The sequence below is a fragment of the bacterium genome (genome assembly GCA_012517375.1).
GTDB lineage: Bacteria > Hydrothermota > Tepidihabitantia > B3-TA06 > B3-TA06 > JAAYVC01.
In genome coordinates this window covers 1-53,456 of sequence record JAAYVC010000073.1, presented here as the reverse complement: position 1 = coordinate 53,456, position 53,456 = coordinate 1, and the positions used below count along the sequence as shown (strand labels likewise).

Annotated in this window: 48 protein-coding genes and 1 tRNA gene; 21 read left to right on the top strand and 28 right to left on the bottom strand. The window is 47.3% G+C overall.

The annotated features are described in order from the left end of the window. From GX441_08225 to GX441_08215, 3 genes are all read right to left on the bottom strand, one after another. Nucleotides 1–192, bottom strand: a 192-nt coding sequence (locus GX441_08225) for a hypothetical protein (protein NLI98628.1), incomplete at its 3' end; no start/stop codon positions are given. A gap of 139 nt (nucleotides 193–331) precedes the next feature. Then, a complete protein-coding gene (locus GX441_08220) occupies nucleotides 332–2,398 on the bottom strand; it encodes a DUF3857 domain-containing protein (GenBank protein ID NLI98627.1) in 2,067 nt (688 codons plus the stop codon). Then, on the bottom strand, nucleotides 2,395–4,482 hold the full coding sequence (locus GX441_08215; protein ID NLI98626.1) for a DUF3857 and transglutaminase domain-containing protein: 2,088 nt from the start codon (nucleotides 4,480–4,482) through the stop codon (nucleotides 2,395–2,397). The genes GX441_08220 and GX441_08215 overlap by 4 nt, the downstream gene beginning before the upstream one ends. Before the next feature lie 346 nt (nucleotides 4,483–4,828). Here GX441_08215 and GX441_08210 point away from each other — a divergent pair, with 346 nt between their 5' ends. From GX441_08210 to GX441_08185, 6 genes are all read left to right on the top strand, one after another. Then, the gene (locus GX441_08210) at nucleotides 4,829–6,151 is read left to right on the top strand and encodes an amidohydrolase family protein (GenBank protein NLI98625.1); all 1,323 of its coding nucleotides are present in this window, start codon (nucleotides 4,829–4,831) and stop codon (nucleotides 6,149–6,151) included. Continuing rightward, nucleotides 6,144–7,121 (top strand): NAD(P)-dependent oxidoreductase, encoded by a 978-nt coding sequence (locus GX441_08205; protein NLI98624.1) that lies wholly within the window; start codon nucleotides 6,144–6,146, stop codon nucleotides 7,119–7,121. Before GX441_08210 ends, GX441_08205 begins: the two co-directional genes overlap by 8 nt. Before the next feature lie 49 nt (nucleotides 7,122–7,170). Continuing rightward, the gene (locus GX441_08200) at nucleotides 7,171–8,157 is read left to right on the top strand and encodes an NAD(P)-dependent oxidoreductase (protein NLI98623.1); all 987 of its coding nucleotides are present in this window, start codon (nucleotides 7,171–7,173) and stop codon (nucleotides 8,155–8,157) included. Nucleotides 8,158–8,212: 55 nt separating this feature from the next. Continuing rightward, nucleotides 8,213–9,193: an NAD(P)-dependent oxidoreductase gene (locus GX441_08195; GenBank protein ID NLI98622.1), complete on the top strand. Its 981-nt coding sequence runs from the start codon at nucleotides 8,213–8,215 to the stop codon at nucleotides 9,191–9,193. 77 nt (nucleotides 9,194–9,270) lie between these two features. After that, nucleotides 9,271–10,239 (top strand): NAD(P)-dependent oxidoreductase, encoded by a 969-nt coding sequence (locus GX441_08190; protein ID NLI98621.1) that lies wholly within the window; start codon nucleotides 9,271–9,273, stop codon nucleotides 10,237–10,239. Nucleotides 10,240–10,278: 39 nt separating this feature from the next. Next, nucleotides 10,279–10,554 (top strand): hypothetical protein, encoded by a 276-nt coding sequence (locus GX441_08185; GenBank protein ID NLI98620.1) that lies wholly within the window; start codon nucleotides 10,279–10,281, stop codon nucleotides 10,552–10,554. A gap of 70 nt (nucleotides 10,555–10,624) precedes the next feature. Here GX441_08185 and GX441_08180 read toward each other — a convergent pair whose 3' ends face one another. From GX441_08180 to GX441_08150, 7 genes are all read right to left on the bottom strand, one after another. Beyond that, a complete protein-coding gene (locus GX441_08180) occupies nucleotides 10,625–12,079 on the bottom strand; it encodes a hypothetical protein (protein ID NLI98619.1) in 1,455 nt (484 codons plus the stop codon). A 65-nt stretch (nucleotides 12,080–12,144) separates the two neighbouring features. Next, nucleotides 12,145–13,581, bottom strand: coding sequence for a hypothetical protein (locus GX441_08175; GenBank protein ID NLI98618.1), 1,437 nt, complete (start codon nucleotides 13,579–13,581; stop codon nucleotides 12,145–12,147). Next, nucleotides 13,578–14,825: a 1-acyl-sn-glycerol-3-phosphate acyltransferase gene (locus GX441_08170; GenBank protein NLI98617.1), complete on the bottom strand. Its 1,248-nt coding sequence runs from the start codon at nucleotides 14,823–14,825 to the stop codon at nucleotides 13,578–13,580. The genes GX441_08175 and GX441_08170 overlap by 4 nt, the downstream gene beginning before the upstream one ends. Before the next feature lie 154 nt (nucleotides 14,826–14,979). Continuing rightward, the gene (locus GX441_08165; GenBank protein NLI98616.1) at nucleotides 14,980–15,564 is read right to left on the bottom strand and encodes a hypothetical protein; all 585 of its coding nucleotides are present in this window, start codon (nucleotides 15,562–15,564) and stop codon (nucleotides 14,980–14,982) included. A gap of 46 nt (nucleotides 15,565–15,610) precedes the next feature. Next, nucleotides 15,611–17,290 (bottom strand): hypothetical protein, encoded by a 1,680-nt coding sequence (locus GX441_08160; protein ID NLI98615.1) that lies wholly within the window; start codon nucleotides 17,288–17,290, stop codon nucleotides 15,611–15,613. Between the two features lie 212 nt (nucleotides 17,291–17,502). Next, the gene (locus GX441_08155) at nucleotides 17,503–18,078 is read right to left on the bottom strand and encodes a hypothetical protein (protein NLI98614.1); all 576 of its coding nucleotides are present in this window, start codon (nucleotides 18,076–18,078) and stop codon (nucleotides 17,503–17,505) included. Between the two features lie 181 nt (nucleotides 18,079–18,259). Beyond that, nucleotides 18,260–18,634 carry a cyclic nucleotide-binding domain-containing protein gene (locus GX441_08150; protein ID NLI98613.1) on the bottom strand — a complete coding sequence of 125 codons (375 nt, stop codon included), beginning with the start codon at nucleotides 18,632–18,634 and terminating at the stop codon, nucleotides 18,260–18,262. Nucleotides 18,635–18,860: 226 nt separating this feature from the next. Here GX441_08150 and GX441_08145 point away from each other — a divergent pair, with 226 nt between their 5' ends. From GX441_08145 to recO, 5 genes are all read left to right on the top strand, one after another. Next, the gene (locus GX441_08145) at nucleotides 18,861–19,709 is read left to right on the top strand and encodes a pantoate--beta-alanine ligase (GenBank protein NLI98612.1); all 849 of its coding nucleotides are present in this window, start codon (nucleotides 18,861–18,863) and stop codon (nucleotides 19,707–19,709) included. Between the two features lie 74 nt (nucleotides 19,710–19,783). Continuing rightward, nucleotides 19,784–20,674 carry a DUF58 domain-containing protein gene (locus GX441_08140; GenBank protein ID NLI98611.1) on the top strand — a complete coding sequence of 297 codons (891 nt, stop codon included), beginning with the start codon at nucleotides 19,784–19,786 and terminating at the stop codon, nucleotides 20,672–20,674. Nucleotides 20,675–20,732: 58 nt separating this feature from the next. Next, nucleotides 20,733–22,592 (top strand): VWA domain-containing protein, encoded by a 1,860-nt coding sequence (locus tag GX441_08135; GenBank protein ID NLI98610.1) that lies wholly within the window; start codon nucleotides 20,733–20,735, stop codon nucleotides 22,590–22,592. A gap of 46 nt (nucleotides 22,593–22,638) precedes the next feature. Beyond that, nucleotides 22,639–23,979, top strand: coding sequence for a magnesium transporter (mgtE, locus tag GX441_08130; protein NLI98609.1), 1,341 nt, complete (start codon nucleotides 22,639–22,641; stop codon nucleotides 23,977–23,979). Next, nucleotides 23,979–24,698, top strand: a complete 720-nt coding sequence (gene recO, locus GX441_08125; protein NLI98608.1) for a DNA repair protein RecO — start codon at nucleotides 23,979–23,981, stop codon at nucleotides 24,696–24,698. Before mgtE ends, recO begins: the two co-directional genes overlap by 1 nt. 3 nt (nucleotides 24,699–24,701) lie before the next feature. Here the strand turns inward: recO and GX441_08120 are convergent, their stop codons facing one another. After that, nucleotides 24,702–25,529, bottom strand: coding sequence for a hypothetical protein (locus tag GX441_08120; GenBank protein NLI98607.1), 828 nt, complete (start codon nucleotides 25,527–25,529; stop codon nucleotides 24,702–24,704). Between the two features lie 85 nt (nucleotides 25,530–25,614). On the opposite strand from GX441_08120, the gene GX441_08115 reads away from it, so the two are divergent. From GX441_08115 to GX441_08100, 4 genes are all read left to right on the top strand, one after another. Further along, nucleotides 25,615–26,298: an electron transport complex subunit E gene (locus GX441_08115; GenBank protein NLI98606.1), complete on the top strand. Its 684-nt coding sequence runs from the start codon at nucleotides 25,615–25,617 to the stop codon at nucleotides 26,296–26,298. A gap of 2 nt (nucleotides 26,299–26,300) precedes the next feature. Beyond that, the gene (locus GX441_08110; GenBank protein ID NLI98605.1) at nucleotides 26,301–26,918 is read left to right on the top strand and encodes an electron transport complex subunit RsxA; all 618 of its coding nucleotides are present in this window, start codon (nucleotides 26,301–26,303) and stop codon (nucleotides 26,916–26,918) included. 3 nt (nucleotides 26,919–26,921) lie between these two features. Then, on the top strand, nucleotides 26,922–27,929 hold the full coding sequence (locus tag GX441_08105) for an RnfABCDGE type electron transport complex subunit B (GenBank protein NLI98604.1): 1,008 nt from the start codon (nucleotides 26,922–26,924) through the stop codon (nucleotides 27,927–27,929). 187 nt (nucleotides 27,930–28,116) lie between these two features. After that, nucleotides 28,117–29,658 (top strand): alpha/beta hydrolase, encoded by a 1,542-nt coding sequence (locus GX441_08100; protein NLI98603.1) that lies wholly within the window; start codon nucleotides 28,117–28,119, stop codon nucleotides 29,656–29,658. A 178-nt stretch (nucleotides 29,659–29,836) separates the two neighbouring features. On the opposite strand, the gene GX441_08095 is transcribed toward GX441_08100, so the two are convergent. Further along, nucleotides 29,837–30,370, bottom strand: a complete 534-nt coding sequence (locus tag GX441_08095) for a hypothetical protein (GenBank protein NLI98602.1) — start codon at nucleotides 30,368–30,370, stop codon at nucleotides 29,837–29,839. A gap of 117 nt (nucleotides 30,371–30,487) precedes the next feature. Between GX441_08095 and GX441_08090 the strand changes: the two genes are divergently transcribed. From GX441_08090 to GX441_08080, 3 genes are read left to right on the top strand one after another with little or no spacing between them, the layout of a single operon-like run. Further along, a complete protein-coding gene (locus tag GX441_08090) occupies nucleotides 30,488–31,720 on the top strand; it encodes a hypothetical protein (GenBank protein ID NLI98601.1) in 1,233 nt (410 codons plus the stop codon). Further along, a complete protein-coding gene (locus GX441_08085) occupies nucleotides 31,717–32,205 on the top strand; it encodes a hypothetical protein (protein ID NLI98600.1) in 489 nt (162 codons plus the stop codon). The genes GX441_08090 and GX441_08085 overlap by 4 nt, the downstream gene beginning before the upstream one ends. A 58-nt stretch (nucleotides 32,206–32,263) precedes the next feature. Further along, the gene (locus GX441_08080; protein ID NLI98599.1) at nucleotides 32,264–32,557 is read left to right on the top strand and encodes a hypothetical protein; all 294 of its coding nucleotides are present in this window, start codon (nucleotides 32,264–32,266) and stop codon (nucleotides 32,555–32,557) included. A 63-nt stretch (nucleotides 32,558–32,620) separates the two neighbouring features. Here GX441_08080 and GX441_08075 read toward each other — a convergent pair whose 3' ends face one another. Then, nucleotides 32,621–34,885 (bottom strand): T9SS type A sorting domain-containing protein, encoded by a 2,265-nt coding sequence (locus GX441_08075; protein ID NLI98598.1) that lies wholly within the window; start codon nucleotides 34,883–34,885, stop codon nucleotides 32,621–32,623. Between the two features lie 91 nt (nucleotides 34,886–34,976). Continuing rightward, nucleotides 34,977–37,235, bottom strand: coding sequence for a T9SS type A sorting domain-containing protein (locus GX441_08070; protein ID NLI98597.1), 2,259 nt, complete (start codon nucleotides 37,233–37,235; stop codon nucleotides 34,977–34,979). A gap of 470 nt (nucleotides 37,236–37,705) precedes the next feature. On the opposite strand from GX441_08070, the gene GX441_08065 reads away from it, so the two are divergent. Then, a complete protein-coding gene (locus tag GX441_08065) occupies nucleotides 37,706–39,037 on the top strand; it encodes an acetyl ornithine aminotransferase family protein (GenBank protein ID NLI98596.1) in 1,332 nt (443 codons plus the stop codon). A 102-nt stretch (nucleotides 39,038–39,139) separates the two neighbouring features. Here the strand turns inward: GX441_08065 and GX441_08060 are convergent, their stop codons facing one another. From GX441_08060 to GX441_08040, 5 genes are read right to left on the bottom strand one after another with little or no spacing between them, the layout of a single operon-like run. Further along, nucleotides 39,140–39,427, bottom strand: coding sequence for a hypothetical protein (locus tag GX441_08060; GenBank protein NLI98595.1), 288 nt, complete (start codon nucleotides 39,425–39,427; stop codon nucleotides 39,140–39,142). 13 nt (nucleotides 39,428–39,440) lie between these two features. Then, the gene (locus tag GX441_08055; protein ID NLI98594.1) at nucleotides 39,441–40,082 is read right to left on the bottom strand and encodes a Gx transporter family protein; all 642 of its coding nucleotides are present in this window, start codon (nucleotides 40,080–40,082) and stop codon (nucleotides 39,441–39,443) included. After that, nucleotides 40,066–40,434, bottom strand: a complete 369-nt coding sequence (locus GX441_08050; protein NLI98593.1) for a hypothetical protein — start codon at nucleotides 40,432–40,434, stop codon at nucleotides 40,066–40,068. Before GX441_08050 ends, GX441_08055 begins: the two co-directional genes overlap by 17 nt. Beyond that, complete coding sequence (gene amrS, locus GX441_08045) at nucleotides 40,431–41,414, bottom strand: AmmeMemoRadiSam system radical SAM enzyme (protein ID NLI98592.1); 984 nt, start codon at nucleotides 41,412–41,414, stop codon at nucleotides 40,431–40,433. Before amrS ends, GX441_08050 begins: the two co-directional genes overlap by 4 nt. Beyond that, a complete protein-coding gene (locus GX441_08040; protein ID NLI98591.1) occupies nucleotides 41,411–42,391 on the bottom strand; it encodes an FAD:protein FMN transferase in 981 nt (326 codons plus the stop codon). Before GX441_08040 ends, amrS begins: the two co-directional genes overlap by 4 nt. Before the next feature lie 75 nt (nucleotides 42,392–42,466). Between GX441_08040 and GX441_08035 the strand changes: the two genes are divergently transcribed. Beyond that, complete coding sequence (locus GX441_08035; GenBank protein ID NLI98590.1) at nucleotides 42,467–42,970, top strand: hypothetical protein; 504 nt, start codon at nucleotides 42,467–42,469, stop codon at nucleotides 42,968–42,970. Between the two features lie 25 nt (nucleotides 42,971–42,995). On the opposite strand, the gene GX441_08030 is transcribed toward GX441_08035, so the two are convergent. From GX441_08030 to GX441_08020, 3 genes are all read right to left on the bottom strand, one after another. Further along, the gene (locus tag GX441_08030; protein NLI98589.1) at nucleotides 42,996–43,718 is read right to left on the bottom strand and encodes a tetratricopeptide repeat protein; all 723 of its coding nucleotides are present in this window, start codon (nucleotides 43,716–43,718) and stop codon (nucleotides 42,996–42,998) included. A gap of 17 nt (nucleotides 43,719–43,735) precedes the next feature. Continuing rightward, nucleotides 43,736–43,809 (bottom strand) — tRNA-Arg (locus GX441_08025). Between the two features lie 435 nt (nucleotides 43,810–44,244). After that, a complete protein-coding gene (locus GX441_08020; protein ID NLI98588.1) occupies nucleotides 44,245–45,945 on the bottom strand; it encodes a T9SS type A sorting domain-containing protein in 1,701 nt (566 codons plus the stop codon). Nucleotides 45,946–46,095: 150 nt separating this feature from the next. Here GX441_08020 and acpS point away from each other — a divergent pair, with 150 nt between their 5' ends. Next, nucleotides 46,096–46,464 carry a holo-ACP synthase gene (acpS, locus tag GX441_08015; protein NLI98587.1) on the top strand — a complete coding sequence of 123 codons (369 nt, stop codon included), beginning with the start codon at nucleotides 46,096–46,098 and terminating at the stop codon, nucleotides 46,462–46,464. A 314-nt stretch (nucleotides 46,465–46,778) separates the two neighbouring features. On the opposite strand, the gene speB is transcribed toward acpS, so the two are convergent. The 6 genes from speB to GX441_07985 all read right to left on the bottom strand — a co-directional run bounded on the left by speB (nucleotide 46,779) and on the right by GX441_07985 (nucleotide 53,012). Continuing rightward, nucleotides 46,779–47,579, bottom strand: coding sequence for an agmatinase (gene speB, locus GX441_08010; protein ID NLI98586.1), 801 nt, complete (start codon nucleotides 47,577–47,579; stop codon nucleotides 46,779–46,781). A 48-nt stretch (nucleotides 47,580–47,627) separates the two neighbouring features. Further along, nucleotides 47,628–48,728 carry a DegT/DnrJ/EryC1/StrS family aminotransferase gene (locus GX441_08005; protein ID NLI98585.1) on the bottom strand — a complete coding sequence of 367 codons (1,101 nt, stop codon included), beginning with the start codon at nucleotides 48,726–48,728 and terminating at the stop codon, nucleotides 47,628–47,630. After that, nucleotides 48,725–49,309: an N-acetyltransferase gene (locus GX441_08000; GenBank protein ID NLI98584.1), complete on the bottom strand. Its 585-nt coding sequence runs from the start codon at nucleotides 49,307–49,309 to the stop codon at nucleotides 48,725–48,727. The genes GX441_08005 and GX441_08000 overlap by 4 nt, the downstream gene beginning before the upstream one ends. Next, nucleotides 49,306–50,298 (bottom strand): Gfo/Idh/MocA family oxidoreductase, encoded by a 993-nt coding sequence (locus tag GX441_07995; GenBank protein NLI98583.1) that lies wholly within the window; start codon nucleotides 50,296–50,298, stop codon nucleotides 49,306–49,308. The genes GX441_08000 and GX441_07995 overlap by 4 nt, the downstream gene beginning before the upstream one ends. Nucleotides 50,299–50,322: 24 nt before the next feature. After that, nucleotides 50,323–51,822, bottom strand: a complete 1,500-nt coding sequence (locus GX441_07990) for a HAMP domain-containing protein (protein NLI98582.1) — start codon at nucleotides 51,820–51,822, stop codon at nucleotides 50,323–50,325. 92 nt (nucleotides 51,823–51,914) lie between these two features. Beyond that, entirely contained in the window at nucleotides 51,915–53,012 is a 1,098-nt protein-coding gene (locus GX441_07985) for a hypothetical protein (protein NLI98581.1), read from the bottom strand. Nucleotides 53,013–53,456 lie beyond the last annotated feature (444 nt).

The window sequence follows — 53,456 nt, the reverse complement described above, 5'->3', positions numbered from 1 at the left end:
ACCCCAGTAGCCCTCGAACTTGTTTGGCGTTGAGCTGGTTACAAGGGTTCCCTGCCAGATGTAGAAGGGATGCAGACCTCCCCAATCGCCCGTTCCGTAGCCTGACCAGTCGGTGTCGGCGAAAGCCGCGAAGCCTGCAGCAATGACCAGCAGTGCGAGTAAAGCCCTTCCTCCAATACTTAAGGGTTTCATGATTTTCTCCGAGGTTAGAACGAGAAGCTTTATTGCTTCTCATCTGTATCTTAATTGTAAAAAAAAACGCAAATGTCAAGGTTTGGGCAAAAAAAGAGACGGGGTTGCCCCGCCTCTTTAATGCAAATTTCTAATTCTATTACTTGAGCTTAAGCACCAGCGGCTTCTGGTTCACGCGCGCCATGCCTTCGATAAGCGCCTTGTATTCAGGGTAAGCCTCAGGCGCAATCCAGGGGTCAAGAACCTGCACGCTTTCCGTGAACTTCATTGCGCCCGGTCTTGGCGTTAGGTTGGTCGCCGAATATGAGTCCTGCTTCGTCTTCAGCGATACATCCTTCGGCAGTTCGAGAAGGACTGCGCCCGCAGGAAGCTCTAACGTCAAATCGAGCATATCGGATGTGCGCGTCCGGCGGTCAATGGGGTAGAGCCTTTGCGCTGAACCGACCGAATACGCTGAATGCGTGACTCCCGGCAGATAGAAAAGCAAGTAGTCGCCCGCGCTCACGGCGTAGTCGGGAATGCTGACCCTGAGCGTGTACGAAACGTTGTCGTTAAGATTTTCAACGCCCTTGAACTCGAATGAGCGCAGCGCCGCGTTCGGATGAATCTCGGATGCAAGCCTTTCGGCTTCCTGCTTTCGCTCGTCCGCGGACATGGGCTTAAGATAGCTTTTCCATGAGTACGAAGTCCTGCCAGTGAAATCGACCCGCGTAGTCAAATCGAGGGAGCCGTCTGAGTTCAGCCTTGCTTCGGAATGCGTGACGGATGCGTCCTCCGCAGGACTCAAGAACGGCGTTTTCTTCAGCTTTCCCGAAGATATAGATAAACCCATAGCGTCCTGCTCGTTGAGCGTGCCGTATGCAAGATCGGGTACTGGGTCGAGCCAGATGCGGTCTTCAAAAAGCACGAGCGCGTAGTTAAGCTGACCGAGCGAGGGGAAGGAGGGGATAAGCCTGCCGGACCAACGGCTGCGTATGAGAACGAGGTCCGCATCGAGACCGGCTTCGAGCATCATTGCGTAAAGAAGAGTGGCGCGGTCGAGGTTGTTAGCGAATCTGCGCGAAAGCACATCCTCGCACTGGGTGGGCGCGTATGAGAAGCGGTCAGGAGCGGGGCCTGTATAGCGCACGTTCGTCGCGACGAACGAATAAAGCGCCCGGGCCTTCTCCTCACTCGTCGAAAGACCTTTCGTGAGCGAATCGACCAGCGAGGCAAGCGTACTGCCAGGCGTTACCGCATAGTCGAACGACGGCTTAAGTCTCGCCGCGATGGTCTGCCAGTCGCCCTTTTCGCTTACGATAAAGCGCGGCAGGTAGTCCGCTGAGGGAGGAAGATTATACTCGAACCTTTTAGGAAGCTGTGTCGGAATCTCCCATGTAAGAATCTCCCTGCCCTGTCTTGTCTCCTTGCGCGGAGCATCGCCGGTCGAGACCCAGACCGCTAGCGGACCGTTTTGAGGCTGTTCGACCTTTACAATCTCCTTGAGGGTCGGTTCGTTTGATTCGAGAATGAGCTGTTCAGAGAATGGATGCAGGCTGTCAATGACGTCCACTATCTTTGAAAACTGGAAATCTAAAATCGAGCCAAGTTTCGATTCCGGAACCGCTATCTGAATCTGCATCAAATTGCTGTATTCGGCAGGCGCGGGGTAAAGGCTCGTGCGGTTAATTGCAGCTTCGTTGATGGATGTTACTATTCCTTCGAGTGTTATGCCGCGGGCGAAATCGAGCTTTGCGCGGGAGCGGTCAGAAAGATAAAGCCACGTATTGTTGGCGGCCTGACCCTTTCCCGCTTCAGCAGTGATGAAACGAATCACGCGCTCGCGAACCTCTGCTTTTCCGTCATCACGCAAGGAGTAGGTGTGTTCAACGTAAAGGTTGATGAAGTTCACGTCGGAAAGACCAATGTCTTCAGGAGGGGTGAAGCTCGAAAGGACTTCCTTCAATACCGGATCGTCTATGTCCTTGACGGTCTTCCACTGGTCTCCTTCGCGCGGCTGCGGGATATCGATGCTTGCGACCTCTGATTTGGCGGCTTCAAGCTTTCCTTCCGGTGTTGAAAACCATACGCTGTCTGAGGTAATCTTTTCAAGGGTGCCTGTTTTTTCCTCTCCGTTGACCAGGTATATTACGTCATGGCTCGAACGTACTGAGGGTCTGCATCCTGAAAGAAGAACAATAATCGCGATATAAAGAAGGCGCTTCATTGGCCACCTCCTTCGACCTTGACAAGGATAGGTTTCTTGTGGTAGTTCGTTATCGAGTTCAGAAGCTTTTTGAAGGATTTGTATCTTTCAGGCGGAATAAGCCGTGACGAGCGTGCAAAGTCGTCTTCGAAGTGTATGAGTCCGTCCTCATCTTCGGTATAAGAAGCGCGGTAAGAAACGTCCGGTGTTTTGAGGTCTATCTCGGGAGGTATAAAGTCCGGTTTCCAGTTTTCGGGAAGTCTCAGAGTGACTGTATGACGTATTCCCTCGCTTGTGCTGTAGGCAAGGGGAAGCTTTCTCGATTCAAGGTCGAGTTCGTCAAAAGTGTACCTGCGTGCAATCTCAGGCAGGTTGACGAGCCCTACAGACCCTGCAAATGCCACGTAATTCCTTACCTTGTATGTTATCTTGAGGCTCAGCTGCTTGCTGAGATCCCCGATGTTCACAACATCGTAGTCGATTAACTCGGCATCGGGCGATTCGGCTTTGACCATCTGCTCGAAACGCATTCTCTTGTCCTCTTCCCTGGAAAAGTAGTTCCAGTAATACCGCAGGCCGGTTTCGAATTCGCCGTCGTAGAAACTCTGGTAACGAACAATAAGCGAACCGTCTTCATCTATCTCAAGATCCATGTGGTATTCGCGCAGTTCCTGCGTTGGTTCCGGCACCGGGATTATCTCAACCTCTCGTTTTAGCGCGTTTACCGAATAAACGCCGTGATCCATGGATGAAAAGGATGGATAACGAGAGAACCCGCCGTCAGACGAACCTGTTGCATCAAGATAGAAGCTTGTATCGGGCAGATAAACCTTGGTTATGCAGTGATTGCCGTAGTAGCTCGGAATATCCGGGTCGAGCATGGGGTCCTCGTCGTTCGTTCCGAGATACACTGGATAGGCCTCTATTCCTTGTGATTTCAGCATGGTGGAAAAGAGTATAGCCTTGTCCGTACAATCTCCGAAGCCTCTGTCAAGAGTGAACTGGGCAGGATGACCTGATACCCCGGAGGACGCGCTTCCTTTAATGGATATGTAGCGGATGTTGAGCTGAGTCCAGTAATAGAGCGCCGCTATTGTATCGTCCTTAGTCAGGGCAGAGGCAACAAGGCTGTCGGTGAGCTTTTGAATCTGGGGCGTAACCTTCATTCTCTCGGTCTGGAAGGCTGCGTACCAGTCGAAAAGCTTATCCCAGGATTCCTGGTTCGTGACGTCAACCCTTGCAAGAAAATCGCCTGCAGGAGGAGAGTTAGACTCGGGTATATACGGCTTCATGTTTTTAGTTGTCCAGACATAGGTTTTTCTGCCGTCTTTCGTCGAGATTACGGGTTCGGATGCTCCCGCAGGCATCCGGTACGACCTCCATTTTATGAATTCGGTCTCGGGCACGTCCACGGTAAGCCGGGAAAAGACGTAGGGGTCTTCGCCCTCGAAATAAAAACCGGCATCGAATATATCCTTGTTCCACGGGTTCAAATCTATGCTTTCGTACGAATACTCAACAATATCGCCTATCTCAACGCCTGGAAGTGTAAACGTCATCCACTGCCCTTTTCCGAAAAAGACTATATCCTCCCTGGGCGGGGTTTCTATCCTTATCGTCGACTTGTCGAGTTCGATGACCTTACCGTCGGGCTTTATTACCCTTGCAAAGTGGACCTTTACGTCGTTCTCACCCTCCCTGTAGTATGCCCTGAAAGTGGCAATATCCTTCCGCGCTTCTGAGAGCACGAGATAAGCCATGTGATATGAATAAATCTGTGTGCGGTCATCCATCAGGATATCGCTTCCGTCATCAAGAAGCAGTATTCCCTTTGCATCAGGGAATTTCTCCTTCGCTGTTTGAGCATTGCTTAAAAGTTCAGCAATATCGCCGCTTACTCTTGCTGTTCCCGAACCCTGACCGGTCGTGTTTTCAAAGATGACTTCCTTAACCTCGCCTGCCGGTATTGTGTCCGTATCAGTGATGAACTGTTTTCCGTTGAAAAATATATCGCTAGTCTTGAGTGTTCGGCCGTCGTGCAGTTCGAGCTTAACGCCGAAACCTGTTAAAAATGAAAGACATACAAGTACTATACTACGTCTCATTTATCCTCCTGGGATATGAAAAACTTTCGAACAATCCGACGCCTACAATTCAATAATTCTAAGCCAAAGAACGGCTGAGTCAAGACAATTATCCATCACAGGCACGATAACTCGACACGGGCAATTGTCAACTATGATAGAAATGGGTCAAAATTACAGTCGTTTGCTGAGTATTGAGCAAGATTGTATTGGAAGCTACTTGTTATTATCATGATTGGCCCGTAGCCGCGGTGCATATATCATGGAGATAGATACCTGTTAAATAATGTCGTTGTATCCGCGACTCACAGCATCGCTGCGTGCTTTTTGCTTGACTTGAATAGTTAAAATCGATATCATCGTGATAATGAACGCAAGCAATCACTTCCTGCTTAAAGCGAAGCACGTAGTTTCAATGGACGAGAAAGCTTCTCTTTTTTCTCCAGGCTATGTGGAGATAGAGGGAGGCACGATTAAGTCGACGGGGAGCACAGAGGATAAAGTTTTTTCAGTCGAAACCATTGATTACGGTGATGCTGCCATAATACCGGGGTTAATCAACTCCCACAACCATGCTGCAATGTGTCTCTTCAGGGGTATTGCGGACGATCTTCCCCTGGATGAATGGCTTTCCGGACACATCTGGCCGCTTGAGGCAAAACATCTTTCTCCGGAGTTTATCAGGGCAGGTGTAAGGCTCGCTGCGGTCGAGATGCTTAAGTCCGGAACAACCTTTTTCTCCGACATGTACTTTTTCGAGCACGAGGCTGCCCGAGCCGCAAAAGATGCCGGCATAAGAATCCAGCTAGGAGAAGGGCTTCTTGCTTTCCCTACGCCTTCGGCCAAGAACCCCGAAGATACCTTCAAGAACATCAAGGAGCAATACGAGAAGTATCGGGACGATTCGCTTGTGCACCTATCCATAGCCTGTCATTCCACTTATGCGACAACCGAAGACCAGCTGCACCGTGCGGCAGAACTTGCCTCGCTGTGGAATCTGCCAGTACAGATACACTGCGCCGAGACGGAAAAAGAAGCGCAGGAATCCATTGCCAAACGCGGTAAGAGCCAGGTTGCATACTTGAGCGAAATAGGTCTGCTTGATACCCGGATTGGTCTTGTCCACATGGTTTGGCCTCAGGAAGGGGACCTGGACCTCCTAAAGAAGGATAATATTGGTGTTGTGCTATGTCCTCAATCGAACCTTAAGCTTGCATCGGGAATACCGCCCTTCGGACTCTATTTGAAAAAAGGTATCCGCATGTCGCTCGGAACGGACAGCGCGGCGTCGAACAACAATCTGGATATCTGGGAGGAGATGCGGCTTGCCGCGCTCCTTGCAAAAGGGAGTTCTCTTGACCCTACATCGCTTTCTGCCAAGGAGGCTCTGCGAACCGTCACCATCGATGCCGCCCGTACATGGGGCATTGAGGCCGAACTCGGATCAATCGAGGTTGGAAAGAAGGCTGATGTTGTGGTTGTTGATCTGTCGCGGCCGCATAACACGCCTTCTTATGACGTTTATTCGACTCTTGTTTATGCGGCAGGAGGGTCTGATGTAAGGGATGTGTATGTTGAAGGCAGAAGGGTTCTTAAGGATGGAAAAGTCACCGGTCTCGATGAAGCGGAGGTCTTGAAAGAGGCAAGATGCTGGTCTAAAAAGATCAGAGATTCCAGAGCTAATGTCTGAAAGAGTACTCGTTACCGGTGCATCCGGCTTCCTGGGCTCTCACATATGTGAAGCTGCAAGAAGCCGTGGCTATGATGTTTACGCGCTCATAAGGCCGGAAAGCTCCGCCGGGTGGCTCGGCGAGGGCTTAAACGTCATCAGGGCGGAACTCTCTGACAAGGATAAAATCTCCTCGTATCTTGAGGGAATCGACTATGTCATCCATAACGCAGGAGTGCTAGCCACTACTTCGAGAAATGAAAGGGATTCGCGCCGAACAAACCTCGAACTGACAAAGAAACTTGTCGTGGAGTGCATCAACAAAGGAGTCAAACGATTCGTTTTCGTATCGAGCCTTGCCGCAGGAGGTCCGGGGAGCGGACCCGAGGCAAGAACAGAGACCGATCCCGATAGACCTGTATCCCACTACGGCCGGAGCAAGCTTGAAGCCGAAAGAACCCTGTCATCACTATCCAAAAGCCTATTCACAATCAGCCTGCGCTATTCGATGATATACGGGCCTCGGGACCGCAATATTCTCGGCTTTTTCAAGGCCGCCAGCGGCAGGACAATTCCTCTGATGGGGTATAAACCTATCTACACTTCGATGGTCTATGTCAAGGACGCCGCTAACGCAGCCCTGTCAGCCCTTTCCGCCGAAGTCGAGCCCGGAGGGGTATATCAGATTACTGACGGAGAGTGCTACACTCTGGATTTGCTTTACGATTGCATAGAGGATGTTCTAGGAAAGGAAAAAAAAGGACGCAGGCGTAAGATTCCGTTCTGGCTTGTGTCGCTTGCAGCATGGTGGAACCACGATATTGCAAACGCCCGCGGAATTTCTCCTGACCAGGTTCGCCAATTCAGAGCCCTTTACTGGTACGCGTCTGCTGAAAAGGCAAGAAGGGAGCTTGGCTGGAAACCGGGGTTCAGACTTAAGGAAGGTCTTCGTGCAACCGTTGACTGGTACAAGGAACATGGATGGCTGTGATTGATTTTGTATCGTTGACTCCGGCTAATCCCATTAGATGGATTATTTCATGAAGCGCTCGGCAAAAAAAATACTCGTTACTGGAGCATCGGGATTCCTTGGTTCACACATCTGCGAGGCTGCGCATGAAGCCGGTTACGAAGTGCACGCCCTTATTCGAGAAACGAGCTCGCGTCAGTGGCTTAAGTACTACTGGCTTAACCTGCATACGGTTGATCTCAACGAATGCTCTGATATAGCCTCACTGCTTAAGCAAATGGACGCAGTAATTCACAACGCAGGCGCAACCAATGAGATAGATACCGAGATTTATCACAAGGTTAACGTAGAAGGCACGAAGAACCTCGTCGAGGAATGCATCAAAGCCGGAGTGCGTAGATTCGTATTCATATCGAGCCATGCAGCAGGAGGCCCTACCGAAGACAAGATTACGAAGACAGAAGAAGACCCTGATTGCCCCATATCCCGGTATGGTAAGAGCAAGAAAGAAGCCGAGGAAGTGCTTTATTCTTTTCGCGATAGGATAGAAGTCGTGAGCTTGAGGTTTCCGACTATTTACGGGCCGCGAGGAACCGAACTCCTGGGCGTCTTCAAGATGCTTAGCAGTTTCATAAAGCCTCATCCGGGGTTCAGACCCACCTATGTCTCGATGCTCTATGTAACCGATGCAGCCAAGGCGGCTGTTGCAGCCGTAACCGCGAATGTTAAGTCCGGATCATTCTACTACATCAATGACGGCATGGATTATCTTGTGACAATGGAGTATCTCTATAACCTGATTTCCGATTCCCTTGGCAGCAAAGGAATCCTTATCAAGCTTCCCTTTTTCCTTCTCGACGTTGCCGTATTCATATTAGTCAAGCTGCTTAAGAAACGGACGCCGTTGACTCCTGATAAGGTTAAAGAGATGAAGGCCCAGTTCTGGGTTGCCTCCTCTGACAAGGCGCAAAAGGAACTCGGATGGCGGCCCGAGGTGCTTCTTCGCGAAGGCATTAAGCGCACGACCGAATGGTACAGGACTTATCAGTGGATATAGAAGGACTATTCTGTCAATGTACGGGCATGGGATTACCAATAGTCGAGATATTACGATGATAAAGACAAGAAAGATTCTGGTTACAGGCGCATCCGGCTTCCTGGGCTCTCATATATGCGACGCGCTTCATGAAGAGGGATTCGAAGTACACGCCCTTGTTCGCGCGTCAAGCTCAAGAAAGTGGCTTGGTCAATCGTGGCTCAAACTGCATACGTTCGAACTCACCGACCGTAACAGTCTGCGCTCCCTGCTTAAAGGTTTTGATGCGGTTATTCATTCCGCTGCGGAACTTATTGGTGCAAGTGTTGACGATTTGCAGAAAGTCAATGTTGAAGCTACATGCATACTGGCCGAGGAGGCAGTAAGGATGCGCGTCGGAAGATTCGTGTTCATTTCGAGCAGGGATGCGGGCGGATTCTCACGAAACATAATCCCTAAGAAGGAATCGGATCCTGACAATCCTCATACCCCTTACGGCAAAAGCAAGAAGCACGCGGAAGAGGCGCTTGCTACCCTTAAGAATGAGATATCAATAGTCAATCTGAGACCCGTCCTCATTTACGGGCCGCGCGATAAGCATCTTTTTCGATTGTTCAAACTAATCAAAACGATGCCGGCGGTTCCTATCGTTGGTGCAAGACCCGTATATATGTCTCTTGTTTTTGTCAGGGACGTGGCTCTGGCCGTGCTTGCATCCCTTTGTGCGTCCGTTCCTTCGGGTTCAACGTACTACGTCTCCGACGGTATGCCGCACACGCTTGAGGATTTTTACAGGTCAATCGCCTCTTCGCTTGGGAAAAAACCAAGAATCATAAGGGTCCCTGCAAGGCCGGCGGCAGCGTTTGTTGGACTGATGTACGGGTCGAGAACGAGGGAACTGGCGCTTACGCCCGAGACTATCAGGGATTTCCGATATCGTTATCGTCTCGTATCCATCGAGCGGGCAGCAAGAGAACTGAACTGGCAACCGGAAACAATGCTAGATGAGGGTGTTGCGCTTACATCAGAGTGGTACAGGAGCGAGGGGTGGCTATAGCCTTACTAAAAAAAGGAAATGTTGACATAGACAAGGGTTGTTGCCTCTGATTATAATCGGATTATCATTGGTATAAGATGCAGAAGAATATCAGAAGCGTTCTCGTGACCGGTGCGTCCGGGTTCCTCGGTTCGCACATATGCGAGGCGCTCCACGAAGCAGGATACCGGGTGCATGCGCTTGTCCGTTCCACGAGCTCGAGGCGCTGGATAAGTCATTCCTGGCTTAGGATTCATGTAGCCGAGTTGAGCGACAGGGTCGCGCTCTCACGAATTCTTTGCGGGGTCGATGCCGTAGTACATGCCGCAGGCGCTCTATGGGGAGATTACCATTCGATTAATACGGATATAACGCAAACCATCGCGGAGGAGAGCGTCAGAGCTGGCATTAAGAAATTCATTTACGTATCGAGCATAGCAGCCGGAGGCCCGAGCAACGGACCAGTTCAGAGGGACGGCAACGAACCCGATGCTCCCTGCACGCTCTACGGCATAAGCAAAAAAGATGCTGAGAGGTTCCTCACTGGTCTGAGCAAGGATATTGACATAGTAATACTTCGTTACCCCATGATCTATGGTCCTCGCGATACGCAGGGCTTAAGGTTATTCAAGACGTTCAACATATTCATCAATCCCAGCGTGGGTGTCAGGCACCGCTTCATATCCGTTGTCTATGTTAAGGATGCTGCCCGGACTGTAGTTGCGGCAATAGAGTCCGAAGTTAAAAGCGGAAGCATCTACAACATTTCAGACGGCTCGAATAATACTTTCAACGAGCTGTACCGGATAATAGGCCAGGTATGGCATAGATGGGCGCTTCGCATCCCCGTCCCCTTCGCCTTGATCATGTTCGGAGCATGGTTTATCTCCAAGGTTCTCAAGGCAAAGACAGCCTTCAATCCCGAACAGCTGGAGATGTTTTCCAAGCGATACTGGCTCATCTCGCCCAGGCGTGCGAACCTTGAACTGGGATGGAGACCTCGAACAGAAATCTACAAGGGTGTTCGCGAGACGTTGGACTGGTACAAGGAGATGAAGTGGCTTTGATTATTTCGGGATTCGGCTGTATCCATAAAAGGAGGAACATTGACCGCAAAGAAGCTTCTTGCAGAGCTTGAGATAGTCGCTGAGCATCTGGGCATCAAGACGATATACGATACGTTCGACGGCAGGGGAGGAGGATGCAGGGTTGTGGAAAACCGCTACGTCGTTATCAATAAGCGTCTTTCGGACGAAATTAAAGCGGAGCTTTTCCTTAAGGCGTTATCCGACATGCCCATAGACGAGATATTCATCAAGCCCGAGATAAGACAACTGCTGGAACAAGCACGCTCTTCCTCCCCAGAGATAAATAAAGACTAGCGAGTTGTAGGAACAACCCAAAGAATACCAAGAGCCCCTTGCGGAGCTCTCAATATCAATCTCGGATTTGTCAGGTCTTTCTCTTGCGGTTTGAGAGCTTGAAGAATATGAACCATGCCAGAAGGATCAATAAAGTGTAGCCGGCGGTGGCGGCAAGCGTTATCCAGTAGAGGTTGTGCTTCTGCATCTGGTATCCTTCTGTCAGAAAAGCGGGCATGAAGAGAAGCGGAAGTCCAAGAATCACCGCTATGCCTGAACCATAAACCAGATCGGAAGCCGCCGATGTTCTGAACTCGGGATCAACACCGCGCAAGAGCCCCATGCCGGTTGCCACTGTGCCGGTCTGGGTACCGAAGAACGCGAGAAAATGCTCGACGAAGGTCTTGGGCCAGACCTTTGACACGAAGAACCATGTGTAGAAGATGGTTGCAACGCCTCCTACAGTGGTTACTATTAGCAATGGAACGACGTAGTCGGCAAATACCCTCAGGTCAATCGCGGCAATCGAAGCGGCAATCATGAAGTCGACGCTTATGCCGCCGATATGGTTCAGGATGTAATTACTGCGGGTTTTATCCTTTAGTAAGATTCCTTTGTCCTCCAGCACGTCTATAAGCTTGGTTAAGAGGTTGCCCACAAGCGCTCCGAAAGCGAACACGAGAACCCACAGAAGGGAATTTAAATTCTTTGCCAGATTCCCTGGGAAAGCCTTGGTCAGGAGCGTAGTCAGACCTAAAATCATGAAGTAGACGCCGAGATACACAACTCCAACGAGCATGATCTGAGTGGAAGCCTTGTCTACGGAACGCGACATTCCCTCAAAATCACGTTCTTTTTCCACAAGCATTGCCGCCGGTTTGCCTTCAAGACCAGGCGAGGGTTCGCCTCTCCTGGCGCGTCTGCGCATGAGAAAGTTCATGAGAGGAACCCCGACAAAGCAGGCCCAGAGGAATCCAAGAGTTGAGAAGCTGAATCCGATGGATGTTCCATTGGGGAATGTCGAGGAACCGGCAGGCATGGTTTTATCGGCAAATACAAGCGTCTGAGGAAGGGGGAGGGTCTGCCACGTGTGACCCATTCCGCCTGCCAGTCCCGGTCCCTGGGCGAACCCCAAAGGCAGAAGAAATCCGAAGTTCGGAAAGAGACTTGGGTATAGCGTTAGAATGAGGATTAAGGTGATTGCTAGCCCCAAAAATCCCTGTATGCCATACGAGGCTATTGTAAAGAAACCTCCAGAAAACGCCGTTTTAGCTTTATCCTTTACCTCCGACTTCTTCAGCGAAAGGGCAATGAATCCTATAGCCATCAGGTGATAGACAATTGCCGCGAGTCTGTCAGTATTCCAAGGTATTATCTTGAGGACGCTAGGTCCTGCCACAATTCCTAAAAGGCCGGCAAGAATCGCGTCGGGAATGCGGAATTTAGAAAAGAAGGGCACATATCTTCGGATAGTTATGGAAATGAGAAGCAGAACGGCGATGTAGCAAAAATCGAGTATCAAATCATACGAGAAGGGCGCACCCATTAAAGCCTCCTTGTTTTCTTTTCGGATTAAACATTATGAATTCCTTCATCCAGGATGTTTGGTTTCTATTTTTTCTCAACTTTATCCACCCTGGAATGTTTGGTCAGATATTTAAACGACCAGGGGTTGAGCCAAAGCCCAAGCACCAGAGCCAGATACCCCAGAAGTATCAATAGAGTCCACCAGTAGTATTGCGGCTGACCGGTCTTTAAACCATATATTGGTATTGCCGCGACAAAGATCAAAGGAGCCGCTATGGGCAAAGCCATTGCTGAGCCGTAAACCAGATCAGAAGTTGCGGACGTCTTGAACTCAGGGTCTACACCGCGCAGAAGCGCCATGCCTGAAGCAAGCGTACCGGTCTGGTCTCCGAAGAACGCGACAAAATGCTCCACAAAAGTCTTAGGCCACACGAGCTTTACGAGAAACCATGTATAACCAATTGTCGCGAGTCCGCCCAGTGTCGTTATAAGAAGGATAGGTACGATGTAAGCCTGGAAGACCCTTATATCTATTGCGGCTATAGATGCAGCAATCATGAAGTCAATTGCAAGACCTCCGAGGTGCTGCAGGAGGTGATCGTCGGAGATGCGTTCCTTGAGTATTTTTCTGTCCTCAAGGGTGTGGATTATCTTTCCAACCGCCGTACCTATAAGCGCTCCGAACACGAACTGAATTGACCAGAAAATGGGAACTATCGTCGAGGCTAAGTCCTTCGGGGTATACGTACTTAGCACCCATGTGAGACCCTTGAGGCAAAAGAAAAGGATAACGTAAATTACAAGTATAATAGCAACCTGGATGGTCATCTTATCAACCGAAAAATCGCTTGTGGTTCCTTTTTCCTCGACCTTCACGCTCTCCGGGGTCGCCTTCAGCACTTCTCTAGGTTTCTTGCCTTCTTTTTTGAGGCGTCTTCGTATCAGCCAGTTCATCAGGGGGACGCCCACGAAGCATGCCCAGAAGAGCCCGATCGTCGAGAAGCTGAATCCGACGGACGTGCCGAATTCGAGCGCTTTCTTTCCTGACGGGAGGACTATGTTGCCCCACTCCGTGCCCATTGAGCCAGCCATCTGCGGTCCCTGCGCGAATGAAAAGGGCAGGAACAGCCCAAAAGCCGGAAAGAGATTAGGGTAGATAGTCTTTATAAGAATCAAGGTTATGAGAAGCCCAAGGCCACCCTGGATGGCGTAAGAGACGCCGTTGTAGAATCCTGTCGAAATGGCAGTGCGCGTTCGGCCCTTCTGTTCCTCCCTTCGCAGAGCAAGAGCCGTAAAGGCAATAGTCGAAAAGTGATAAACTATTGCGGCCATGCGATCGGTTTGAAAAGGCAGTATCTTCAAAATGCTTGGGCCAAGAATCACGCCAATGATGCCTGCTATGATTGCATCGGGTACGCGAAAGGTTTTGAGAAACGGAAGCGCTTTTCGGATGAGCCAGGCCACTATCAGAAGTACGGCTATGTAACCAAGATCCATCACAAGGTCCCATGGATAACTCATGAAACTCCTCCTTCGCTTTTTTCTAACATTGCTTTCTGCGTGATGAAGTCCCAGAAGTAGGCGGATTGACCGAAGAATGTCATTCGGTAAGCCATTCCAGGAAGAAAGAATTCGAACTTTTGATTCCAAGCGACATTTGCGCCTCTCAGATCTGAAAGGAAAGAATCGAGTAAAACCTTGCCGTCCTCACGAATGAAGACCAGACGGTAATCACGTGTCAACTGAGCCTTGCCAGTACCCTGGAAACGGAAGTGCCTGGTTCTTATGTCATCAGTCTCTGCCGACCAAAACTTCGCAGATTGTTCCACAAGAGTATTAAGGTTTTTTTGGCGTTCTCCTAATATCTCCATGGTTTTCTTGTTCGTCCATTTAGCCCAGTCGATATATAGGCTGAAATTCAGGGAATCCTTTCCGTATTTATCCCCCATTTTTTTTAGCGCAAAAGTCCCGTTGCCTGCGAATTGCCATCTGGCTTTGCAGTGCCTGCATTCTACAAACCGTTCGCTTGATTCGAGTGTAAAGAAACTCAGGCAATGCGGGCAAAGCCACAAGCGAAGCTCAAGGTGCTCGGCAACCCTTGGGCTATCGAACAGCTGATTCGTAACAAAGGGGTCTTCGAGTTCGTTGTAATTCAGTTTTTCTTCGATTTTTCGCTTTATCTCAGCGACATCTTCCGGTATGGAGGAGGGGTCCTCGAAAAGATAGTGGAATTCAAAGATAATCCGGCCTCTTCTTATTCTGTTCGACCATCTCGGCCACGACATGTAAGAGCCCCGCTGCTTAACGCATATAACAGGTATTTTCAACTTCTGCACGAGTCTCGGGATAGTATCCTCGAGCGGAATGGTTTCGCCGTCCCAGTTGCGCTGACCTTCGGGGAAAACGCCGATAATCTCTCCGCGTTTAACGGCTTTCAGCAATTCCCGCATGGTTACCGAGTCGGGGATGTTCTTTGTCTTGGGTATTCCCTTGAGCCACCCAAGCATTACTTTCAAGGGCTTGTAGCGGAAGTATTCATCCGAAACGACATATCGAATAGGCCTCAGCACGAAATCAGCTAGCATAAAGGGGTCTACCGTATTGGTATGATTGGCAAGCAGAAATGCAGCCTGTCCTCTTCGCGGAAAGAATTTCTTTCCACAAGCCCTTGTTTGCCAGAAGAGACGGAATGGTGGTCCGATAAAAATCTTAATCCACCACCAGAAGATGTCCCTCCACAGAAATGACAGCCATTCTCGCAGCATCAGGTTAATGAAACTCAGATTTCGGCAAAAGTCAAGGAAAAGAGAATTACATTGATTTAGTTAGTGAAATATTCACTTGGTTATCTATTAATGAAATGCTATGTTGTTTCATTATCAGTTTGTCGTTTCTTTATTACGAAGGAAAAAAATTCATTCAGGGCGTGTAAGTAAGATCGAATCTGCAGAAAGAATCTCCCTTATGGATGCAGATATCATGGTTAACACAGGGGGCTTTCTTTTTTAATGTTCGGAGAGCCATAGTCATCCAAGATGTTATTACCGGGCAGAAATGCTGGTCCGACGGAAAGGAATGTAAATCGATTCTGGCCAGTCCTTTAGTAAAGGAATGAACCGTTATTTCCCCGGTATTGTAATACTTATTCCACAGCGCGGCGGTTTTATTTAATATTGTTTCGAGCGGAATGAATGAGAAGAGAGGTTTTAGGAAGCCCGAAAAATCCCAGGAAGCGGTTTCCAGTCCCATATTGAATATTGCTTCAAGAGGATTTCCGGGGTCGGTTTTGGATATTATCAATTCTCGTAGCAATCTTTGTGTTTCAAAAGGATACCAGCTGCTTTTTTTAACATCTAAAACGGTATCGCGGGCGCCTTCAGGAAGCGTTGCAAATGATTTTAGCGCTTCCTTTTCTCCAATGGAATTTATAAAATATTTTTTGAATTGATAAAGAGTAAGTCCGCGAGTCAGAATGCTACTCCAGGGCTTCGGATATTCCTCCATGCAAGAATAAGAGTACTCGAAGATAACCCTATGTCAACCTCAAGGCTTATTGGATTTTAACGACTTTTGCAGTGCAAGAATAACCAGTAGCATTTAGTTCTATGAAATACACTCCTTTTGCCATTATGTCGCCTTTGGAATCCCTGAAGTTCCATGAAATCGTTCCCTTTGAAGCCAGCATCTTGTGAGTCAGATCATTAAGCATTCTTCCGTCCGCAGAAAAGATCCTCAACTGGGGGTTTGATGAAGTGTTTGCAATTACGTAATGAATCAAAACTTGATTCGAGGCATCCTGCTCCACGAAAAGATTAGTTGCGGCCGAAGGCGCAGCTTCCTCTAAACCTGTAGAAGCAATTGTGAAGTAACTGTCGCTAGAATCCCTGACTTCCAGATAGTCAGTCGGGTCGGAGACGAAGGCTTTTGTAAGATAGCCCGGTTTATTCGGAACAGTCCATGAATAAGCGCCTGTGTTAGGGACAACTCCAATGGTGTCCAGATCACCGGTTGATTCATTCCTGAATTCAAGAAGGACACTGTCTATATCGCTTATCCAATTCCATTTAATATCGTACTTTGAACCAATAACCAGCTGTTCTGAGCCGTTTGGCAACGATAGCTGAACTTCTTTTTCTTCAAGCTTCATTACCCTGAAGTCCGAATTGATGCCGTTATCGTATATACCTGTTAAATAGATGTAATTGGAATTAGTGGTTATGTCGTAAGCTATATCGTCATCGCCGCTGTCGTACCTGCTTGTCCAAACTGAATCGCCGCCGGGATTGTACCTTATTGTAAGGAAGTCGCAATCATTCTGATTCTTTGAATAACCTGTTACATAGATGCGGCTCTTGTAGAACGAGACGCCTTGAGCGCCTTCATCGTTAGGGGTGCTGTAAAACTTCGACCAAATTAAATCTCCGTCGTCATCGATCTTTACGGTATAGAAATCTCCAATATTTGATAGGCTTGCCTTGCCTGTTACATAGATACAGCCGACATTGTCAATGGCTATTCCCTGAGCTTCGTCGTCCTTGCCGCTATCATAAGTTCTGTTCCACTGAAGACTGCCTTGTTTGCTGTACTTGATAACCCTGAAATCATCCGTTGTATTATTCTGAGTGTAGCCTGCAACGTAAACATTATCCTCGTCTATTGTAATCGCATTCGAAACATCGTATCCTAAAACGTTATATGTCCTCGTCCATACTGTATCTCCATCCAACGTATATTTCATGGTCAGGAAGTTTGCATTTGTACCTGTAAGGTCGGATGTGAAGCCTGTAACGTAAAGATTCATCCCGTCAACTGCCGCACCGGTTGCCTGTTCGTTTATGCCTGTGTCGTATCGTCTTGACCACACAGTATCACCATTTGAGCCGTATTTTACTACGAGAAGATCGTTGTTTTCGCCGTTGAACCGATATCCGACTACATAGGCGAAATCCTGCAGGGCGGCTACATCGCACGCTTCGGTAGGACTCGCAGTGAAAGGTTTAATCCATTGATAAATTCCGTTGTCGCTGTATTTTAATGTCTGAGAACTCGAGCTTCCCGAGTCTGCTTTTCCGGCAACATAAATACATCTTTCCTTTGAACTATCTACGGCAATTCCGAAAGGGCAATCATTATTTGCTACGTCTCTTGTTTCGTTCCAGATAATGTTGAGTTTCGCGCCAAACAGAGTGCTAACCCCTAACAGCATTGTAAGAGTTATTACCACTCTCATGATTTTTTCTCCTCTGCTTTTTGTTTTTAAAATTTCCTTTGCCCTTGCAGAAAGACTCCTGCTTTTGGAGTAATTAAGATTGATTCCTAATTAAGTTTAAGTATAAACAAATGGACAAGCTTGTCAAGAGGGGTAAAATCCGTTGAAGTGTAAGTTGCATTTGATTTTGTTCTTAGAAAACAGATAAAAATGTCATTTTCGATAAATTCAGGCTATGTATCCCATGAAAGCAAAAACCTGAGTATTGGCGGCGTGGCGGAAGAGTCAGAACTATAGGAAACTTTAGGATTTTCTACGCCGATGGTTTCAAGCGCTACAATCATCCACGATGTTGTCAATTGATGAAAATATTCATCGCAAGGGAACTCGCGAAGTTCAAGTAATGCAGAACCTTTTTCGAAGTTTGCAACCGTCATTTTGCCTTTGTCGTAGTATTTGCCCCATAGGGCCGCGGATTGCTTCAGAATCGTCTTGATAGGGATGAAGGTGAATAGAGCTTTAAGGAATGTTGAAAGTTCCCATTGAGCGGTAAAATAACCTAATTGATAAGTTACGTCAAGAGGTTCGAGAGCATTCACGTTGGAAATAATCGCTTCCCTCAAGAGGCGTTGGGTTTCAAAAGGATACCACTCGCTCTTCTTCGCACCGACAATCTCTTTTGATTCCCTGGGCGGCAAAGCCGATATCACCTTAAGGGCTTCTTCTTCTCCAAACTTTTCGATAAGATATTTAGTCATAGCAACCAGGGTTATTCCTCTTGTCCGGAGCTCATCCCAGGGTCTACTCATTAGTCATAAGAATATTGATATTATTTAAAGTGTCAAGGAGAATACATTGAACTGCGTGAGTTAAAAAGGCAGGGAATAAGGGGGATGGTTTCTATCGAATGTTTGATTTTCATCCGGAAGCTGTATTGATTCAGAACAGATTGCAGAGAGTTAAAACAGAGATTTTAAACGGTCTCTTTACCTATATACTTATACTTTCACTATCGTAGACAAGAGAGGAAACTTCTTTCAAACGCTGGATTAACATCTCAATAATGTACTTCAGCACGGGATTCGAAGTAAGTATGGTCTGAAAAGACTCCTCGTTTATGACCAAGAGTTCTGTTTCTTCAATGGCCACAGCTGAATGCGGGCGCGGCATATTGTCTATAAGCGCGTTTTCTCCAAAGAAACCTCCTTCGTCGACCGTAGAAAGAAGCGTTTCTCTACCCCAGTTCGTAGCAAAGATTTTAATCCTTCCTTTTCTTACGAAATACATCTCCCTTCCTTTTTCACCCTGTTTGTACACTGCTTCCCCTGGAGCGAGATTCCTCTCGTATGATGATAGTCTGTCCATTTACAACCTCATCTTTTGAGTTATCCCACCCCATACTTATATCTTAACTCCTTAGCAATTTCGTTGCCAGATTGTTGTGTATATATGTTATCATTTTCTTTCACTTAGAAATGGACTAAGCAGATACGCAGGATTTGGACTGTTTGGATTTAATACAATTCCTTGTGATTTTTCGAAAACGTTCTGTACGTTGACATCATGTTTCTTCCGATTAATATGGATAGATATGGACGTTATCACTTCTATCAATGATATGCGTGAATTCTCAGAGAACGCAAGGGCGAAAGGAAAGACCATAGGGTTTGTTCCTACGATGGGTTTCTTGCACGAGGGTCATCTTTCCCTTGTTCGCACAGCCGTAAAGGAGAATGACATCACCGTAGCGAGTATCTTCATTAACCCGGTGCAGTTCGGCCCGTGCGAGGATTTATCGACATATCCCAGGGATTTTGCAAGCGACCGGTATCTTCTGGAAAAGGAAAAAACGGATGTTTTGTTTTATCCGTCCGTGCAGGAGATGTACCCTGAACCCAGTCTGACGCATTTATTCATAAACCGCCTGACTGATGGATTGTGCGGCGCTCAGCGCAAGGGTCATTTTGAGGGTGTTGCTTTAGTGGTGGCCAAGCTTTTTAACATCACGAAACCCAACCGAGCGTACTTCGGAGCCAAGGACTGGCAGCAGCAGGCGGTAATACGCCGGATGGTTAAAGACTTAAACTTCGACATCCATATCGAAGTTTGTCCCATAGTTCGAGAAGAGGACGGGCTTGCCATGAGTTCACGCAACATTTATCTTTCTCAAGATGAACGCACGCGAGCGCTTGTTCTCAACCGGTCTCTTGATGAGGCTGAGAGGATGGTTAAGCAAGGCCAAAGGGATTGTGAAGTCATATTAAAAAAGATATCCGAATTAATCGCCTCCTCTAAACCGGATAGAATCGATTACGTTTCGGCCGTCGACCCCGAGAGTCTCCAAAACGTAAAAAAAATTGACGGACCGGTGCTTTTTGCTCTGGCAGTTAAGTTCGGTAAGGCAAGATTGATTGACAACCGCCTTTGCTCTATTGCTTGAATATGATTCCGACTTATAACATTAAAAGCAGTTGTACGAAATGATTACTTTAACGTGGATTTAGTCAAATAAAAATGAAAAGGGAAGAACTTCTTAGTCCGGAGACACTTGCACGTCTGAGAGGGCTTGATATAAAGGCAAGGCTGGTGGTGGAAGGGTTTCTTGAAGGTCTGCATCATTCTCCTTATAAAGGTTTTTCGGTGGAATTCTCAGAATACAGGTCTTATATACCTGGCGATGAACCTCGCCGCATAGATTGGAAGGTCTATGCAAAACGCGACAGGTATTATGTAAGAGAATACCAGGAGGAGACAAATCTCAGGGCTATGTTCTTGATTGATGCTTCCGCATCGATGGGATATTGCTCCGGAGCCCTTTCCAAGCTTGATTATGCTACGACTCTTGCGGCTGCCCTTTCGTACCTTCTCACCAGACAGAAAGACGCGGTAGGCCTCGCGACTTTCGATACAAAGATAAGAGAGCTTATACCTCCTCGTTCAACCGCCAATCATCTCAAAATGATTCTATCGAGACTTGAGAATCTCAAACCCGGGGGAGAGACGAATATTTCCGAGAGTCTTCATTATCTTGCCGAGCATACCCGTAAGCGAGGCCTCATAATAATACTTTCAGATTTATTTGATGAGCCGGAAAGGATACTTCTTGCGCTACGTCACTTCAGGCATCGCAAGCACGAGGTCATAATCTTCCACATCCTTGACCCGAGGGAAGATAAATTTGATTTTTCAACGCCATTCAGATTCGTGGACATGGAAACAAGGAAAGAGATTGGGCTTGACCCGCGTCTTGTAAGAAAGGAATACGAAAAAGCCCTGAATGCTTACCGCTCGCTCATAAAATCCGCCTGCAACGAGCAGTCAATTGACTATAATCCAATCTTGACCGATCAAAGCCTTGATCATGCCTTGTTTCGATATCTCGAAAAGAGGAGAAGACTCAAATGATCATGTCGAATCCGGGCATGCTTAAAGGTTTTGCTTCCGCGTTATCGGAGGCGTCGTTTTGATTGGTTTCGCTCAACCATGGTTTCTTCTGTTTCTTCCTATTGCTGCGGGTCCTTTGATACTTCACCTGCTCAGCAGAGCGAGACTCAAACAGAAGGAATTCAGCTCTTTATTCTTTCTAAGGCGTATGCATGAGAGTCGTTTCAGGTGGCTCAATCTCCGCGACTGGCTTCTTCTCCTGCTCAGATCGTTGTTTCTTCTTTTTCTGGTGCTGGCCCTTGCAGGTCCTTCCTGGAAAGGCAGCCTGCCGTTTACGGGAAAAAAAGCCGATCTGGTCGTGATTCTGGACGATTCATACTCTACTGCATCCAGATTTAATGACTTAAAACAGACGGCGCTGCGGCTTCTTTCCGAGTTGTCTCCCCAAAGCAGAGCGGCTCTGATTACCTCTTCGGGTTCCTTCTCTGATACAAGCTGGGACGAACCCCGATTCATCAGGGAAAAGATAGAGAAAACGACTGCTTCTTACAGTGGTAGGGATATTAGCTCAGCCTGGTCGAATGCGCAAGAACTAATCAAAGAAAACCCAACCAAGAAAGGAATCATAGCCGTGGTATCTGACGGGCAGGAGCGAGCGCTTGAATTCGTCCGCAAAGTCAAGAATCCCTTGGATTGCGAAGTCATGTTCTTTCTTGATAACCGTCCTTCCCCGGAAAATGCATCGATTACAGGCATGAAACTTGTTCCTGAATATCCTTTGCCTGGAGAGCGGCAGATTATCCAGGTGGAGCTTTCAAGAAACGGCGGAAGAATAGACAATCAAGTTGTTCTTAAGGATGGCGTTGAGACAATAGACCAACTCTTGGTGAATATGGGTAACGGGTCAAAAAAAATTCAATTTGACCTGAAATCTGTGACTGAAAACCTGAAAATTAATCTTGATGCGGACTCAATACCCCAGGATGACGAGTATTATATTCTGCCTAGAAACAACGAGCGGGTCAGAGTAGCTCTGGTTGGTGATGAAAAATCCGACTTTCTCAAGCTAGCCCTAGAGGCAAGCGGTGGGTTCGACGTTGAAAGGATACCGCAAGCTCAGCTTCCAGGGTTGTCTCAAGAAATTTACTCTTTGTTGATATGCGACGGAACCAACGATATATCTGAGGCAATAAAGGAAGCAGCATCATCAGGATTGCCTGTTATCGCCCTTCTTGGCGAGGGGATTAAAGACGTTCCCGGGATATTTGACGTATCCGGGGAAACGGATTTTACGGAGGCGGGTAATGCCTTCGAAGTACTTTCAAACTCCGATCTTTTCTCCCAGATTGATGATAACGATCTCCGAGAGATAAGGATTTGGAATTATAGCAGGGTTAAACCTTCAAAAGGCAGAGTACTGGTATCCTTCAGTTCAGGAGAGCCTTTCATATTCAGGAACAACCCTACAGGAATAATAATCGTTACTACCAGATTCACACCCGAGAATACCAATATTATCTATCGCTCGGTTTTCCCGGCAATGGTATATCGAATTTCCGAGTATGCTTTGAATGATGCCTCTAGCTCCAATCACAACGTAGGTGATACTGTCAAGGTTGTTACTTCGAATGATAATCCTGTTATTGTCGAAACACCATCCGTTCAATACGAATTGAAACCTTTATTCAACGGTAAGAGGTTCGAAGTCGTTTTCCCTTATACCTATGAACCTGGATTCTACCGCATAGCAAATCAACGTTTTACAATCAATCACGACCCTCGCGAATCTTCAACTTCCAGAATCAACCAATACGAAATTGAAAAGAATGGGTACAAGGTGTTTCCGCTATACGCTTCGCTGCCGAGGAATCTTTCTTACCTTCTTTTGATTCTAGCTCTTGCTTCTCTTGTCGTAGAGTTCATCCTTATACTCGTGTAGAAGAATATATTCTTGACAATTCATATCCGCCAACTATGATTGACGAATGGATGGCGATTTCCTCGCACGCATACAAGAACTAATCAAAGAAGGCAAAAATGCCGGGATACGAAATCTTATTGAGCGGCCGCCTCCACATCATTTGGCAAGACTTCCGGAACGTCTGGATAGAAATTCCCTGATTGCCTTTTTTCATCTGATTGATACGGATCAAGCAGCAGATGTGCTTCTTGAGATAGACGACGCGACAAGAAACATCATACTGGGTGAGCTGGAAAACGACAGGATATCGCAGCTTGTCAAAGAGCTTGATTCCGATGATGCAGCCGATATTCTTGCCGATATGGAGCCGGAGGACAGGCAAGCGGTAATATCGAGGCTTCCTGCTGAAGACAGGCGTGACGTTGGAGAGCTGCTTCAATACCCTGAGGTCACCGCAGGCTGGATTATGTCCGTAGACTTTATACAGGCGTATACTTCCCATACAGTCAAACAAGTCATATCAAGGCTCAGGCGTCAAAAAAGAGAGGCCGCTTACGCAAGCATACTTTTTGTGACCGACAGGAAAGGCGGATTCGAAGGCTCCCTCCGAATGGAAAAGCTCTTGTTTAACACTCCTAAAGCTAAGATTAAAGATTTGATGGAACCTTTTCCCGCCAAGGTCTTTGTTCCGGAGGACCAGGAGAGTGTAGCGGCAAAGGCTCAGAAATCTGACATGCCGGCGCTTCCTGTTGTGGACGAACAGGATAAGCTCCGTGGAATAATAACGATAGACAATATCATAGACGTTATCCAGGAAGAGGCTGCCGAGGATATTTATAGATCAGGAGGCGTTGGTAGAGAAACCTCGCTTTTTGAATCGCCAGGCATGTCAGCCATACGCAGGTTTCCATGGCTTTTTGTCAATCTTGTCACGGCTTCTATCGCGGCAGCCGTTGTAGGTTTATTCCAATCGACAATCAAGTCTCTTATTACGGTTTTTCCTCCAATTGTTGCAGGAATAGGCGGGAATGCCGGCACGCAGACCGTAGTGATGGTCGCAAGAAGTCTTGCGCTCGGCGAAATAACAACGGCGGATGCCTGGCGTCTGCTGCGACGGCAGATACTTACTTGTTTGCTTCTTGGTCTCGGGGCAGGCATTCTTGTGGGTGCAGGAGCGTTTCTTTTCAAATTTCCAGTAATCCTCTCACCTCTTGTTTTCCTGGCTCTGACAATGAACATACTTCTTCGAGGATTCATAGGCACTCTCGTTCCAATGCTGCTTCGCCAGTTAAAATTAGATCCTTCTATAGCTTCCGGGATTCTCTTAACGGCTACAACTGATACATTGGGGTTTTTAACGCTTCTTGGACTTGCCGCCCTTGCTTTAAGGTTCTTTCCAGCGTAATGTCTAAAATCACTCGTACCGAAGGTCTGGTTTTGTCTTCAAGACCTTTCAGGGAGTCCTCGAAAATTGCCGTGATATTCACGCGCAAGTCAGGAAGGATTGATGTCCTAGCGCATGGGGCTCGAAGACCGGGGTCCAAGTTCGGAGCAAGCCTTGAACCTGGAACCGAGCTCTCGCTTATTTATTATGAACGCGAAAACAAGAATCTGTTGACGCTGTCTTCTGCAGATATTATTGTATCTCATCAAAAGCTAAGGGAATCCAGGGATAGTCTTAAGCTGCTTTATCGGGTTCTTGGATTCCTTTCCCACATCTCCCATCCGGGAGAGTCTAACTCCGGACTCTACAATCTAACCGTGTCACTTCTTAATGCAATGGATAAAGGAAACAGCATTGGTTATCTATTCGAGTATTACCTTTTACATACCGCATCCACTGTAGGTTATCATCCAGGAATAGACGAAAGGTGCGTTATTTGCGGAAAGAAAACGGAGGGTAAGTTCTCCATTGTGAGCGGTGGTTTTTTGTGCAGCGAGCACTCGAAAGAGGATTCAACACTGTACCTTACGAAACAAGAAAGAATAATGCTTTACGAATTATCGGAATTTTCGGTTGAAAACTTGTCTAAAAAATACAATAGCATCACGCCATTAATTTCAAAGCTGCTACGTCAGTATGCAGTATATCATCTTCACGCAGATCCGAAGCTCGTACTTTAAATTCTACTCGGAATAAGGAACGACCCAGAAATCGAAATCTGCAGGGTAAGTTTCATCCAGGAGCGCATTTTTACTAAAAATCGCTATCACAAGGCTTCCCGGGCCCATTGTCGTTTCTGCTGTCCAGTGTTTGCTTTCGCCGGGTTTAGGGCGAAACCGCACGACGTTATCCGACAAGACAAGACAGACTAATTCGCTGGTATCAGCCGCAGTCCTCAACACTAATGAAAGAGGCGTCCCTTTTAAGATGACTGGCAGGTCTGCAAGTGGAGAGATTGATGCCGTTGAATATAGTGTAGTGTCAAGGGTACTGGTTTTTATGCTGAGGGAGAATATCTGAGTTGTATTGGTGTCCGAACGTTCTTCAGCAAAGGAATAACCTGAGAGGTTCCATCCGTCGTTGTCGGTAAAGAGGGCATACTGACTGCGCTGGCTCGAAAAACTCTTCTCAATCGTCCTCGAACTGTCATTATCAATCGATCGTATCTTTGACTCCATTATCCCGGAATAAGACCGCAGAATGGTCACAATCGAGGAATCACCTATAGTTATTAAGCTGTCGTTTCTTGATGTTTGTTTGAAAACGAAGTTTAGAGAATCCGAAGCAAGAGTGGTCGAAAAATTCATTTCCTCGAGTCTGCAGAGCGAGTCCAGCATTATAGTATCCTGAAATGACGCAACTATCTCAATACCTGCTCTGGGGAGTCGAGTGTTTTCTGAATAGATAATATCTTTAATGGATTCCACTGCCTCGTCCCGGTTAAAGGTTGTGCAACCGGAGAATCCCACTAAAAGGATCGTCATTAAAACCAATAAGATGTTTTTTTGCATGTCCTATGTTACACGAAATTCATAATTGGTCAATCCTTGCGTTATTCTTGACAATATAATTAGCTAGTGTATACTTGTTCCCAATATGAATACCCAAGCTGAATCCCAAGAGCCGCTCGCCCTCCAAGAGGGTGCTGAGCAAGTTCAAGTGCTCGAAAAACAGAAGGGTGAGTCTGGGTTTGTCAAATTCTTCAAGGACATAATACTTGATAACCCCGTGCTCATCTTAATGATCGGTCTTTGTCCTACGCTGGCCACGTCTGGAACCGCTTTCGATGCGGCAGGCATGTCCGCCGCAGTGATGTTTGTTCTCGTACTATCCAACGTGGTTATTTCAATGCTCCGCAAGATTATTCCAAACGAGGTTCGAATTCCAGTATTCATCGTCATCATCTCCACGTTTGTTACGATAATAGACTATGTGATGCAGGCATACCAGCCTGCGTTGTACAGGGTTTTGGGTATTTTCGTACCCTTGATTGTTGTCAACTGCATCATCCTTGGTCGCGCCGAGGCATATGCCTACACGAACGGCGTCTGGGGCTCTTTTCTCGACGGCATAAACAAATCACTCGGTTTTGCCGTGGCTATAGTTCTTATGGGTACGATACGCGAGCTTTTAGGAAAAGGTTCTTGGTTCAAGATGCCGGTCATGCCTCAGGGGTTTCGTGAGAACCCCATCCTATTCTTCGGTCTTGCTCCGGGCGCCTTCTTTGTAATTGGCTTGCTCAAGGCCGGCATAAACAAGATATTTAAAAGGGTAGGCTAGATATGGTACCCAACTCTTTAATTGCAATTCTCATAGGTTCGATATTCGTCAACAACATCGTCCTAATCCGGTTCCTGGGGTTTTGCCCGTTCTTCGGAGTATCCACGAGACTCTCGACAGCCATAGGTATGAGCGGGGGAGTGCTTTTCGTAATGGTGATGTCAACCTGGATCACCTGGGGAATCTACTATTTGGCTCTTGCTCCTCATTCGGTTCTCCTAGGGAGCATTCTTCCGGGCGGCGTGGTGTTTCTGCGAACACTTTCTTTCATTCTCGTCATAGCGGCGCTTGTGCAGCTCCTCGAGATGTTTTTAAAGAAGTACGTGCCGGTTCTCTATTCGGCTCTGGGCATTTATCTTCCCCTTATCACCACGAATTGCACCATTCTCGGTGTGGCATTCATCGTGATTGATAGCAGCTTCAGCTTCATACAGGGTACAGTCTTTGCCCTTGGTACTGGAACAGGCTTCGGTCTTGTAATGATTCTTTTCGCGGCTTTAAGGGAACGACTTGAACTGGCTCCGATATCCAAGTCATTCAAAGGATATCCTATAGCGTTCATCGCGGCTTCGCTGGTTTCACTTGCTTTCTTCGGCTTTGCCAACCTTTTCGGGATTTAAATCATGGTTACTATTCTCTGGATAGCTGCAGCGCTAATGGGTGGTTTAGGTGTGCTTCTTGTGCTTATGCTGATTCTTGCTAACAGGGTTTTTCTCGTTCAGCCCAATCCTCTTGAGGCGAAGGTCCGCTCGGTTCTTCCTGGCGCGAACTGCGGAGGTTGCTCGTATCCTGGTTGTGATGCTTATGCAGCTGCAGTGGCAAAAGGCGACGCGCCTGCGGATGCATGCCCGGTGGGCGGCTCAGGCGTAGCCAAAAAGATAGGTGAGATAATGGGTATCGAAGTTTCCGGAGGCGAACCAAAAGTCGCGTTTCTGCTGTGTCAGGGCGGTTCCGACATCGTTGCGCAGTCTGCAGACTACAAAGGCGTCAGGACCTGCAGAGCCTCCAACCTCATCGGCGGCGGAACAAAGGCATGCTCATACGGCTGTCTCGGATTCGGGGACTGCACGCTTGTCTGTCCCTTTGATGCGATTCATATGGGACCTGAGGGTCTTCCGTTGGTTGACCGCAAAAAATGCACCGGCTGCGGAATCTGCGTAAAGACTTGCCCCAAGAATATCCTCAAGCTCATACCGATATCCAAGGAAGTATACCTGGCTTGCAATTCTCTCGATAAAGGTAAAGCCGTGAGGGATGCTTGCTCTAAAGGATGTCATGCTTGTTCAATATGCGTAAAGATGTGTCCTTATGGTGCGCTTGATATGGTCAACAACCTGCCGGTAATGAATCTCGAAAAGTGCGTCGATTGCGGTATATGCTATCAGAAATGCCCGGTTAAGAGCTCGTACGTCGATTACGCGGCTCCAAGACCCAAGGCGGAGATTGAGCCTTCCAAGTGCGAAGGAAAACATGCCTGTACTCAAGTATGTAAATTCAAGGCTATTGAAGGCGAGGAAGGCCAGATTCACATCGTCTCATCTGAAAAATGCGTTGGATGCGGTGAATGCGTCAAGGCTTGTCCAACAGGCGCCTGTACACAACCGAGTAAGACTCGGGTTCCGGTCGTTTAGTTACGGCTGATATTTTCACTAACAACCTGAATATATTAGAATTGAAAGTCTTACGACCCAAGGATTATCAATCATGAGAGAAGCAGAAGTCTTTCATATACGTAAAAGGTTGATATATTCGTTGTTATGAATAAACTATCTTGTTCTGTTGTATAGAAATCATAAAAATTGGACAAAGGAGTAGTCAATGAGAAATTTAAAAGCTGGTGTTTTAGCGATTATAATGTTTCTTCCTTTGGTCGCTTGTGCGGGTTCTGCAAAGTACAAGGTGACCGGAGACGTAAAACCTCTTCTCGGAGAGTGGGAGGGACCTATACAAATTAAAGGTGCCGAGATAGGCATGCTGGTGAAGTTCTTTACGGAAAATGATACCCTTAAGGCGAGTATTGATATACCCATGCAGGGCGCCTATGGTTTGAAGCTTGAAGGTATTCAATATGACGGTCAGAAGATACATTTTGAACTGCCTACTCAAATAAGCAGAGCTGTTTATGATGGAACCTTAAAAGAAAAGCGAATTGAGGGTGTCTTCAAACAGGGTGCAGCCAATGGAACTTTCTTCCTCGAACCTTCAAAAAAAGAGGCGACACCTCCTCCTCCTTATAAGGAAGAAGAAGTATCCGTAAAGGTCAACGAGCAAGTAACACTTGCAGGAACCCTGTCAATTCCAGATGGGGCTGGTCCGTTCCCTGCCGTACTGATGATAACCGGGAGCGGTTCCCAGGACAGAAACGAAGATGTGTTGGGTTTTAAGGTTTTCAAGGTTATTTCCGACCATCTATCACGTAAGGGCATAGCAGTACTTCGGTGCGACGATCGCGGCGCTGGAAAATCCATCGGAGACCGGACAAAGGCAACAAGCAGGGATTTTTATGACGATGCAGTTGCTCAGTTTGAGTATCTCAAAACGCGCCCTGAGATCGACCCGGAAAATATCGGCATAATCGGTCATTCCGAAGGCGGCATCATTGCTCCCATGGTTGCTTCCGAGCACAGGGATGTTGCGTTCATCGTGATGATGGCCGGACCGGCAGTAAAAGGCGAGGAGCTGCTCAAGGAACAGGCCGCAATGGTTGCAAAGGCGGAGGGCAGAAGCGAAGAGGACATTAAGGAAAACCTTGTGCTTCAGCAGAAAGTGCTTGATGCCATAAAGTCTGGAACCGGTTTCGATGAGCTTAGGGAAGAGATACGCAAGGCCGCGATTAAAGAAGCCAAGGCAATGCCTAAGGAAGAGCGCAGCGCTCTGGGCAACATAAACAAGTATGCCAAGAATGTTGCCGATGCGCAGATGGAGTTCATCAAGAGTCCATGGATGAAGTATTTTGTTGAATACGACCCGCGTCCTACACTCGCCAAGGTTGACTGCCGCGTGCTTGCATTCTTCGGCAAGCTGGATGTGCAGGTTCCTGCTGAATCGCAGTCGAAGGAACTTGAGAAGGTTTTTAAGGATGCAGGCAAGGAGAACTATCTCATAAAGATATGCTGCCAGGCTAACCATCTATTCCAGCCTGCAAAGACAGGTGCTGTTTCCGAATACGCGAAGCTTCCAAAAGAGTTCACGCCTTGCTTCCTACCCACCGTTACCGCCTGGATACTCGAACAGCCCATTCCGGATGAATGCGACCACGCGGAAAAAGAAACGCCCTCTGCGCCCTCCGATTGTCCTTCAAATGAAAAGCCCTCATCCGGCTGCGGCGGCTGTCCGTACGAGAAGCTGCATAACAAGTAATTGCTCCTTTTCGCATAGGCGAAAAGATCGTATTTGAAATTGAGCCGGCGAAAGACGGCCTCAATAGAGCCTCTCTTATTAATTTGGAAAGGAGAGGTATAAAGGCGTTAGAACTTAAGTATATCTCTCGGAATTCCATTCGATTGTGGTGGTTAAAAAAAGCAAAGAAATACGTGTGCTACTCTATCTCGAACCCGTGCAGGTATCTCAATAAAAGCGTCTTGCCGTCCTCAGCGTAGATCTGCGTTCTCACTATCACTAGCTTTGCGTGGCTTGGAATTTCAATCTTGAGCTTTACTTCCTGACCGGGTTTGAGTGTATAGAGCCAGCCGCCAGCCCATGCGCCTTTTTCTATCAACGGGTTCGTGAAGCTCTTGTCTTCGATCAGCGTGTCCAGTAAGAGGTAGGATACATCGAACTTCGCCTTAGGCAGTTTTACTTTTGTCTCGGCAGACGAGAAAAGACTTATAAAACCTATATCCGCCCGTTCATCGGCTTTAGGGTAACGCAACGTAAGCTTGAGTGAGCCCTTGAATACCGTGTCGTCAGCTGCAATACGCACGGAAGGGGAGACGTTAATATCGGTCGAGATTGAATCGGCATTTATACTTATAGCGTAGTTGTCAAGAGTGAACCATGTGTTAACGATTTTACGTTCCTTTCCGCAACCCACCACAAAGACTATCAAAAAAAATGAAATATACTTTATCACTAAGCCTCCTTTGTTAAAGCAAAACTTGGAGAACCCTTTTGTCAATACTTGTGTTAAAAAACTTGCAAAAAAGCAAATAGTCAATATGATTATTCATAAATCCATGGAGGAGTAAAGTTGATTAAGTCAATCATCGTTTTTGCGTTTGCAACCCTATCTTTGCTTTCAGCTGATATTCGCAAGGATGCTGAAAGGTTTATTCCGAAGGGCTGGATAATAGACGAGGAAAGCGTCGCCTCAGGAGACTTTAATGTCGACGGCAAGAGTGATATTGCTCTATGTTATTACAAGGTCGCAACGAGTCTAGGTGAGATAGAAAACAGAACCAACCGTATTCTTGTTCTCATCTCTAAGGGCAAGTCGTCTGAAAGGGTAGTCGATCAACCTCTAGCAGGCGAATTCGATTACGGAACGCCAGTCCAAATCGACCTGGATTGCGGTATGCTTGATATATTCCAACACCGGGGTGTAATGAATCAATTCAGCGAGTGGATCCTTTCCTGGGATTCTGTGCAGAACAAGTTCTGGACTCGTTCATTTTCGTCGGGTGGTGTGGCAGGACTTGGTTCCGCAACTAGCTTTGATGAGGAGACAGGCATAGGATACATCGAAAAGATTTGGGATGACGTTGAAAAAACCGCTAGTTATGCGACAATCTACGCGGAAAGACTGGGCGGTGTCCTCAATATTGATGGTAATGATGATGAAGCAGCGTGGAAGGGCGTCAGAACACTTGACACCTGCTGGATAACCTACGGTAGAAACTCCTGGGAGGGAAAGGAGGACTGCTGGATGTCTACTCGCGCATTGTACGACGATGAAAATGTCTACATCTTCGTGAAGGTCGCTGATGACTCATACGTCAAACCCGCGAAGATAGAAGATTTGATGTCTTGCGATCACCTAGAACTTTGGATTGATAAACTTACTTCTCTGGTCAGTGAAGCCGGGGATTATTATCCAGAGTTATGGGACAGGGTCAAGGATCCCTACGTATCGCAGATTGCATTGGCCGAGGGTTCGGCCTCAAAACCGATTCTCGAGCGCTGGCTGCCCGAAGACTCAGATACCCGAGTTTTCGTAAAAGCCGGGTTTTCAAAAAGCGAGAAGGGCGTCAATTATGAGCTTGCAATACCGTGGTCCGAATTCGACTACGAATGTTCGCCAAGCTGCGCATCCTTCAGTCTTGTTTATTCAGATTCAGACAACAAATCCAAACCAAAACAGGAAACCCTGATTGCTACTTCTGAGCTTAAATGGGCAGATCCTTTCACATTTGGAGTTTTGAGCACTACCATACCCAGACGTACATACTGGGGTATAGAACCAATTACTAAGGAGGAAAGATGATTGAATCAGATTCATCAGAGCCTACGAAATCGACTAGCAAAGGCGGATTTTCCAAGGTTCTTATCGGAATAATAGCGTTTGTGCTTGGAATAGGAATAGGCGCTGTTGGTTTCTATTTCCTGGGACCGGTATCCCACACGAATTTCGAGAAGGAGCTATCAGAAAAAACTAAACAAATCAAGATTCTTGGAACTAAGATAGATTCGCTAAGTGCTGAATTGAAGCAAGCGAAGGAGATATCTCCTTCGTATACAGCCATTCTGAAGAAAATTCTCGATCCGGATACTCTTAATGAGATAATATCCCTAGGAACTGCTGTAGGCGGGCAGTGGAGCGTTAAGTCCTCTGATGATGTAGTATTCCTTGAAGAAAACCTGCTTTACCTGAGAATGGACGATGGCCATCTTGCCGGAATGGCTCTTGTTAAGGCTCCCGACACAGGAGATACGAAAAGCTGGAGAACTCTCTGGTCAGAATACGAGTAACGATCCGGATTGCTAGTATTGTACTTCAGATTGAAACAAGTGGAGAAGCCTTATTAAAATGATTGACGAGAAAGGCAAGTTCGTCGGCGAGAAGATAAAGGTTGAGACGATGGAGGATGAGCCTGTTCCCGTGAGTTTCATATGGGCGAAGAAGAGCTTCTGCGTCACGGAAATCATTAAGAGCTGGCAGGATCACAGTTTCTCCGAAGCTTCTCCGAAAAGGCGCACTTGGCTCATGCGCCGTCACCGCAATGTTTTTCTTGTAAAGACAAGTTCAGATGAAGTGTTCGAGATTTATTTAGACAGGGGAGCCGGACGCAGGGATTGGTATCTATATAAGAAATTAAAATGACAGGCGCCTAAAAGGCGCCTGTCTCCTGTTGCACTTTTACTTTTTACCTTGTTAAAATAGTTTTTATTTAGTCAGAACCGCCTTCTTGACGACTATTCCAGAAGGTCTTTCAAGCCTTACGAAATACAAACCGGATGGAGTTGAGGGATTGGACCATTCAAGAGTTCCGGAACCCGTAACATCGCGTTCGTATAAAAGTCTTCCCGAAGCGTCAAAAACATGAATAGTTCCTTTTTCGTCAGGGGATAAAGCGTAGCTCAATAATCCTTTGCTTGAAAACGATTCTACGGTCAAAGCTTCTGGTCTGACTAATCGGCTATCGATAACGCCTGGCGCAACAACTTTGCTTATGAGCATTACTGAATCCCTCATCTCGCGCGAACAGTACCTGGTTTTAACGCGAATCAGCGTAATGTTAGAATCGCCGACCTGAGCGTCTGCAGGCGCATATATCCTTGCGTAGAAAGCCGTATCGTCTCCATTTGGGATGATGGGCTTCATCTTGATGTATCTAGGAATAGTGTCCGTATAAGCTGTATCCCAGTATTCGACCCGCCAGCCAGGCTTCATGATGTCCTCTCGAACGCTCAAATGGAATGAGTCGTGTTCGTCGCCTCTGTAGTAAAGCTGCAGGTAGTAATCTGTATAGTTGCTTGCGGATATGGTTTTGATGCTGTCCGGCCAAAGCTTGAGTTTGAAATCCAGGGGTCTGAATGCGAATTTTACATATTCCAGCCAGGGAAGGTATGCTGGTTTAGGATAGCAGAATTCAGCACGGTACTGAACGTATCGCCACCTCAAAGCCTGGGGGTCGCATTGTCCGTTTTCAACCTTAGACCAGTCCGTCCAGCCTGAAGAGATAACCGAATCCGGCCCAGAGCGCATGTAGAATTCCATCGAAGATGTTCCTGGTTTTTTTGCGACATATGTGACTTCTACGTTTTTTGCTCCGTCATAGTATTCGCCGCAGTCGAATATATCGGAGTCATACCAAGCCGTGTAGTTCCGATTATAGATATTGCCCGGTTCGCGGAACACTCCATGGTGATCGGCATTAACCGGGACTGAATCGGCGTCCTGCATACGGTAATCAGGACCATAAAGAATGTAAGAGGCTTTATGATTTACGTAAGCGTTAAGATAGATATCCCACCAGCCGTCGTAGTTGAAGTCGGCTACAAAGCCGCCAGAACAAACTATATTAGAGTTGCCTAGATTTTTGGTGGTCGAGTCGGAATCCCAGAAGTAAGGTTCTTCACCTTGATTATAGTAAACCACAGGCGGGCGTCTGTTGTTCGGATCTGCCCTGAAAAATATTATATCAAGGTTTCCATCAGGAAAGGGATTACCCTTCGTATCTCCCCAGTCCCAAACCGCTGAACCTCCGTAGCATGATCCGGGTGTCAGAAGTATGGTTTTTGTTGACGGATAGGATTCGGACTCGGGGTCGTAGAAGTATACCCTGGCTTTCTGTCCCCCGCCTGCGTATGAGAGAGTGAAAACAATATCAAGCCATCCGTCATTGTTAAGGTCCGCCATCGACGTACCATGATTCGAACCTCCAGCGCCAAGAATGTCCCATCTTGCAGACGGTGTCCTGTAGGGACCCCAAAAGTATATGTGATTGTACTGGGACGTATTGTCGCCGCCCGCTATGATGTCGCCCCATCCGTCTTTGTTTATGTCGCCGACTTCTATATTGTGTTCTCCGCCGCCTTGATTGAAGGACGATACTATGGCGCTCGAATAGCCGACAGGCCGCGATGGATTCCCGGTAGGGAATCCCCAAAATACAATCAATTGATGCGAGCTAGCGTCAGCCGCGAGGACATCGAGATAAGTATCCTTATCGAGGTCGTAGATGTAGACTGTTTCAGGGTCGCCGTTGTTCGGAGGCGTAAGAACGGTAGTATCATTCGGATTTGGACCGTTGATTCCGTCGTTCCAGTATATAGTTATACGTCTCGCTGAATATCCTGAATGAATCAATTCGGCAAAACCGTCAAGAGAGAGATCTGCAAGATCGCAGCCACCGCCGCCCGAAGATATGCGATAATAAATTGAGTCAGATGGATTGAAGCCGCTGGCGGAACCTTTATAAAGCCTCAAATATCTGGTTGTGCCTCCTTCATCGGAGGCCAATACGTCATAGTAGCCGTCGTTGTTAACGTCGAATCTGGCAAAGAACTCAACGCAGCCCGGAACGGTTTCAAGATTAGCCCTTTGCGAGATGTAAAGCATAGGGTCATGACCGAGATTGGAAATGAAATCTTCAGCCGTTGTTTCTGTCCATTCAAGAGCTCCTGTAAATAAAAATAACACGAGCATGCCTATTCTTCTCCTTTCATAAGGATATCCTCCCTTGTTTCACGGGAGGATATCCTTAATCAATTTGTACTTAAGTCATTATACGATTGTTTTACTTGGTCAGAACAACCTTCTTGACGATTGTTTCAGAAGATCCTTCAAGTCTTACGAAATAAAGCCCTGAAGCCGTGGAAGGCGTTGACCATTCAATTTGACCCGAACCTTGAATCTGGGTTACATAGATTCGTCTGCCAGAAGCGTCATAAACAACAAGTTTAGCTTTTTCGCCTGTAGGAATAAAGAAATTAATGACGCCGGTATTGGATAATGTTGATGCCTCAAGATGAGCGGGTTGTACTATTCTTGTTTCCAGAACGCCAGGGGCGGCCACTCTGGTTATCAGCATGACTGAATCCTTCATGTCCTTTGAGCAGTACCTGGTCTTGGTCCATACGATAGTGATATTCGAGTCGCCTACGATTGCGTTCTGAGGGGCGAAAATCCTGGCGATGAAAGCGGTATCCTTGCCAATCTGCATATTACCGTCTAATTTGATAAAGTGGGGGATAGTGTCAAGGTAAAGCGTATCCCAGAATTCGATTCTCCAGTCAGGCTTAAGAACATCTTCCCGGATATTGAGATGGAAGGAATCTCGGTTATCACCCATATACCATAGCTTGCACTTGTAGTCGGCGTAATTCGTCGGAGACGCCGATGTAACGCTGTCCGGCCAGAGCTTCAAGCCGAAGTTAAGAACCCGGAATGAGATGCCTATCTCTTCAAGCCACGGCAGCCATGAAGGCCGCTGATAGCTGAATTCCGCCCTGTACTGAACGTAGCGCCTGGTCAACGAGCGCGGATCAGCGTAGCCGTTCTCAACAGGATACCATTTAGACCAATAGATATCGGGAATTGAATCGGGTCCTGAACGCATGCTGAACGCTATCCTTGACCCCGTAGGCTCATATCCTATGTAGTCGAGCAAGCCTTCCTTGGGCCGGTCATAGTCTTCGCCGCAGTCAAACACCGACGAGTAATACCAGGCCGAGAAACTGCGGTCGTAAACGTTGCCTGGTTCGCGGAAGACTCCGTGATGATCGTAACCCTGGTGAGGCAGGAAGGTGACGTTTGTGTAGTGAGGCCCCCACAGTATCGGAGACTGTCCTGTGAATGGATTGCCTGATTGGTGGGCGTTCAGGAATATGTCCAGATTTCCATCGTAGTTGAAGTCTGCCGTGAATCCACCTGTTCCGTTAACAGGAACGTTACCGAGGTTACGGCATGTATCCGGGTGATTTGAATCCTTGAAGTAGGGAGATTCCCCGAGGTTTAAATAAAGTCTTGGATAAGTCGTGGAACTGCCGTTTCTGTGGAATATGATATCCAGATCTCCATCCGAGTCTATATCCATCGATGAACTGCCTCCATAGCATTGGCCAGCGTTTAGGACAAGCGTATTCGCTGTTGAATATCCGTCTTCGTTCCCCCAGAAGATGACGGCCTTGCTGATGTTCGAGTAGCCGGTAAAGACAATATCAAGCAATTCATCTTTATTGAAATCGGCGATGGTCAAACCGTGAAGGCTCGTTCCGCCAAGAAGGGAAAGACTCAGGGTTTCAACGGAGTAATTTCTACCTTCGCTCCAATGGACAATGGATGCGTTGGTTGTTCCGTAATTCGGAATAATCATATCCACCCAGCCGTCATGATCTAGGTCGGCCATCTCAAGATTATGCTGGCATCCGATTCCAGAGGGAAGTTCTGTGTAGACTGAGTATAGAAATGTCTCGTCGCCCCAGAAAATTCGCGTGTAGTTCTGGCTTGGAGTTCCTGTTCCGCCGCAGACGGTGATATCCAGATATCCATCCTTGTCGATATCGTAAACGAACGCAGTTTCGTGACAGTTGCCGTAGTTAGTTCGCATAGGCAGGAGGGTGGGATTCGAAGGTGAAGGGCCTGTAGGTGTTCCCCAATAGAGGTAGGCCGCAGGCGAGTACCAGCCACCTGAATGGATAGCTTCCGGATAACCATCCATATTGAGGTCAGCCAGGTCAATACCGCCGGATGCATCCCCGGAATACGGCTGGCAATCTAGGTACGTTATGGTATGCCCGACATCGTATGATGCTCCTGACTGGCCCATGAACAGCTTCTGGCCATAGGAGCTTCGGCCTGCCACGAACAGGTCATAAAAACCGTTGTTGTCAGCGTCCCATCGGGCATAGAACTCGACGCAGCCAGGTTCTACCTCGTATTGTGCTCTGTGAGAGGTGTACATCATTGGATCGGTCGATCCGTCCCTGAAATCCTCGAACGTTGTCTCCCTCCATTCGAGTGCTCCAAGGACTAATAAAAACATTAAAGCATTCATCTAATGCTCCTTTTTGCGAGTCCGTTTAAGACTCTCTGGTTAATTATTTTATTCCGCAAGCAGTTTTCTTCTCAATAGTTACCGTTGCTCGCTTCTCCAATACTTTACACTCATGGAAATATTTGCTAGATGATAGCAATCTGGCCTCCTGAATGTCCGCGCAGTTTTTTCGAAATCAAAACAATTTAGCCCTTTAACCCGCGCGTATATAATATAATAGTCAAATCTATATTATTGTCAAGGTCTTTTTATGACAAATCTAGGCAGTTGCTTATATGGTATTCTTCGAATTTAATAATTTCTTTAGATGTTCTTCTGCAGTCGATACTGTCTGAGGATGCTGATGGGTGCACGAACATCAAGCTATTGACTTTCAGCAATATCATGCGTACAATTATACTTAATCAAGCAACTTAGAGCATTTTATCTCCCCTGGAGATAATTCAATATGACACAACGCTGGAGGATATATGCCAAAAGTCGAAATAAAGAACCTTCCAGGACCGAAATTCAAGGCCCTAGTACAAAAGGAAGAAAAGTATATTTCTCCATCCTACACGAGGGATGGTTTTTACTCTATTGCAGCCGAACGTGGCGAAGGTGTCAAATTATGGGACGTTGACGGGAACTGTTTCCTTGATTTCGCAGCGGGTATAGCAGTGTGTTCAACAGGCCATTGTCATCCGAAAGTCGTTGATGCAATTAAGGAGCAGGCTTCGAAGCTCCTTCATATGTCAGGGACAGACTTTTACTACCCTTCACAGGTCGATTTAGCCGCCAAACTTGCCGAGATAACACCCGGTTCCGGGAACAAGAAGGTTTTCTTCTCCAACTCAGGCGCCGAAGCTATTGAGGCAGCCATGAAATTATCACGATACAAGACGCGCAGACCATACTGGATAGCCTATTACGGCGCATTTCACGGCCGGACTTTCGGCGCTTTATCCTTGACCGGTTCAAAAGCGGTACAAAGGGCCCATTTTGCTCCATTGGTTCCGCATGTTGTTCATGTACCTTATCCAGATTGTTATCGCTGCGTTTTTCACGAGACTTTTCCCAAATGTAATCTGAATTGTCTTCACTACATCCAGGATGTGGTCTTTAAGCGTGAAGTTCATCCGGAAGAGATTGCCGGGTTCTTTATTGAACCCATTCAGGGTGAAGGCGGTTATAACATACCGCCTTCAGGATACATGAAGGAATTAAAGAAACTGCTTGAAAGCAAAGGCATTTTCTTTATTGACGATGAGATTCAGGCCGGAATGGGCAGAACAGGCAGGATGTTTGCCATTGAGCATGAGGACGTTCTTCCCGATATCGTCGTAATTGCGAAAGGAATCGCTTCCGGCATGCCTCTGGGCGCGACTGTCGCTTCTTCAAAGATAATGGATTGGGAGCCAGGTTCACATGCATCCACGTTTGGTGGAAACCCTGTTTCTTGCAGTGCGGCTATAGCCACCATCGATCTCTTAGAGAAAGGTCTTGTCGAGAACGCATCAAAGGTTGGAGCCTATCTCCTTTCAAAGCTCGAAGAACTAGTTTCGCGCTGGGACATTCTAGATCACGCTCGCGGCCGAGGCCTTATGATTGGCGTTGAAATCGTGAAATCAAAAGACACTCGTGAAGGGTGGCCCGAAAAGCGTAACGCAATCGTCAGGCAGGCTTTCATGCGAGGACTTATCATCCTCGGTTGCGGAGCCTCAGGAATCCGCTTGATACCGCCTCTTGTTGTCACTAAAGAAGACTCCGATGAGGCTTTATCTATTTTCGAGGATACGCTGAAAGAGGTTTTTAAGAGATAGGTTTCTCTAGAGTTATCTGTTCTTAAAATGAGAGCTTAACGGTCATACCTAATTTGTTGTAAATTCTATTGCGAGACTGCGGTTGAGGAATAATTTGAAAGCCTAGGAATCTTCCCTGAAAGAGACCAAAAGCATAACCCCTCCTATTATAATCATAAAGAGACCGGAGAGAAGCGTGAAGCGCAACGAGAAACCGAAATGAAGAGAAAAGAACCCAAGAGAGGTCGAGATCTCAGGAAATCCGATTGCAACTCCTTCAACAAGAAGATTTTTGAGCCATTGAGGTTTCACAAGATGCGCGATAGCCGAAGATGTAGCCGTTCCCAGAAGGATTCCGAGTATTGCTCCCCATATCGTCCAGGTAATTTTCTTCTTCTTAGTGGTCTGCATCACTAATCTTATCTTATGCTTTAGAATTGTCAACGTTTATGTGCATATGACGCAGTGTGGATTTCGTTATTGAACCCACGAGTAAACCTGAAAGAGTTCCTATCAATACAAGCACGGGTATGAGGTATAATAACTTTAGGCTGTTCATCAAAAGGAAATACGCAACGGCAAGCTGTAATAAATTGTGAGCAACCGCTCCAATCACACTGATGCCTACGGGTCCGAAAACCCTGCCCAGAAGTTTTTTCATACCAGCCATAATCCAGTACGAGGGTACTCCCGCACCGAGAGCAAATAAAAAGAAAGGGCTCAAAAATCTACCGGAAAGCAAAGACCCTATGATTATTTTTATCAAGAGTACGAAAAAACCGTCCAGAGGAGTAAGAACATACAGAGCCAGAAGAACCCCAACGTTGCCTATGCCTATCCTTAGCCAGGGAATCGGCAGCGGTATAAGGTTTTCGACCGTATACAGCGCTGCCGAGAGTCCTGCCAGTAAAGCCAGATTTCGTTGTCTGGGTGAAAGCTCTATCGTGCCGTTAATACTCTGTGTAATTGTTTTTTCGCCATCCCTTTTGTTCAGATGATTTTCGTTGCCCCCGACTTTTTTACCGCCTTTGTTCTTTTGCGGGCGAGTTTCAGTATGTAGTGGCATCCGTTTTACGGTTTCCTTCAATCGTTATAATGATCTTGTTAGGGATACATATTATCGATTCTCCATTCCTAGAAATCTTTCCCTGTTTCATGCATAGCTTGTTCGGGCAGGGCGCTTTTGTCACGTAAACGTGTCCTTTGTTGATCCTGACGTCCGTAACCCCCAATGGACCTTGAACCTGGAATAAGGTATCGCGCAAGGGTAACTCAAAGAATTTTCCTTCGGAACTGATTTTTATCATTTGGGGTTCTCTATCCGATTTTATGCTTAGTATAAAAACAATACCTACCAGACTAATAAACAGAAAACAGATGATAAGAATAGCATCACCGCGCTTCAAAGAGAGTTTCATACTACTACGTCAGCTTTTCTCTTGCATGATGAACAGCGCCCTTCTTCTACGCCAATGATATTTACGCTATATCCTGCTCTTTCTATAAGTAATGCGCCGCAAGAAGGACAATAAGTGTTGTTGTCATGCTCAAATGCAATATTACCGAGATATGCATATAAAAGACGCCCCTTAGTCTGCCCGTAAGCACGAAGCATTGTTTCCTCAGGAGTTGGAGGAGCAGGATACTGGTTATGAGGAAAGTATCTCGATATATGAAAAGGGATCCGCAGGTCCAACGATTCGATGAACGAAATTACTTCATTGATCTGTTCGACGGAATCGTTTCCGCCAGGAACCAACAAAAGAGTAACTTCTGTGTGAACCCCAGCCCTGTAAAGCGTCCGGATAGTTCTTAATGTTGAATTCATGTCGCCTTTCAGTACTTTTCGGTAAAACTCGTTATCCCCTTTAATATCAATATTGGCGGCATCTATATAGGGGAGAAGCTCTGTCAAAGGTTTTTCATTTATTGTTCCGTTGGAGACAATCACATTGTAAAGACCTTGTTCGTGCGCAATCCTTGATGAATCGAGCAGGTATTCGAACCATATTAAAGGTTCTGTGTATGTGTAAGCGATTCCCTTTGAGCGTCTCTCCGAGGCGATCTCAATCAGTTTTTCTGGCGGAACATATCTGGATGAGGTTTTTCCCCTTGATATATCAGCATTCTGACAGAAAGGGCAGTCAAGATTACAGCCGTTTGCTGCAACGGACAATATCTCTTCGCCGGGATGAAAGTGATACAAAGGCTTTTTTTCAATAGGATCGAGATTGGCTGCTACAAGTTCTCCATAGGTCGAGGCGATGAGTTTTCCTGCGATGTTGCGCCTTGCGATGCATAAGCCTTCTTTATTTTCGTCAATCTTGCATTCGTGAAAACACAGCCGACATTTGACCTTCTTATTCTCCAAACACTCGTAAAAAAGAGCTTCTTTCACGGCTTCTTTATCTCAGGAAACCCTTTCGTTTTCAACACTTTTCCATTTTCCAGCACTATCATTCCCTGGACGCTTTGCATCGAATCCAGCAGGCCTAGCCCTTTTTCACCAAGAACGAAAAGGGTGGTGGACCATATATCGGCTTCTATTGCCGTTTTTGCAATTACGGTTGATGATACTACATTTCTTACAGGATAACCCGTAGCGGGGTCCATTATATGATGATAACGTACACCTTCCGCCTCAAAATAATTTTCGTAGTCTCCAGAAGTCGCAATAGCTCCGGAATCCAGTTCAACTATACCTAAGAGCCCATCGCCTCTTGGGTTCCGTATTCCGATGCTCCAGCCTCCCTTTTTTGGACCAAAACAGTAAATGTCTCCGCTCATGTCGATAAGGGCCTTCTTTATCCCCATAGACTTTAGAATATCAACTATTCGATCAACCGCATACCCCTGGGCGACTCCGGAAAGATCGAGCATTAATTGTGAGTTATCACTGCTGTTCTTACCAAGGCTTATAGTGTCACCGCGGATAATTACTTTTCTGTAATCAACTGCAGAAATTGTTCTTAAGACAAGGCTGGAATCAGGAACTGTACGTGTCTTACTGGAAGAATCCATGAAACCCCATAATTCCATGAGCGGCAATATCGTCGGGTCGAAAGCTCCATTGGTAAGTTTGGAAACATCAAGACCTTTCGTAAGGATTTCCCGCAATTCAGATGAGACAAGCGTTCCTTCGTTATTCAGTCTCCAGACCAAACTTGTCGTATTGAACACATCCAGGATGCTGTCGATTCTATCCGCTTCTTCAAAAGACTCTTTTGCAGCTTTGTCGAGAAGTGTTTCTTCATTCCCCCAGATCTTAAGCGTAAGATATGAATGCATTGGAAATCTTGTTTCTTGGTGCATCTTTTCCTGCGAACAGGAGATGAACAGGAATGAAAAAAACGCGAATAAGCTTCTTCGTATCATCGAAGATGATACGTTTACGACGGATGGTGTCAATGTAAAGATTGACTTGTGCTAAGCAAGCACATATACTTTCGAATGAAAAGAAACATTTTTCTGTTAGCAATTGTTCCGGTTGTTTTATTTATCATCAATTGCGACAGCAAGGATAGGCAACTGCGCGAAGCTCTTGCACAACATGCGTACGAAATTGGCTTTGTAGACGGCATGATCTTCACAATGGAAGCTGCAGCCGGGTTTCTTGCGGGAACGCTCTCTTCATCGGAGATAGATGTCGAGTTCGAGGCGTTGGATTCCTGGCGTAATAACGGCGTTAGAACATTAGCCTTGTTTTGCGATTCTGCAGGTCTTGTACTTGATTCATCTCTTTCTAATGCTCTGCAGGGCGTTTACCGTCTGGCGTTTTCGGACGGCATAAGAGAAGGGGATAGGTACGTCAGAGAAGAAATACTTGGTGATGATACAACTAAACCTAAATTAAACGAGCAAGAACTTGCCAAAGCCTCATTCAAGGCCGCACGCATGGATTATATTTCGTTACTTGAAGAAGTAGACTTAAAACGAAAACCTAGGAACCCATAAACTGAAAGTCAAGCTTGCAGCTTTTTCAGAAAAGATTCTTCAAGGCGTCAATTTTCCCTAAGCCGCTTTCAGCTTTAGAGTAAATTATAGGAAAGTCCTTACGGGGATAATCTTTCAATAGCTGTTCGTAGATTTCAGCCGCCCGGTCGTATTGTTTAGCAAGCGTATAACACCTTGCTGCACCAAGTCTTGCGTCTGGAACGAGACCGGATTCTTTATACTTTTCAGGGAGTTGCAGATACGTTTTTGCCGCTTCGTCTAAGTTGCCTTCCTCTTCATAGCAGTTGGCCTGTCCGTAAAGCGATGATGCCATCAGGAAGGATTTTTTGTTCGAGTATACTTTTTCAAATTCTGCAAACTCCGCCCTGGCCTCACCGTATCTACCTTGATAATAAAGCACTTGTCCCAGATAGTAATGCGATTTCTGTCCAGGCATCGTTCTAGGGTACTTTTTAATAACACTTCTTAAAGTATCTTCGGCAGCCTTGAGATTTTGCTGCTGCAATAAAACTTGCGCAGTCCTGAGGTTTAACGATGCCTCTTTCGGCGGTGCAGGCGGTCCTCCTCCGAGAATCCTAACAAGAAAAATACTTCCGAATACGACAATGCCGATAGCGGCAACTGTCGTTAATATTGCTTGGAAAGGCGACTTAGTGTAATACTGTGCGACTTTTTCAATCACCTTTGTGAAAGCGTCTTCCCTGTGTAAGTGTTTTCCTTTATGGTATGATACCGATCTCTTAGGCATAAAACTCCTTTCTTAAATACCCCCGGAGGGAGTCGAACCCACGACCTATGGTTTAGGAAACCATCGCTCTATCCTTCTGAGCTACGGGGGCTTAGAATATTCAAAATCTTTTAATCGATACTAAACAAATATTCTACTCCGCGCCCGGTTTTTGTCAATCTTACAACCCCAAAAAGTTACTCCATAACTTTTTGGGGACCCTGAAATCAGTGCAGGGTTAATTCTTTGTGGTCAGGAATCATTCACCCCAACAGGTTGCTGCGCACCCCGTTGGGGACCCCGAACCGACTCAGGATTAAAGAAACGTAGCCCAGAATCATGATCAGAAGGTGGACAAAAGCATGACAAAAGATGGACAGAAGAGTACCCAAAAGATAGACAAAACGTAGACAAAAGCTAGACAAAAAGGGACACCTCTTGAGGTCAGAATTGATGGTATGCGTTCAGATTTAACAGAACTCGCAATATGTCTTTGCGAGTCTTCGTCGAGAAGACGAAGCAATCTATTCCCGAAGGGAATGCTCATTTAGTTGAGCACCACTGCCTTCCTGGCAATCGACACCTTTCCCGTTTCAAGCTTCACGAAGTAGACGCCCGACGAGAGACTCGATTTCATCGCCACTTGCCCCTCACCCTGAACTCGGTAGCTCTCGATCCTTCTGCCCGAGGGGTCGTAAAGGGTAATCGTTCCACGCTCGCCTGAGGGCAGGGAATATCGGATTGAGGACGGATCAGCGACGTCGAGCAGGAGGGAGGGGGTGGTGGGTGTTACGGGTTCCTCTATGCCGGTTCCTATGATGAAATTATCGTCGCTTTCATCTGCAGCTAGAACTTCGTTTGACTCATCCAGCAGTTCTATCCTTATGCGGAAGCTGCTGCCTTGATTCAATGAAACCGTCCATGTGTATGATGAGTCAGCGGGATTGATTCCCGAGACTATGGTATCCGGAAAGCTCGTTCCCGCGTCTTCAGAACAAAGCAGCCTGAATGTATGAGGCGGTTTTGAAGAATTCTCCACATGCCAGCGAATCGGATAGGGCGCTCCAGATGCAAGCTCTTCGCTGCCGTTCGGCGAGACGAGTGAGAGTGCAGGTCTGGTCTTGACTATATAGAAATCGGGTGCGGCTCCTTGCATCGCGAAGCCCGCAGCTATGTACCCGCCGTCCGATGCGGGGAAAAGCGAAAGCGAACTCTGCATCGCAGGCATACCGCAAATCCACCCCCACATGGTATCGGCATCTTTGTCGGTCTTGAGAATCCACATATCGCCTGCATTCAAAGCGCGTTCGCCGCCTGTCACGTAGCCTCCGTCCGTAGTCTGGCAGATGTCGAAACCGAAATCCTCGCCTGCCGAACCGTAGCGTTTGGTGGAGAATGTATTTCCATCCTTGTCAGTCTCGATTATCCATAAATCGCCGGCAGTCCAGGCACCCGTGCCGTCAATGTAGCCGGTCATTACGAAACCTTCCGTGTTGGTTACGTTGAGTCCGTAAGCCACGTCCTCGAGCGACTGACCGTAAGTGCGCGTCCACAGGGTGTCGCCATACTCGTCTATCCTTACGAGCCATGCGTCCTTTCCGCCTGCGCCGAACGAGGCGGTTGAACCTGAGAGGATGAATCCGTCATCGAGCTTCTGGATTGCTGTGCCCGATTCTTCTCCCGGACCGCCGTATGTTTTCGTCCACAGAGTGTCGCCTGATTCGTCTATCTTTATAATCCACAAGTCGCCCTTGGTCCAGCCGGAGGGACCGTTGCGGTAGCCGCATACAACGTAGCCGCCCGTTGTCGGAGCGATGCCGTATAAAGCTTCCTGCAGAGCCGTGCCGTAAGTTTTTGTCCACTTCGTTGCTCCGTTCCTGTCCGTTTTTACGATGTATGCATCCTTGCCGCCAGAACCTGAGCTTTCTGTGTAGCCGACAACAATGTAGCCTCCATCGTGCGCTTCCGCGACCTTGTGCGCGCCGTCCTCTGCGGTTCCGCCGAACGTCTTTGTCCAGAGCGTATCACCAGATTTATCAAGCTTCATGAGCCAGCAGTCCTGGAGACCTGCTCCGAAACCCGTATAACCTGCCGCCAGGTAGTACCCGTCCGAGGTCTCGATGACTGAGTAGGCGACGTCTGCCCCTGAACCACCGTAGACCCGTGTCCAGAGAGTATCCGGCGTCCGGGCGGTGAGTGAGGTCGCAAATAAAAATAATGCAAAGAAAGCCTGGAGTGATTTAATCATTTTTTTCCTCCTTTGTGCTCTCAGTCGGGCAAGAAGGAAAATCTTACCCGACCCGTTAGAAGACCTTGAATAACTATACGGTAGGGCACTTCATTGTCAAGAGGAAAGGCTGGTCCTTGACTTTTGCACGCTTTGCCTTATGCTCGCAGGATGATTTTTGGAGTAGGAATAGACATCATCGAGGTCGAGCGCATACGCAAGGCGCACCAAAGACTCGGTGAGCGGTTCCATAAGGGCGTCTACACAGATAGGGAGCTTGAATTCTGCCTTAGGCACGAGGACCCTTCGGAACGTCTTGCCGCGCGCTGGGCAGCAAAGGAGGCAGTCCTTAAGGCGCTCGGAACCGGATACTCAAGAGGCGTCAAATGGACCGAGGTCGAGATAATTGATAACGAGCTTTCGCGTCCCACTGTCAAGGTCTATGGAAAGGTTGCCGAGTTTATGGGCAGGATGAAAGCCCACATCTCCATCTCCCACCTAAGGGAGTACGCGACCGCAGTCGCCGTTATAGAAGAATAATTAATCCCAAGAAAACACTAACGTTGTCTTTTAGACACCAGTCAAAAAGAACAAAAAAAGTCATGCCCATTAGCGGCACCCTAAAAGTAAAACAAGCTCGAGTGGTTGCGGGAGGAGTAAAGTATTGCTCTTTTTACCCTAAGGGCATCACTATACCTTATTCAAGTTTGTGCTTTTCTGAATTAAGGATATTTGCCGGACGGAAAAAAAATAGTATTTTAACGAAAAAAACGATTCTATGAACGGCTACATATACTTTTAGCGGTCTGGTTGACTGGTGAATTGCAAAGTGTACTTAATGTATCCGATGAGTTTTATTGAAGCCCATGTGCTGACCAGACCAAAAGACAGCAAGCCTCTCTCACCAGATTGGCCGCGGTAACTGCAGGCGCCGCGAAATCGGCGGCGAGCGGGTTGAACTCCACAATATCAGCACCTACGAAGTTGATACCCTTGAGTCCCACTAAAAGGTCAATGACCTCCCGGTAGCTTGCGCCCATTGGTTCAGGGGTCCCTACTGCAGGCATTATGGATGGATCGAGTATGTCGAGGTCTAACGTCAGCCACACTGGTCTTTTAGCGAGCTTTTTCCTTATGCCTTCGATGTCGGTTATATCCATAGTCAAGGCCTCAGATAGCGCACTCTCCTCCCTTGACATGCAACGTATGCCTGTCTGTATGATCGAATCCGGCTTAAGGATCTCTGAAACCCTTTTAATAACGGTGTCGTGCGCGGTCTTAGAACCCGATTCTCCAACATCCCTAAGATCCGCATGGGCGTCGAGCTGAAGTAGAGCAAGATCAGGATATTTCGAAATCATCGCCCGGACAGCAGCGAGCGTCAACGTGTGTTCTCCGCCCACGAGGAGGGGTTTGGCCTTTTGTGTGAGACAGTCCGAAACCTTTTTTTGAATCAGTGCAAGCTTCTCATTAATCGTCGGCAAGTAGTCAAACTCAAGATTGCCTGCGTCCGAAATAGAACAATCCGCCAGGTCCTTCTTGAAATAAGGACTATAGCTCTCCGCGTTTTCCGAGAACTGTCTTATCCTGTCCGGACCGAGCCTGGTTCCCGGTATGCCGGTAGTGGTCTGCTCCAGCGGAACAGCCAGAATCATTACTCCTGCATGGGGGAGGTTCCCCCTGGCGTACCAGAAGGCCATTGGCTACTTCGCGAAAAACTCCCGTATCTTCGCAATTACCCATGAGCGCTGGTCTTGGGTCATCTCAGGGTAGCAGGGAAGCGATATGACTTCTTTTGCCGCCTTCTCCGATTCAGGGAAAGAGCCTTCGCCAAGTTCCAGAAATTCAAGAACCGGCTGGCGGTGCAGGGGATACGGATAGTGAACGCCAGTGCCTATCTCAGCTTGCTTAAGAAACTCAATAAGGGCATCCCGCTTCGGGGTGCGAATCGTATACTGATGATAGATGTGGTTGGAATCCGGATGAACGAACGGAGTATTAACCTTGTCCGCGAGTTCTTTGTTGTAAGCTTCCGCGTTCTTTGCCCTTGTTGAGTTGTAGCGGTCCAGATGGCGAAGCTTGATTCTCAAAAAAGCGGCCTGCAGGGTATCGAGCCTTGAATTCTGGCCAATCAATGTATGGTAGTACTTCTTCGGCGCGCCGTGCACCCTTATCAAGCGGCATTTTTCATAAAGCGCATCGTCATTGGTTGTAATAAGTCCGCCGTCGCCGAGTGCGCCTAGATTCTTTGTCGGGAAGAACGAGAATATAGTCAAATCTCCGAGTCCGCCGACCTTCTTTCCCTTGTAGGTCGTTCCGAATGCCTGGGCTGCGTCCTCAAGAACCTTGATATTGCGTTTTTTTGCTAACTCAAGAATTGGTTCCATCTCGGCTGCCTGGCCGTAAAGGTGAACGGGCAAGATGACCTTGGTTTTTCCAGTAATCGCTTTCTCGATCTTTGCCGGATCGATATTGAAGGTATTGGGCTTTATGTCCGCAAAAACGGGCTTCGCGCCCAGTGCGACAATCACCTCTGCGGTCGCAATAAAGGTGAAGGGAGTAGTGATTACCTCGTCGCCCGGACCAACATCCATTGCTCGCAAACATATCGCTAGGGCGTCAGTGCCGTTGCCGACGCCTATCGCATACTTGACGTCCAGATACTTAATGCATTCAGCCTCGAACTCCTTCTCCTCCTTTCCCAGAATGAAATCGCCTGCCTTAACTGTGCTCTCGAGCGCTTCCTTGAACTCGGCCATTAAAGGCTCGTGATGAGCCCACATGTCTATCGCAGGAACCTTCACTTTATCCTCCTTACGACGTCCGCTTCGAGCTTATAAGTGCCCTTGCAGCGGTCGCTGCATAAAAAAGTGTCGCTGTTCTTGAAATCCATGCGGTTACCGCACTCGCACATCCAGCCTATCCTTTTTGCAGGAACGCCGACCATCACCGCGTAGTCCGCAACGTCCTTCGCTACAACGGCTCCTGCGCCGACAAAGCACCATTTGCCCAGCGTTGTTCCGCAGACGATTGTCGCATTAGCTCCTATCGACGCTCCTTCCTTGACGAGCGTCGGTATCCACGCTCCGCCTTTGGGGTATGCTGCGCGCGGATTCATGTCGTTGGTGAATACGCAGCTTGGTCCGCAGAATACGTTGTCCTCGAGCGTGACAAGATCGTATATGCTTACATTGTTTTGAACCTTGCAGTTGCTGCCAACTGTCACTCTCGATGCCACGTACACGTTCTGCCCAAGGGTGCAGCGTTCGCCTATCTTGGCTCCGCCCGATATGTGCGAAAAGTGCCATATCTTGGTGCCATCTCCGATATCGACAGGTTCATCCACCACGGCTGTAGGGTGGACGAAGTATTTCTTTTCGTTCATAAGGATTTGTATGCTCCTTTGTCTTTCAAAGATTCCTCGGCGCGTTCCAGTATGGATACCACATCGGCTCCATTCTGGCCGTCCGTTAACGGTTTCTTTCCTTGGATTACGCACTCAGCAAAGTGCTCGCATTCCAGCTTAAGAGGTTCAACTTTATCCAATTCAAAAATCCCGGGTGTTTTGCTCTTGTGATATGTGAAATCACCCGCTTCTTTTGGTTCAATCCAGTCCTCGTGAAACTTGACGACCGAGTCCTTTCCAACGTCGTCAAAAATCGCAATGCCTCGGGATCCCGTTACCTTCACTCGACGTATCTTCTCAGGGTCAAGCCATGAGACTCTTGTATGGGCCATCTGGTTTCCGTTGAAGAATAGCGATGCAAAAACTATGTCCTCCACCCCTTTGGTCAAGAAATCCTTGCCTGTTGCCGATACGCCTACGGGAAGGCTTGAACCGAAAAGATAGAGTATTATCGAGATATCGTGAGGGGCAAGACTCCACAGAGCGTTTTCGTTGGAACGCGCTATTCCCAGATTTACCCGCATGGAATTTACGTAAAAGACCTCTCCTAATTTCCCGGAGTCTATGAATTCCTTCAGCTTACGTATCGCCGGATGATAGAGCATAAGGTGTCCGACCATCAGCCTGCGGTCTTTCTTTTCGGCAAGCTCCACCAACTCCCTTGCCTCTTCCGATTTCAGGGTCAGGGGCTTTTCACAGAATACATGCTTTTCTGCAAGAAGCGCTTTTTTTGCGAGTTCATAATGCGTGGGCGCGCTCGTAGCGACGCAAATCGCATCGATATCCGAATCGAAAAGCTCGTCCGCATCTTGCGTGAATTTTGTATTGGGGTATTCGGGTTTTATCTTATCGAGAACGGCCAGATCAAGATCGGCTATTTTTTCAAGTGTTACATTTTTTAGCGATGCGAAGTTGCGTATGAGGTTCGGCCCCCAGTATCCTGCTCCTATAACTCCTAGACGAATCATTTTTAAGGAACTCCTTTTTAAGTGCTAATCCGCTTTCTTTTCATCGGCGCCGTGAGGCTTAACAGGCGGAGTGCTTTCGTATGTTGCGCTTGTGTATATGGGTAGTTTTAACTTCCACACGTTCAAAAGCTTTGACTTGCCCTTTACCTGTACAGGTTCCATCGGGATGAAGTCGAACTTGTCCTTCGCCTCGTGATAGACGGATTCCGAAACAACTATCTCGCCTCCTTTTGCAAGAGTCTGAAGCCTTGCCGCTGTGTTTACGCTGTCGCCGATTACGGTGTACTCGAGCCTTTGTGTGGAACCTATATTTCCGACGACCGCCTCGCCGTAATTGATGCCGATTCCCACGTGAATGTCGCGCTTGCCCTCCAGTAGACGCTGTCTGTTGAGTTCCTCGACCTTCTTTTGAATCTCTACAGCCGAGTTTACCGCATGAAAGACATCGGCATCGTGTTTTACAGGCGCTCCGAATATCGCCATTATGCAGTCGCCCATGAACTTATCGATTGTCCCCTCGTTCTGAAAGATGATGGTCGTCATCTCGGTCAGATAAAAGTTGAGGAACGCGACCACCTCCTCCGGCGGCAGCTGCTCGGATATGGTCGTAAAACCCCTTATATCGCCGAAGAATATCGTTACAGGCTTCTTTTCGCCCTTCAGGGATTTCGCGAAGACGTCCGGGTCCTTGAGTATTTCTTCTGCAACCTGGTGAGAAACATAGCGCTTGAATGCATCCTCGATAAGCACCTTGTCCTTCAAGTCTTTTGCCATCTTGTTGAACTCGACCGTAAGATCGCCTATCTCGTCGTTAGCCTGTTTCTTTATGCGAAACTCGAAGTTTCCCCTGCCTATCTCGTGAACACCGAAAACGAGCGCTTTCAATGGTCTTATGAGGAGCGAAGCGAGTCCGAACGCTCCAAGGATGCCGACAAGGATGCCGGCAAGAGCGATTCCGCCCACAACGAGCTGAATGTTTCTCGAGGCCTCCTGCAGGCTTGTAAGGTCGATTCCAACATGGACTTCGCCTATCTGTTTCTGTCCTCCGAGCATAACGGGTACCGCAACCTCGTATATCTCGCCCCAGTGCTTATCGTAGACCGTCTGTGCGGCGTAATCCTGTCCTTTAGGTATTTTTATGGCATGAGGGATGCTTTTGCGCCATAAGCTGTCCTGGAAAAAGATTCTAGTTGAATCCTTATTGCGCTCCATTCTTGCAGGCGCCGAGGCTGCCAGACCGTCCTGGTCAAGTATAAAAGCGTAAACGCTTCCCTTATGCTTCAAGGCATCCCTTGAAAGAATCGCCAGGGTAAGGTCGTCTTGCTCCATCAGGGGGTCTTCTGCCGAAAAGGCGACGTTGCGGGCAAGAATTATACCACGGAGCTTTATCTCCTCTAAAAAAGACTGGCGCACAAGTCTAATAATCGCGAAACCTGTGCCGCCCATCAAGAGGAATACGAGTACTACGAGGAGACCGGCTATCTTATAGCGGATGCTGATTCTCACGAGTAGAATGATACGCATGAGTCATGGCTAGTCAAGCGCTTCGGAAAACGCCTTTCTTGTACAGAGTTGTCTTCCGCTAAAAACTATCTGTCTGTACTATCAAGAGAGCTTTACTTCAAGAGCACTACTCTTGAAGTTTTTGCTTCACCTTCACGGGGTACTGCCCGCACAAAGTAGACGCCCTTGGCCCATCCGTTGCAGTCAAGGGGTGTCTCGATTCTTGCAAGCTTTGAAACATCCTTAATGTCCTGGCTCGCAATCTGGCGTCCGGTTATGTCATAGACTAATATACGGCAGTCGCCGCCCGTCGTGAAGATGCTCAGTCGTGAACCTACAAGGATGTTGTTAGGTATGGACATCTTGAATATCGGTTCCTTGGGAACAAAGGCAATGGGTTCCCCTTCTCTTTCTTGGTTACCTCCAAAACCGTTAGAACCTCGATAGTATATCGCCCACTTAGGGCCTGAGAAAACACCATGCTGATAAAGTTGTGCCGAACCTGAACCCTCTTTTGTAGTATGACAAAAGTAGCTCTTTCCGAGATATGCCGTGTCAAGTCTGAAAGCTGAACCATTCAAAGATCTCGCCCAGACATTGCTAGAATCAGTGGTTACGTAATTCGTCCAAGTTATCTGGTTGCCTGCAATTTGTGGATAATGGTTTTTCCCTGACATTTGAGTAATCAAACTACATGGAGACAGCCATCCTTGATATCCAACATACCGGTACTTTTGATTATAATAGATTTTGTCATTAGCATTATAAACGGCGCGCAAGAATAGACCATCTATGTCAAGAAACGGAACTAATGGTTCACTTGTCGAATCGCTTATACTCGAAGGTAACATTGTTGGGCCGTGCCATGTGCCATTAGAATCCTTCTCAAAATAATAGCACGCTGCTATATCATCTTTTACGCATCCATAAGCAATGTAGATTTTTTTTGCGATTGAGTCAACTTCTATCGACGTTCCTGTTATGCGCGAGCTTATATCAATATCATCATCAAGGCATTGGTCAACGAGAGATTCTGGCGTGGACCTAAAAAAATGAACGTAATGAAGTTCATTTTCGTCATTGATGTAAGCAAGATGTACTGTTCCAGTATCATTACTTCCGCTTGGCGGGTTGCTGACATCAAAACCACCTGGGTTTACGGTACTGCCAACTTTTCCGAAACCATAGTCTATGGCTACAGGCCCAGGCACACCGGATAGCCTAAGTTCACAATCTAAATTTTCAGGGCACTGATATGTGAAAATCGTATTTGCCCAAGGACAATAGTTGTAATGTACTCGAAAACTGTCAAGGGTGTCCATCCAGACTACGATAGGTTTACTTGTTTGATCAAGAGTCATTGCAGGCCATATTCCACGACCTAAAAGAGCCCCATTACTCCCCCTATTTATGGCGGGTTTCCAGTATTCTGAAGGTTCAGTGCTGCGGGTATAATAAATATAACCTTTTGAAGGATAGACAAAGTGATAGGTTGAACTATCTGAGGAGTAAATTAATTTGCGTTGGGTTGTTCTATCCATTGCCAATTCTTCGTCAGTCCAAATGCGGCTGCGTCTTATACAAAGTCTCATTGTGCCATCACTGGATGATGTATCATAGTGTATTCCCTCTATTCCTATGTGTGTGCCCTTGTT

Excerpts from the sequence above, each read along its gene's own strand:
- GX441_08220 (NLI98627.1), bottom strand. The coding sequence starts at position 2,398 with ATGAAGCGCCTTCTTTATATCGCGATTATTGTTCTTCTTTCAGGATGC.
- GX441_08215 (NLI98626.1), bottom strand. The coding sequence starts at position 4,482 with ATGAGACGTAGTATAGTACTTGTATGTCTTTCATTTTTAACAGGTTTC.
- GX441_08210 (NLI98625.1), top strand. The coding sequence starts at position 4,829 with ATGAACGCAAGCAATCACTTCCTGCTTAAAGCGAAGCACGTAGTTTCA.
- GX441_08205 (NLI98624.1), top strand. The coding sequence starts at position 6,144 with ATGTCTGAAAGAGTACTCGTTACCGGTGCATCCGGCTTCCTGGGCTCT.
- GX441_08200 (NLI98623.1), top strand. The coding sequence starts at position 7,171 with ATGAAGCGCTCGGCAAAAAAAATACTCGTTACTGGAGCATCGGGATTC.
- GX441_08195 (NLI98622.1), top strand. The coding sequence starts at position 8,213 with ATGATAAAGACAAGAAAGATTCTGGTTACAGGCGCATCCGGCTTCCTG.
- GX441_08190 (NLI98621.1), top strand. The coding sequence starts at position 9,271 with ATGCAGAAGAATATCAGAAGCGTTCTCGTGACCGGTGCGTCCGGGTTC.
- GX441_08180 (NLI98619.1), bottom strand. The coding sequence starts at position 12,079 with ATGGGTGCGCCCTTCTCGTATGATTTGATACTCGATTTTTGCTACATC.
- GX441_08175 (NLI98618.1), bottom strand. The coding sequence starts at position 13,581 with ATGAGTTATCCATGGGACCTTGTGATGGATCTTGGTTACATAGCCGTA.
- GX441_08170 (NLI98617.1), bottom strand. The coding sequence starts at position 14,825 with ATGCTGCGAGAATGGCTGTCATTTCTGTGGAGGGACATCTTCTGGTGG.
- GX441_08165 (NLI98616.1), bottom strand. The coding sequence starts at position 15,564 with ATGGAGGAATATCCGAAGCCCTGGAGTAGCATTCTGACTCGCGGACTT.
- GX441_08160 (NLI98615.1), bottom strand. The coding sequence starts at position 17,290 with ATGAGAGTGGTAATAACTCTTACAATGCTGTTAGGGGTTAGCACTCTG.
- GX441_08155 (NLI98614.1), bottom strand. The coding sequence starts at position 18,078 with ATGAGTAGACCCTGGGATGAGCTCCGGACAAGAGGAATAACCCTGGTT.
- GX441_08150 (NLI98613.1), bottom strand. The coding sequence starts at position 18,634 with ATGGACAGACTATCATCATACGAGAGGAATCTCGCTCCAGGGGAAGCA.
- GX441_08145 (NLI98612.1), top strand. The coding sequence starts at position 18,861 with ATGGACGTTATCACTTCTATCAATGATATGCGTGAATTCTCAGAGAAC.
- GX441_08140 (NLI98611.1), top strand. The coding sequence starts at position 19,784 with ATGAAAAGGGAAGAACTTCTTAGTCCGGAGACACTTGCACGTCTGAGA.
- mgtE (NLI98609.1), top strand. The coding sequence starts at position 22,639 with ATGGATGGCGATTTCCTCGCACGCATACAAGAACTAATCAAAGAAGGC.
- recO (NLI98608.1), top strand. The coding sequence starts at position 23,979 with ATGTCTAAAATCACTCGTACCGAAGGTCTGGTTTTGTCTTCAAGACCT.
- GX441_08120 (NLI98607.1), bottom strand. The coding sequence starts at position 25,529 with ATGCAAAAAAACATCTTATTGGTTTTAATGACGATCCTTTTAGTGGGA.
- GX441_08115 (NLI98606.1), top strand. The coding sequence starts at position 25,615 with ATGAATACCCAAGCTGAATCCCAAGAGCCGCTCGCCCTCCAAGAGGGT.
- GX441_08110 (NLI98605.1), top strand. The coding sequence starts at position 26,301 with ATGGTACCCAACTCTTTAATTGCAATTCTCATAGGTTCGATATTCGTC.
- GX441_08105 (NLI98604.1), top strand. The coding sequence starts at position 26,922 with ATGGTTACTATTCTCTGGATAGCTGCAGCGCTAATGGGTGGTTTAGGT.
- GX441_08100 (NLI98603.1), top strand. The coding sequence starts at position 28,117 with ATGAGAAATTTAAAAGCTGGTGTTTTAGCGATTATAATGTTTCTTCCT.
- GX441_08085 (NLI98600.1), top strand. The coding sequence starts at position 31,717 with ATGATTGAATCAGATTCATCAGAGCCTACGAAATCGACTAGCAAAGGC.
- GX441_08080 (NLI98599.1), top strand. The coding sequence starts at position 32,264 with ATGATTGACGAGAAAGGCAAGTTCGTCGGCGAGAAGATAAAGGTTGAG.
- GX441_08075 (NLI98598.1), bottom strand. The coding sequence starts at position 34,885 with ATGCTCGTGTTATTTTTATTTACAGGAGCTCTTGAATGGACAGAAACA.
- GX441_08070 (NLI98597.1), bottom strand. The coding sequence starts at position 37,235 with ATGAATGCTTTAATGTTTTTATTAGTCCTTGGAGCACTCGAATGGAGG.
- GX441_08065 (NLI98596.1), top strand. The coding sequence starts at position 37,706 with ATGCCAAAAGTCGAAATAAAGAACCTTCCAGGACCGAAATTCAAGGCC.
- GX441_08060 (NLI98595.1), bottom strand. The coding sequence starts at position 39,427 with ATGCAGACCACTAAGAAGAAGAAAATTACCTGGACGATATGGGGAGCA.
- GX441_08055 (NLI98594.1), bottom strand. The coding sequence starts at position 40,082 with ATGCCACTACATACTGAAACTCGCCCGCAAAAGAACAAAGGCGGTAAA.
- GX441_08050 (NLI98593.1), bottom strand. The coding sequence starts at position 40,434 with ATGAAACTCTCTTTGAAGCGCGGTGATGCTATTCTTATCATCTGTTTT.
- GX441_08040 (NLI98591.1), bottom strand. The coding sequence starts at position 42,391 with ATGATACGAAGAAGCTTATTCGCGTTTTTTTCATTCCTGTTCATCTCC.
- GX441_08035 (NLI98590.1), top strand. The coding sequence starts at position 42,467 with ATGAAAAGAAACATTTTTCTGTTAGCAATTGTTCCGGTTGTTTTATTT.
- GX441_08030 (NLI98589.1), bottom strand. The coding sequence starts at position 43,718 with ATGCCTAAGAGATCGGTATCATACCATAAAGGAAAACACTTACACAGG.
- GX441_08020 (NLI98588.1), bottom strand. The coding sequence starts at position 45,945 with ATGATTAAATCACTCCAGGCTTTCTTTGCATTATTTTTATTTGCGACC.
- acpS (NLI98587.1), top strand. The coding sequence starts at position 46,096 with ATGATTTTTGGAGTAGGAATAGACATCATCGAGGTCGAGCGCATACGC.
- speB (NLI98586.1), bottom strand. The coding sequence starts at position 47,579 with ATGATTCTGGCTGTTCCGCTGGAGCAGACCACTACCGGCATACCGGGA.
- GX441_08000 (NLI98584.1), bottom strand. The coding sequence starts at position 49,309 with ATGAACGAAAAGAAATACTTCGTCCACCCTACAGCCGTGGTGGATGAA.
- GX441_07995 (NLI98583.1), bottom strand. The coding sequence starts at position 50,298 with ATGATTCGTCTAGGAGTTATAGGAGCAGGATACTGGGGGCCGAACCTC.
- GX441_07990 (NLI98582.1), bottom strand. The coding sequence starts at position 51,822 with ATGCGTATCATTCTACTCGTGAGAATCAGCATCCGCTATAAGATAGCC.